58 protein-coding genes (2 of these 58 running past the window's edge) are annotated in these 54,821 nt (G+C 62.6%); 44 read left to right on the top strand and 14 right to left on the bottom strand.

Translation table 11 applies throughout. The features are described 5' to 3' along the window. Both hemF and aroE read left to right on the top strand, forming a co-directional pair. A protein-coding gene (hemF, locus tag MFF34_RS01950) for an oxygen-dependent coproporphyrinogen oxidase (RefSeq protein WP_027592042.1) crosses the window boundary here: on the top strand, positions 1–898 show its 3' portion. It extends 14 nt beyond the left edge of the window; only the last 898 of its 912 coding nucleotides appear in the window; its start codon lies off the left edge, out of view; it ends in the stop codon at positions 896–898. Between the two features lie 25 nt (positions 899–923). Further along, positions 924–1,748 (top strand): shikimate dehydrogenase, encoded by an 825-nt coding sequence (gene aroE, locus MFF34_RS01945; RefSeq protein WP_238209890.1) that lies wholly within the window; start codon positions 924–926, stop codon positions 1,746–1,748. Between the two features lie 36 nt (positions 1,749–1,784). Here the strand turns inward: aroE and MFF34_RS01940 are convergent, their stop codons facing one another. The 3 genes from MFF34_RS01940 to betC form a co-directional block, all read right to left on the bottom strand. Beyond that, a complete protein-coding gene (locus tag MFF34_RS01940) occupies positions 1,785–3,350 on the bottom strand; it encodes a SulP family inorganic anion transporter (RefSeq protein ID WP_238209888.1) in 1,566 nt (521 codons plus the stop codon). 129 nt (positions 3,351–3,479) lie between these two features. Next, positions 3,480–4,403 (bottom strand): choline ABC transporter substrate-binding protein, encoded by a 924-nt coding sequence (choX, locus tag MFF34_RS01935; protein ID WP_238209886.1) that lies wholly within the window; start codon positions 4,401–4,403, stop codon positions 3,480–3,482. 14 nt (positions 4,404–4,417) lie between these two features. Further along, positions 4,418–5,935, bottom strand: a complete 1,518-nt coding sequence (gene betC, locus MFF34_RS01930; RefSeq protein ID WP_238209884.1) for a choline-sulfatase — start codon at positions 5,933–5,935, stop codon at positions 4,418–4,420. Between the two features lie 109 nt (positions 5,936–6,044). Between betC and MFF34_RS01925 the strand changes: the two genes are divergently transcribed. Continuing rightward, positions 6,045–6,944, top strand: a complete 900-nt coding sequence (locus MFF34_RS01925; protein ID WP_238209882.1) for a choline sulfate utilization transcriptional regulator — start codon at positions 6,045–6,047, stop codon at positions 6,942–6,944. A gap of 97 nt (positions 6,945–7,041) precedes the next feature. Here the strand turns inward: MFF34_RS01925 and MFF34_RS01920 are convergent, their stop codons facing one another. Further along, the gene (locus MFF34_RS01920; protein ID WP_238209880.1) at positions 7,042–7,590 is read right to left on the bottom strand and encodes an NAD(P)H-binding protein; all 549 of its coding nucleotides are present in this window, start codon (positions 7,588–7,590) and stop codon (positions 7,042–7,044) included. 52 nt (positions 7,591–7,642) lie between these two features. On the opposite strand from MFF34_RS01920, the gene MFF34_RS01915 reads away from it, so the two are divergent. Then, a complete protein-coding gene (locus MFF34_RS01915; RefSeq protein ID WP_027592035.1) occupies positions 7,643–7,975 on the top strand; it encodes a DOPA 4,5-dioxygenase family protein in 333 nt (110 codons plus the stop codon). 118 nt (positions 7,976–8,093) lie between these two features. Here MFF34_RS01915 and trpA read toward each other — a convergent pair whose 3' ends face one another. Together trpA and trpB are read right to left on the bottom strand one after the other, a co-directional pair. Beyond that, positions 8,094–8,903: a tryptophan synthase subunit alpha gene (gene trpA / locus MFF34_RS01910; RefSeq protein ID WP_238209877.1), complete on the bottom strand. Its 810-nt coding sequence runs from the start codon at positions 8,901–8,903 to the stop codon at positions 8,094–8,096. Beyond that, complete coding sequence (trpB, locus tag MFF34_RS01905) at positions 8,900–10,117, bottom strand: tryptophan synthase subunit beta (RefSeq protein WP_027592033.1); 1,218 nt, start codon at positions 10,115–10,117, stop codon at positions 8,900–8,902. Before trpB ends, trpA begins: the two co-directional genes overlap by 4 nt. Positions 10,118–10,226: 109 nt before the next feature. Here trpB and MFF34_RS01900 point away from each other — a divergent pair, with 109 nt between their 5' ends. Then, a complete protein-coding gene (locus MFF34_RS01900) occupies positions 10,227–11,123 on the top strand; it encodes a LysR family transcriptional regulator (protein WP_238209875.1) in 897 nt (298 codons plus the stop codon). On the opposite strand, the gene MFF34_RS01895 is transcribed toward MFF34_RS01900, so the two are convergent. Further along, positions 11,120–11,443 carry a YqjD family protein gene (locus tag MFF34_RS01895; RefSeq protein WP_027592031.1) on the bottom strand — a complete coding sequence of 108 codons (324 nt, stop codon included), beginning with the start codon at positions 11,441–11,443 and terminating at the stop codon, positions 11,120–11,122. The genes MFF34_RS01900 and MFF34_RS01895 overlap by 4 nt on opposite strands. A 149-nt stretch (positions 11,444–11,592) precedes the next feature. Between MFF34_RS01895 and MFF34_RS01890 the strand changes: the two genes are divergently transcribed. Beyond that, positions 11,593–11,808 carry a dodecin gene (locus MFF34_RS01890; RefSeq protein WP_065864677.1) on the top strand — a complete coding sequence of 72 codons (216 nt, stop codon included), beginning with the start codon at positions 11,593–11,595 and terminating at the stop codon, positions 11,806–11,808. A 101-nt stretch (positions 11,809–11,909) separates the two neighbouring features. Continuing rightward, entirely contained in the window at positions 11,910–12,131 is a 222-nt protein-coding gene (locus MFF34_RS01885) for a DUF1161 domain-containing protein (RefSeq protein ID WP_027592029.1), read from the top strand. 65 nt (positions 12,132–12,196) lie between these two features. Here the strand turns inward: MFF34_RS01885 and MFF34_RS01880 are convergent, their stop codons facing one another. Further along, positions 12,197–13,201 (bottom strand): LLM class flavin-dependent oxidoreductase, encoded by a 1,005-nt coding sequence (locus tag MFF34_RS01880; RefSeq protein ID WP_238209873.1) that lies wholly within the window; start codon positions 13,199–13,201, stop codon positions 12,197–12,199. A gap of 170 nt (positions 13,202–13,371) precedes the next feature. Here MFF34_RS01880 and MFF34_RS01875 point away from each other — a divergent pair, with 170 nt between their 5' ends. Both MFF34_RS01875 and MFF34_RS01870 read left to right on the top strand, forming a co-directional pair. Further along, the gene (locus MFF34_RS01875) at positions 13,372–13,797 is read left to right on the top strand and encodes an OsmC family protein (RefSeq protein ID WP_027592027.1); all 426 of its coding nucleotides are present in this window, start codon (positions 13,372–13,374) and stop codon (positions 13,795–13,797) included. A gap of 73 nt (positions 13,798–13,870) precedes the next feature. After that, the gene (locus MFF34_RS01870) at positions 13,871–14,104 is read left to right on the top strand and encodes a DUF1161 domain-containing protein (protein ID WP_238209871.1); all 234 of its coding nucleotides are present in this window, start codon (positions 13,871–13,873) and stop codon (positions 14,102–14,104) included. An 85-nt stretch (positions 14,105–14,189) separates the two neighbouring features. Here the strand turns inward: MFF34_RS01870 and MFF34_RS01865 are convergent, their stop codons facing one another. Next, the gene (locus MFF34_RS01865; RefSeq protein WP_099452524.1) at positions 14,190–14,603 is read right to left on the bottom strand and encodes a hypothetical protein; all 414 of its coding nucleotides are present in this window, start codon (positions 14,601–14,603) and stop codon (positions 14,190–14,192) included. A gap of 55 nt (positions 14,604–14,658) precedes the next feature. Continuing rightward, positions 14,659–15,072, bottom strand: a complete 414-nt coding sequence (locus tag MFF34_RS01860) for a hypothetical protein (RefSeq protein ID WP_238209863.1) — start codon at positions 15,070–15,072, stop codon at positions 14,659–14,661. A 67-nt stretch (positions 15,073–15,139) separates the two neighbouring features. On the opposite strand from MFF34_RS01860, the gene MFF34_RS01855 reads away from it, so the two are divergent. Then, positions 15,140–16,231, top strand: a complete 1,092-nt coding sequence (locus MFF34_RS01855) for an aminopeptidase (protein ID WP_238209861.1) — start codon at positions 15,140–15,142, stop codon at positions 16,229–16,231. 136 nt (positions 16,232–16,367) lie between these two features. Here MFF34_RS01855 and MFF34_RS01850 read toward each other — a convergent pair whose 3' ends face one another. Both MFF34_RS01850 and MFF34_RS01845 read right to left on the bottom strand, forming a co-directional pair. Next, positions 16,368–17,018, bottom strand: coding sequence for an HAD family hydrolase (locus MFF34_RS01850; protein WP_238209852.1), 651 nt, complete (start codon positions 17,016–17,018; stop codon positions 16,368–16,370). A 19-nt stretch (positions 17,019–17,037) separates the two neighbouring features. Continuing rightward, a complete protein-coding gene (locus tag MFF34_RS01845; RefSeq protein ID WP_238209850.1) occupies positions 17,038–17,586 on the bottom strand; it encodes a gamma carbonic anhydrase family protein in 549 nt (182 codons plus the stop codon). Positions 17,587–17,688: 102 nt separating this feature from the next. Between MFF34_RS01845 and prlC the strand changes: the two genes are divergently transcribed. The 26 genes from prlC to MFF34_RS01715 all read left to right on the top strand — a co-directional run bounded on the left by prlC (position 17,689) and on the right by MFF34_RS01715 (position 46,403). Further along, positions 17,689–19,740 (top strand): oligopeptidase A, encoded by a 2,052-nt coding sequence (gene prlC, locus MFF34_RS01840; protein WP_238209848.1) that lies wholly within the window; start codon positions 17,689–17,691, stop codon positions 19,738–19,740. Beyond that, entirely contained in the window at positions 19,737–20,018 is a 282-nt protein-coding gene (locus MFF34_RS01835; RefSeq protein WP_027592019.1) for a YheV family putative zinc ribbon protein, read from the top strand. Before prlC ends, MFF34_RS01835 begins: the two co-directional genes overlap by 4 nt. A gap of 97 nt (positions 20,019–20,115) precedes the next feature. Continuing rightward, positions 20,116–22,113, top strand: coding sequence for a M3 family metallopeptidase (locus MFF34_RS01830; RefSeq protein WP_238209845.1), 1,998 nt, complete (start codon positions 20,116–20,118; stop codon positions 22,111–22,113). A 110-nt stretch (positions 22,114–22,223) separates the two neighbouring features. Further along, positions 22,224–24,215: a M3 family metallopeptidase gene (locus MFF34_RS01825; protein ID WP_238209843.1), complete on the top strand. Its 1,992-nt coding sequence runs from the start codon at positions 22,224–22,226 to the stop codon at positions 24,213–24,215. Positions 24,216–24,280: 65 nt separating this feature from the next. After that, positions 24,281–25,339 (top strand): PA0069 family radical SAM protein, encoded by a 1,059-nt coding sequence (locus MFF34_RS01820; protein WP_238209842.1) that lies wholly within the window; start codon positions 24,281–24,283, stop codon positions 25,337–25,339. Between the two features lie 569 nt (positions 25,340–25,908). Continuing rightward, positions 25,909–26,859, top strand: a complete 951-nt coding sequence (gene trbB, locus MFF34_RS01815; RefSeq protein ID WP_308445328.1) for a P-type conjugative transfer ATPase TrbB — start codon at positions 25,909–25,911, stop codon at positions 26,857–26,859. 14 nt (positions 26,860–26,873) lie between these two features. Continuing rightward, positions 26,874–27,266, top strand: a complete 393-nt coding sequence (locus MFF34_RS01810; RefSeq protein WP_186679219.1) for a TrbC/VirB2 family protein — start codon at positions 26,874–26,876, stop codon at positions 27,264–27,266. 3 nt (positions 27,267–27,269) lie between these two features. Continuing rightward, complete coding sequence (locus MFF34_RS01805) at positions 27,270–27,581, top strand: conjugal transfer protein TrbD (protein ID WP_186679215.1); 312 nt, start codon at positions 27,270–27,272, stop codon at positions 27,579–27,581. After that, a complete protein-coding gene (locus MFF34_RS01800) occupies positions 27,578–30,136 on the top strand; it encodes a VirB4 family type IV secretion/conjugal transfer ATPase (RefSeq protein ID WP_186679213.1) in 2,559 nt (852 codons plus the stop codon). Before MFF34_RS01805 ends, MFF34_RS01800 begins: the two co-directional genes overlap by 4 nt. After that, positions 30,133–30,882, top strand: coding sequence for a conjugal transfer protein TrbF (locus MFF34_RS01795; RefSeq protein WP_186679210.1), 750 nt, complete (start codon positions 30,133–30,135; stop codon positions 30,880–30,882). Before MFF34_RS01800 ends, MFF34_RS01795 begins: the two co-directional genes overlap by 4 nt. 10 nt (positions 30,883–30,892) lie before the next feature. Further along, positions 30,893–31,783 (top strand): P-type conjugative transfer protein TrbG, encoded by an 891-nt coding sequence (gene trbG, locus MFF34_RS01790; RefSeq protein ID WP_186679206.1) that lies wholly within the window; start codon positions 30,893–30,895, stop codon positions 31,781–31,783. Between the two features lie 2 nt (positions 31,784–31,785). Next, positions 31,786–32,229, top strand: a complete 444-nt coding sequence (locus MFF34_RS01785; protein WP_238209840.1) for a conjugal transfer protein TrbH — start codon at positions 31,786–31,788, stop codon at positions 32,227–32,229. Between the two features lie 6 nt (positions 32,230–32,235). Continuing rightward, the gene (locus MFF34_RS01780) at positions 32,236–33,627 is read left to right on the top strand and encodes a TrbI/VirB10 family protein (RefSeq protein ID WP_238209838.1); all 1,392 of its coding nucleotides are present in this window, start codon (positions 32,236–32,238) and stop codon (positions 33,625–33,627) included. A 22-nt stretch (positions 33,628–33,649) separates the two neighbouring features. Beyond that, a complete protein-coding gene (gene trbJ / locus MFF34_RS01775; protein ID WP_238209836.1) occupies positions 33,650–34,450 on the top strand; it encodes a P-type conjugative transfer protein TrbJ in 801 nt (266 codons plus the stop codon). 10 nt (positions 34,451–34,460) lie between these two features. Beyond that, positions 34,461–34,706, top strand: coding sequence for an entry exclusion lipoprotein TrbK (gene trbK, locus MFF34_RS01770; protein WP_238209834.1), 246 nt, complete (start codon positions 34,461–34,463; stop codon positions 34,704–34,706). Positions 34,707–34,721: 15 nt separating this feature from the next. After that, on the top strand, positions 34,722–36,494 hold the full coding sequence (trbL, locus tag MFF34_RS01765) for a P-type conjugative transfer protein TrbL (RefSeq protein WP_238209831.1): 1,773 nt from the start codon (positions 34,722–34,724) through the stop codon (positions 36,492–36,494). Between the two features lie 13 nt (positions 36,495–36,507). Then, positions 36,508–36,810, top strand: coding sequence for a TrbM/KikA/MpfK family conjugal transfer protein (locus MFF34_RS01760; protein ID WP_238209830.1), 303 nt, complete (start codon positions 36,508–36,510; stop codon positions 36,808–36,810). Between the two features lie 11 nt (positions 36,811–36,821). Beyond that, positions 36,822–37,427, top strand: a complete 606-nt coding sequence (locus MFF34_RS01755) for a muramidase (RefSeq protein WP_238209828.1) — start codon at positions 36,822–36,824, stop codon at positions 37,425–37,427. After that, complete coding sequence (locus tag MFF34_RS01750) at positions 37,427–38,131, top strand: hypothetical protein (protein WP_238209826.1); 705 nt, start codon at positions 37,427–37,429, stop codon at positions 38,129–38,131. The genes MFF34_RS01755 and MFF34_RS01750 overlap by 1 nt, the downstream gene beginning before the upstream one ends. A 68-nt stretch (positions 38,132–38,199) precedes the next feature. Then, on the top strand, positions 38,200–39,894 hold the full coding sequence (locus tag MFF34_RS01745; RefSeq protein WP_238209822.1) for a DUF2235 domain-containing protein: 1,695 nt from the start codon (positions 38,200–38,202) through the stop codon (positions 39,892–39,894). Between the two features lie 5 nt (positions 39,895–39,899). Then, entirely contained in the window at positions 39,900–40,610 is a 711-nt protein-coding gene (locus tag MFF34_RS01740; protein ID WP_238209820.1) for a TraX family protein, read from the top strand. Positions 40,611–40,621: 11 nt separating this feature from the next. Then, positions 40,622–41,161, top strand: a complete 540-nt coding sequence (locus MFF34_RS01735; RefSeq protein WP_143491050.1) for an IncP plasmid survival protein KfrC family protein — start codon at positions 40,622–40,624, stop codon at positions 41,159–41,161. 45 nt (positions 41,162–41,206) lie between these two features. Next, on the top strand, positions 41,207–43,030 hold the full coding sequence (locus MFF34_RS01730) for a type IV secretory system conjugative DNA transfer family protein (RefSeq protein WP_027592001.1): 1,824 nt from the start codon (positions 41,207–41,209) through the stop codon (positions 43,028–43,030). Beyond that, positions 43,027–43,566: a conjugative transfer signal peptidase TraF gene (gene traF / locus MFF34_RS01725; RefSeq protein WP_238209818.1), complete on the top strand. Its 540-nt coding sequence runs from the start codon at positions 43,027–43,029 to the stop codon at positions 43,564–43,566. The genes MFF34_RS01730 and traF overlap by 4 nt, the downstream gene beginning before the upstream one ends. A 392-nt stretch (positions 43,567–43,958) precedes the next feature. Further along, positions 43,959–44,678, top strand: a complete 720-nt coding sequence (locus MFF34_RS01720; RefSeq protein WP_238209817.1) for a carbonic anhydrase — start codon at positions 43,959–43,961, stop codon at positions 44,676–44,678. A 198-nt stretch (positions 44,679–44,876) separates the two neighbouring features. Beyond that, positions 44,877–46,403, top strand: coding sequence for a SulP family inorganic anion transporter (locus tag MFF34_RS01715; RefSeq protein WP_172960331.1), 1,527 nt, complete (start codon positions 44,877–44,879; stop codon positions 46,401–46,403). Positions 46,404–46,463: 60 nt separating this feature from the next. Here MFF34_RS01715 and MFF34_RS01710 read toward each other — a convergent pair whose 3' ends face one another. After that, positions 46,464–47,105, bottom strand: coding sequence for a hypothetical protein (locus MFF34_RS01710; protein ID WP_027591997.1), 642 nt, complete (start codon positions 47,103–47,105; stop codon positions 46,464–46,466). A gap of 368 nt (positions 47,106–47,473) precedes the next feature. Between MFF34_RS01710 and coxB the strand changes: the two genes are divergently transcribed. From coxB to MFF34_RS01690, 4 genes are read left to right on the top strand one after another with little or no spacing between them, the layout of a single operon-like run. Continuing rightward, complete coding sequence (coxB, locus tag MFF34_RS01705; RefSeq protein WP_085272114.1) at positions 47,474–48,601, top strand: cytochrome c oxidase subunit II; 1,128 nt, start codon at positions 47,474–47,476, stop codon at positions 48,599–48,601. A 43-nt stretch (positions 48,602–48,644) separates the two neighbouring features. Further along, on the top strand, positions 48,645–50,234 hold the full coding sequence (gene ctaD, locus MFF34_RS01700) for a cytochrome c oxidase subunit I (RefSeq protein WP_027591995.1): 1,590 nt from the start codon (positions 48,645–48,647) through the stop codon (positions 50,232–50,234). A 2-nt stretch (positions 50,235–50,236) separates the two neighbouring features. Further along, the gene (locus MFF34_RS01695; protein WP_027591994.1) at positions 50,237–50,803 is read left to right on the top strand and encodes a cytochrome c oxidase assembly protein; all 567 of its coding nucleotides are present in this window, start codon (positions 50,237–50,239) and stop codon (positions 50,801–50,803) included. A 16-nt stretch (positions 50,804–50,819) separates the two neighbouring features. Beyond that, complete coding sequence (locus tag MFF34_RS01690) at positions 50,820–51,707, top strand: cytochrome c oxidase subunit 3 (protein ID WP_027591993.1); 888 nt, start codon at positions 50,820–50,822, stop codon at positions 51,705–51,707. A 32-nt stretch (positions 51,708–51,739) separates the two neighbouring features. Here the strand turns inward: MFF34_RS01690 and MFF34_RS01685 are convergent, their stop codons facing one another. After that, a complete protein-coding gene (locus MFF34_RS01685) occupies positions 51,740–51,943 on the bottom strand; it encodes a twin transmembrane helix small protein (RefSeq protein ID WP_027591992.1) in 204 nt (67 codons plus the stop codon). A 51-nt stretch (positions 51,944–51,994) separates the two neighbouring features. Here MFF34_RS01685 and MFF34_RS01680 point away from each other — a divergent pair, with 51 nt between their 5' ends. The 4 genes in view from MFF34_RS01680 to cyoE are tightly spaced (at most 9 nt apart) and all read left to right on the top strand, a layout consistent with a single transcriptional unit that may run on beyond the window. After that, positions 51,995–52,738 carry an SURF1 family protein gene (locus MFF34_RS01680; RefSeq protein ID WP_238210257.1) on the top strand — a complete coding sequence of 248 codons (744 nt, stop codon included), beginning with the start codon at positions 51,995–51,997 and terminating at the stop codon, positions 52,736–52,738. Further along, complete coding sequence (locus MFF34_RS01675) at positions 52,704–53,288, top strand: hypothetical protein (RefSeq protein ID WP_238209815.1); 585 nt, start codon at positions 52,704–52,706, stop codon at positions 53,286–53,288. Before MFF34_RS01680 ends, MFF34_RS01675 begins: the two co-directional genes overlap by 35 nt. Before the next feature lie 9 nt (positions 53,289–53,297). Then, on the top strand, positions 53,298–54,371 hold the full coding sequence (locus MFF34_RS01670; protein ID WP_027591989.1) for a heme A synthase: 1,074 nt from the start codon (positions 53,298–53,300) through the stop codon (positions 54,369–54,371). Beyond that, on the top strand, positions 54,356–54,821 hold the 5' portion of the coding sequence (gene cyoE / locus MFF34_RS01665) for a heme o synthase (protein WP_027591988.1). The gene runs 428 nt beyond the window's last position; only the first 466 of its 894 coding nucleotides appear in the window; its start codon is at positions 54,356–54,358; the stop codon falls past the right edge of the window. Before MFF34_RS01670 ends, cyoE begins: the two co-directional genes overlap by 16 nt.

Genomic DNA, 54,821 nt, shown 5'->3' with positions numbered 1-54,821 from the left:
CGAGGCCGTGAAAGCCTACCTGCTCGACCTGCAAGACCGCATCTGCTCCGCCCTTGAACGTGAGGACGGCGGCGCCCGCTTTGTCGAGGACGCCTGGACGCGTGAAGCCGGTGGCGGGGGCCGCACGCGGGTGATCGGTGAGGGCAAGGTAATCGAGAAAGGCGGGGTCAACTTTTCCCACGTGTTCGGCGCCGGCCTGCCACCGTCGGCCAGCGCCCACCGCCCCGAGCTGGCGGGCCGTGGTTTCGAGGCCCTGGGGGTGTCGCTGGTGATCCACCCGCACAACCCGCACGTGCCGACGTCCCACGCCAATGTGCGCTTCTTCATCGCCGAAAAAGAAGGCGAAGAGGCGGTGTGGTGGTTCGGCGGCGGTTTCGACCTGACCCCGTACTACGGCAACGAAGAAGACTGCATCCACTGGCACCGTGTGGCCGAGCAGGCCTGCGCGCCATTCGGTGCTGACGTGTACCCGCGCTACAAAGCCTGGTGCGACCGCTACTTCCACCTCAAGCACCGTGGCGAACCACGTGGCATTGGCGGGCTGTTCTTCGACGACCTGAACGAGTGGGACTTCGACACCTGCTTCGCCTTCATCCGTGCCATTGGCGATGCCTTTGTCGAGGCCTACCTGCCGATCGTCCAACGCCGCAAGGACACGCCCTATACCGCCGAGCAGCGCGAGTTCCAAGAGTACCGTCGCGGTCGCTACGTGGAGTTCAACCTGGTCTACGACCGTGGCACCTTGTTCGGCCTGCAATCGGGTGGGCGTACCGAGTCGATCCTCATGTCGCTGCCGCCGCAGGTCCGCTGGGGCTACGACTGGAAGGCCGCGCCTGGCAGCGAAGAAGCGCGCCTGACCGAGTACTTCCTGCAAGACCGCGACTGGCTCGCCCAGTAAACCTGTGGATAACCGAGGAGCCCCCATGGACCAGTACGTCGTTTTCGGTAACCCCATCGGCCACAGCAAGTCGCCGCTGATCCACCGCCTGTTCGCCGAGCAGACCGGCCAGGACCTGGAATATGCCACCCTGCTGGCGCCGCTGGACGAGTTCAGCGATTGTGCCCGCGGCTTCTTCAAGCAAGGCAGTGGCGGCAATGTCACGGTGCCGTTCAAGGAAGAAGCCTACCGCCTGTGCGACAGCCTGACCCCACGTGCCCAGCGGGCGGGTGCGGTGAATACCCTGAGCAAGCTGGCGGATGGCTCGCTGCGGGGGGACAACACTGACGGTGCTGGCCTGGTGCGCGACCTGACGGTGAATGCGGGGGTCGAGCTGGCGGGCAAGCGTATCCTCATTTTGGGCGCGGGGGGTGCGGTGCGCGGGGTGCTGGAGCCGATTCTGGCGCATGATCCGCAGTCGCTGGTGATCGCCAACCGCACGGTAGAAAAGGCCGAGCAACTGGCGCGTGAGTTCGCTGAGCTGGGGCCGGTGGTGGCCAGCGGGTTCAGCTGGCTGCAGGAGCCGGTGGACGTAATCATCAACGCCACCTCGGCGAGCCTGTCGGGCGAGATGCCGCCGATTGCCGACAGCCTGGTCGAGGCGGGGCGCACGGTTTGCTACGACATGATGTACGGCAAGGAGCCGACGCCGTTTTGCCAGTGGGCTACCAACCTAGGTGCGGCCAAGGTGCTGGACGGGCTGGGGATGCTGGCTGAGCAGGCGGCTGAGGCGTTCTTTATCTGGCGTGGGGTTCGGCCGGATACGGCGCCGGTGCTGGCTGAGCTTCGTCGACAATTGGCTCGGGGCTGAATTTGAGATTTTGGGGCTGCACAGCAGCCCCAATGGTCACTCTGCAAATTCAATGGGGCAACCCGCCACCCCTTCCAACTTCTGCAATTCCTCGACCACCTGCGGCCGCGCCCGCTGCAAGGTCAAACTACCCCCCGCCCGCCGCAACCGCCTTGCCTCTCGGTGCAACATATCCACACCCGAATAATCGATAAAATTCACCTGCCGCGCATCGATCACCACATGCGGCCCCTGGCAGCGCTGCAAGCGCACCTGCAGGTAATGCGCCGCGCCAAAGAAGATCGACCCGCCCACCCGAAGCACGTCGGCCTGCCCTTCGCGGCTCTGCTGCACCCGTGGCCGGGACGTGCGTTTGAGGTAAAAGAACAGCGAAGCCAGCACCCCGGCATAGATCGCGGTCTGTAGCTCCAGCAGCAAGGTCGCGGCGGCGGTCAGGGCCATGACCAGGAACTCCGAGCGGCTGACCCGGAACAGCGCCCTAATGCCACGGTGATCCACCAACCCCCAACAGATCAGCAGGATGCTGCCCGCCATCGCCGGGATCGGCAGGTGGGCGATCAGCCCTGCCCCTGCGACGGCAAACAGCGCGACCCACAGGGCCGAGAACACCCCGGCCAGCGGTGAGCGGGCACCGGCGTCATAACTTAAGCCCGAACGGGTGAAAGAGCCTGATGACAGGTAACCGGAGAAGAACGCGCCGACGATGTTCGACAGGCCCTGGGCGCGGATCTCCTGGTCGGCGTCGATCAGCTGTTCAGAGCGCGCAGACAGCGACCGGGCGATCGACAGGCTGGTGACCAGGCCGAGCATGCCCACCGCCACCGCGGTCGGCAGCAGCCGCAGCATCAGCTCCACGTCCAGTAGCGGCAGTGGGCTCAACGGGGGCAACTGGCCAGTGAAGGCAGGTACCCGCGGCACATGGCCAAAAAAGCCAGGCAGTGACCAGGCCAGCAAACTGACCACGACCAGGCTTATCAACAGGCTCGGCCAGCGTGGCCGCCAGAGCTTGAAGGCCATGCCGATCAGCACCGTGGTCAGCCCCAGTATCAGCGACGGCAGGTCGACCTCCCCGGCGTGGCTGGCCAGGTCTTGCACGGTTTTCAACGCCGTGGCCTGGCTTGGCAAGTCCATGCCCAACAGGTTGGGCAACTGGCCGAGGGCGATGACGATGGCGGCGCCCAGGGTGAAGCCGAGCACCACCGAGTGGGAGACGAAATTTACCAGTGCGCCGAAGCGCAGCAGGCCGAGCAAGAGCTGGAAGATGCCGGCGAGCAATGTCAGCAGCAGTACCAGCGTGATGTAGTCGGCGCTGCCCGGTACCGCCAGGGGGCTGACGCTGGCGTAGAGGACGATCGAGATGGCTGCGGTCGGGCCGCAGATAAGGTGCCAGGAAGACCCCCACAAGCAGGCGATGAGCACCGGAACGATGGCGGCGAACAGGCCGTATTCCGCGGGCAGGCCGGCGATCAGGGCGTAGGCGATGGATTGCGGCAGGGCAAGGATGGCACCGCTCAGGCCGACCAGCAGGTCCTGGCGCAGGCTGCGGCCCGATTGGCGGGGGAGCCAGGCAAGGAAAGGCAGCAGCTGGATGAGGCGATGCATAAGTATTTCAGTTTCCCGAGTGTTGTACCGGCCCCCTGTGGGAGCGGGTTTACCCGCGAATGCGTCGGTGGCTTCACTAGAGCATTCGCGGGTGAACCCGCTCCCACAGGATGAGTGTGATTATCGAGATTACAGTTTGCTTGTGACGGCCTCTTTCGCATCGCCACCGGCCTGGGTGCTGACCCCAGCCAACCACCCTTCTAGTACTTCGGGATGCGCCTTCACCCAAGCCTTGGCTGCTTCATCGAAGCTCACTTTTTTATCCACAACCTCGGCCATGATGCTGTTTTCCATGTCCAGGGTAAATGTCAGGTTGCCCAGCAGCTTCGCTGTATTCGGGCATGCCTGTGCATAACCTTTGCGGGTCAGGGTATAGACCTGGCCCTTGCTACCAAACCACTTTTCCCCACCCGTGAGGTAGTGCATCTTCAGCTTCACGTTCATCGGGTGCGGTGTCCAGCCGAGGAAGGTGATGAATTGCTGCTTCTTCACGGCGCGGTCCACTTGCGCGAGCATCGCTTGCTCACTTGACTCCACCAGCTTCCACTGGCCGAGGTCGAACTGGTTCTGGTCGATGATTTCTTTCAGCGACAGGTTGGCAGGCGCGCCAGAGCCGATCCCATACAGTTTCTTGTCGAACTGATCAGCGTGCTTTTGCAGGTCGGCGAAGTCTTTGACCCCGGCGTTCCACACATAATCGGGCACCGCGAGGGTGAACTCGGTGCCTTCAAGGTTGCGCGACAACTGCTGCACATCACCATTGGCGATGAACTTGTCATGAAACCCCTGGTGCGCCGGCATCCAGTTGCCGAGGAAGGCATCGACGCGCCCGTCCTTGAGGCCGCCATAGATGATCGGCACGGCCAGGCTGTCGATCTTTACCTGGTAGCCAAGGCGTTCCAGCAGCAGGCGGGCGATGGCGTTGGTGGTGGCGATATCGCTCCAGCCGGGGTCGGCCATCTTCACGGTGCTGCATTGCGCGTCTTCGGCGTGAGCCGTGGCAGCGCCCAGGCCGAGGGCCAGGGCAAGCACGGCGGCGGAGATTTTTTGCATGGCGAACTCTCTTCTCAATCCAGAGGGGCGGGCTGTGGATAACGGGCCTTGCGCTCGAGGTCGTCGAGATCGATGTGGTTGCGCATGTACTGTTGGCTGGCGTCCACCAACGGTTGGTGGTCCCAGCTTTTCAGCTTGCCGATGGCCAGGGCTTCGGCCACCAGGCGGCGGCGGCGCTGGCTGGCCAGCACCTGTTGGCGCAGGGTGGGGATGTCCCAGCGCTGCCGGGCTTCATCGGCAAATGCCTGCAGCAGCGCCTGATGGTCGGGGCTGCTGGCGAGGTTCTCCCGCTCGTGCGGGTCGCGGCTCAGGTCATAGAGTAGCCATGGGTCGTCTTCGCTGTACACGAACTTGTACGGGCCACGGCGGATCATCATCAGCGGGCCGACCGTGCCTTCGGCCATGTATTCGCCAATGACCTCGTCGTGGCCACCCTGCCCTAGCAGGTGGCCCAGCAGCGAGCGGCCGTCCAGGTGCAGGGACGTGTCCACGGCACCGCCGGCCAGTTCGACCAGGGTCGGCAGCAGGTCGCAGGTGGAGACCGACGCACTCACGCGCGCGGCGGCAAAGCGTTTGGGGGCGTGGAGCAGCAGTGGCACGCGCGCCGACATTTCGAACCAGTGCATTTTGTACCAAAGGCCGCGCTCGCCAAGCATGTCGCCGTGGTCGCCGGAGAACACGATCAACGTATCGTCCGCCAGGCCGCATTCCTCAAGGGTTTGCAGCAACTGGCCAATGTTGTCGTCGATGTAGCTGCAGGCGCCAAAGTAGGCGCGGCGGGCATCGCGGATCTTGTCCACAGGCAGGGGCTTGTTCCACAGGTCGTAGACCTTGAGCAGGCGCTGCGAGTGCGGGTCTTGCTCGCGCTGGTCAAGCTCGGCGCTGGGCATTGGGATATCCACACCTTCGTAGCGATCCCAGTAGCGCTTGGGAATGGTGTACGGATCGTGGGGGTGAGTCATCGACACGGTCAGGCAAAACGGCCGGCCATCGTTTTCGCGCGCATGGTCGTAGAGGTACTGGCGGGCTTTGAACACCACCTCCTCGTCGAAATCCAGCTGGTTGGTGCGCACGCACGGGCCGGCCTGCAGCACCGACGACATGTTGTGGTACCAGCTCGGGCGCTCGTCCGGGGCGTCCCAGTTCACGGCCCAGCCGTAATCGGCGGGGTAGATATCGCTGGTCAGGCGTTCTTCGTAGCCGTGCAACTGGTCTGGGCCGCAGAAGTGCATCTTGCCCGACAGCGCAGTGCGGTAGCCGAGACGGCGCAGGTAATGGGCGTAGGTGGGCACATCGGCGGGGAAGTCAGCGGCGTTGTCGTAAGCGCCAATACGGCTTGGCAACTGGCCGCTGACCAGGGTGAAGCGCGAAGGTGCGCACAGCGGGCTGTTGCAGTACGCCGAGTCGAACACCACCGCCTGGTCGGCGAGGCGGGCGAGGTTTGGCATCTGGATGGGCGAAGGGGCGTAGATCGGCAGCAGGGGCGCGGCCATCTGGTCGGCCATGATGAACAGGATATTCGGGCGCGTCATGGTTGGCTTCCATCGTTGAAGGTTATGCGAACCGCTTGCCTACCAAGATGCGACTGTGGATAACATGGGTAAAGCCCATGGCGGGCAATGACTGGGATTAGCTGAGCTTATGTTTGAGCGCCTTGGCGAGCTGTCGCTCGATACCCTGCGTGTGTTCGAGGCCGCAGCGCGGTTGCGTGGCTTCACGGCTGCGGCGCTTGAGCTGGGGACCACGCAGCCCGCCGTAAGCCAGCAGGTGAAGCGCCTGGAAGCCCAGCTGGGTACCCGGCTGTTCGACCGGATCTACCGGGGCATTGCGCTGACCGAGGCCGGCCAGTTGCTGTTCGAACAGGTGCACCAAGGGCTCCAGGCCATGGACGATGGGCTTGCCCTGGCCAGCGGGCGAGGCCAGCGCGAGGTGCTTCAGGTGGCGACCGACTTCGCTTTTGCCGCGTTTTGGCTGATGCCCCGGTTGCAACGCTTTCATGAGGCTTATCCACAGGTGGATGTGAGCTTGGTAACGGGTGAGCGCAGCCAGGCGATGCTGCGGCCGGATATCGATGTGGCGGTGCTGTTTGGTGACGGGCGTTTTCATCAAGGCGAGAGCCGGTGGTTGTTCGATGAGGAGGTATTCCCCGTCTGCAGCCCCCGCCTGACTCATGGCAAATCCTTGTCAGCCCTGGCTTTGCAGCGTTTGCCGTTGCTTCACCTGCGCGGTGAGCAGGCCAGCCGCTGGTTTGATTGGGCGGGTGTGTTTCGTGGGTTTGGCGTAGACAGCCCACCGCCGCCGGGGCAGTTGCGTTTTGATAACTACACCTTGTTGATCCAGGCAGCGATTGCCGGGCAAGGGGTAGCGATTGGCTGGGGGCACCTGGTCGATGGGCTGGTTGAACAGGGGCTGCTGTGTCGGCCCTTGGAGGGCAGTTTGCGCTCGGAACGCGGGTATTACGCGGTTCTGCCACCGCGCAAGCGGCGTGGGGCGCTGATTGAGCGGTTTGTCGATTGGCTAGAGGATGAGCGTGAGGCTTGAGGGCCTCTTCGCGGGGCAAGCCCGCTCCCACCGGTACACCACAGGATTGGCTAGCTGTGCAGTACTTGTGGGAGCGGGCTTGGCCCGCGAAGAGGCCTCAGGATACGAAGTTGAGATGCTCGCCCCGATGTAAACCCAAATCCAGCATATCGGCCATCCCCGCCGCTACCCTCTCCAGGTCGACCAACGTCTGGGGTGCATTGATCAGGGTCCAGTGCAATGCGCTGCGCTGCAGCCCATCGACAACCTGGTCCACGCCTTCACGCGCTTCATCGGTGTAATCGCCTGGCCTGTCCAACACATCGAAATCGCCCACCAGCAACAGCCGGCGTATAGTCGTACGCGCAAGCCCGGCCACCAGCGCTTCGCTCATCTGCCATTGCGCAGGCAGGTCACCGGGTGCCAAAGCTGACACCAAGGCAACTACCGCCGAGCCGCCTGCGGCACCCTGCTCCGCCTGGTCGGCACTCGCCAGCCCGCCTATCTTGAAATGCAGGCCAGGGCGTGGCGCATGGCGGTTGAGGTCATCGACCACGGCGGTCACTTCGTGCTGGCGTGACAGCAGCTCGGTAATCAGCGCACTGCCAAGGCTGGACTCGGCCCCGAACAGGACCAGCTTGAATACTGGGGTTTCGGCGTTTTTCACTGCATCACTTCCTTTGCAGGGGGTGATGGTTTGACCGCAATCAGGAGTTATCGTGCAAAGGATCAAGGGCTATCACGCCCACGTGTACTACGACGCATCGACCCTCGAGCAGGCGCGAGAACTGTGCGAGGAGGCGGCGCGGCTGTTCCCCGTGACCATGGGGCGCATGCACCAGCAACCCGTGGGGCCGCATCCGGACTGGAGTTGCCAGCTGGCGTTCGGGCCTGAAGTGGTGGGGGTGGTGTTGCCGTGGCTGGCGCTGTACCGCAAGGGGTTGGTGGTGTTTCTGCATCCGCTGACCGGGGATGAGCTGGCGGATCACCGGGATCATGCGATCTGGATGGGGGCTGTGCGGCCGCTGAAGCTGTCGATTTTTGGCGGCTAGATGGGGGCCGCTATGCGGCCATTCGCGGGGCAAGCCCGCTCCCACAGGTCGAGTGCTTTCTGACTGATTACGGTGAACCTGTGGGAGCGGGCTTGCCCCGCGAAGAATGCAACGCCAATCAGCGTCGAGCGCCGCGTACGCCTTCAGCCAACGCCGAGCACAGGCTCAGCACATCATTGACGGCCTGATCGGCATCCTTGGCATGAGCGATCTTGTCGACCAGCGCCGACCCCACCACCACACCATCGGCCAGGCGGGCGATGTTCGCAGCCTGCTCCGGGGTACGAATGCCGAAACCAACGCTGATCGGCAGGTCGGTATGCCGACGCAGGCGGGCAATGGCTTCGGTCACGTGCTCGGTGGTTGCCGAGCCAGCGCCGGTTACACCGGCGACGGACACGTAATAGACGAACCCGGAGCTGCGCTCCAGCACACGCGGCAGGCGTGCGTCGTCGGTGGTCGGGGTGGTCAGGCGGATGAAGTCGATGCCCGAAGCCTGGGCCGGGGTGGCCAGCTCGGCATCATGCTCGGGCGGCAGGTCGACGATGATCAGGCCATCGACGCCGGCTTCCTTGGCTTCTGCCACGAACTTTTCCACGCCAAAGCGGTGGATCGGGTTGTAGTAACCCATCAGCACGATCGGCGTGGCCTGGTTGCCCACGCGGAATTCACGAACCATCTGCAGGGTCTTGGCCAAGGTCTGGCCGGCTTCCAGTGCACGCAGGGTCGCTAGCTGAATGGCCACGCCATCGGCCATCGGGTCGGTGAACGGCATGCCCAGCTCGATCACGTCGGCGCCGGCTTCCGGCAGGCCCTTGAGGATGCGCAGCGAAGCGTCATAGCCCGGGTCGCCCGCAGTAACGAAGGTGACCAATGCCGAACGGCCTTCGGCCTTGAGTTCGGCGAAGCGTTGTTCAAGACGGCTCATGCCTGTTTCTCCTGGGCGGCCATGTGGTTCATCACGGTTTGCATGTCTTTGTCGCCGCGCCCGGACAGGCACACGACCATCAGGTGGTCCTTGGGCAGGTTCGGTGCGCGCTTGATCGCCTCGGCCAGGGCGTGGGAGCTTTCCAGGGCCGGGATGATGCCTTCCAGGCGGCAGGTGGCGTGGAACGCATCGAGCGCTTCGTCGTCGGTGATGCTGACGTACTCGACGCGCTTCACTTCGTGCAGGTAAGCGTGCTCCGGGCCGATGCCCGGGTAGTCGAGGCCGGCGGAAATCGAGTGGGCGTCGGTGATCTGGCCGTCAGCGTCCTGCAGCAGGTAGGTGCGGTTGCCGTGCAGCACGCCGGGTACGCCGCCGTTCAGGCTGGCGGCGTGTTTGTCGGTGTGCACGCCGTGCCCGCCGGCTTCGACGCCGATGATCTGCACGCTTGGCTCTTCAAGGAATTCGTGGAACAGGCCCATGGCGTTGGAGCCGCCACCGACGCAGGCCACCAGGCTGTCGGGCAGGCGCCCTTCTTTCTCTTGCAGCTGGGCACGGGTTTCCTTGCCGATGATCGACTGGAAGTCGCGGACCATGGCCGGGTACGGGTGCGGGCCGGCGACGGTGCCGATCAGGTAGAAGGTGTCTTCGACGTTGGTGACCCAGTCGCGCAGGGCCTCGTTCATGGCGTCTTTCAGGGTGCCGGTACCGGCGGTGACCGGGACGATTTCGGCGCCCAGCAGCTTCATGCGGAACACGTTGGCCTGCTGGCGCTCGATGTCGGTGGCGCCCATGTAGATGACACAAGGCAGGCCGAAGCGGGCGGCGACGGTGGCGGTGGCCACGCCGTGCATGCCGGCACCGGTTTCGGCGATCAGGCGTTTTTTGCCCATGCGCTTGGCCAGCAGCACCTGGCCGATGCAGTTGTTCACCTTATGCGCGCCGGTGTGGTTGAGCTCTTCACGCTTGAAAAAGATTTTTGCCCCGCCACAGTGCTCGGTCAGGCGCTCGGCGAAGTACAGCGGGTTCGGGCGGCCGATGTAGTCGCGCTGGAAGTACGCCAGCTCTTCGAGGAACTTCGGGTCGGCCTTGGCGGCTTCGTATTCGCGGGCCAGGTCCAGTACCAGTGGCATCAGGGTTTCTGCCACGTAGCGGCCGCCGAACGAGCCGAACAGGCCGTTGGCGTCTGGGCCAGGGCGGTATTGAGTCTGGGTCATGGGGCGCTCCAAGGCGTAATGAATGAGTGATGGGCTTTACTCTAACCACGCAACGCCCGTCTGAAAACCGATAAGATTGCGCAAACCTGTCAGGAAAACTCACAAGACAATGGCCCAGGACCTTCCCCCGCTCAATGCCCTTAGGGCCTTCGAGGCGACTGCCCGGCTTAACAGCGTCAGCCAGGCGGCCGAAGCGCTGCATGTGACGCACGGCGCGGTCAGCCGGCAGATCAAAGTGCTTGAAGAGCACTTGGGCATTGCCCTGTTCGTCAAGGATGGCCGTGGCATCAAACTCACAGATGCCGGCGTGCGCCTGCGCGATGCCAGTGGCGAGGCATTCGACAGGTTGCGGGGTGTGTGTGCCGAATTGAGCCGGGATAACAGCGAGGCGCCGTTCGTCCTTGGCTGTTCCGGCAGCCTACTGGCGCGGTGGTTCATCCCCAGGCTCGGGCGGCTCAAGGCCGACCTGCCGGAACTGCGCCTGCACCTGTCTGCCGGGGAAGGCGACCTGGACCCGCGGCGCCCAGGCCTGGATGCCTTGCTGGTGTTTGCCGAGCCACCGTGGCCGGCGGACATGCAGGTGCACGTGTTGGCCGAAGAACGCATCGGGCCTGTGCTCAGCCCCCACTTCGCCGGCTTCGAGCGTTTGCGCGGCGCGGCGCCCCAGGCTTTGCTGGGCGAGTCGCTGCTGCACACCACCTCACGCCCGCAGGCGTGGCCTGCGTGGGCGGCGCAGCACGGGCTCGAGCCGGGCGCATTGCCGTTCGGCCAGGCCTTCGAACACCTGTACTACTTGCTGGAGGCCGCAGTGGCCGGGCTGGGGGTCGCGATCGCGCCGCAGCAGTTGGTGGCGGATGATCTGCGGGCTGGGCGGTTGGCGGCCCCTTGGGGCTTTTCACCCACGCACGCCGCGCTGGCGCTGTGGGTGCCACGGCGCGCCGCGGATGGGCGCGCCGAGCAACTGGCGCAATGGCTGCGCCAGGAGTTGCGGCTGCAGATCGCTTAGTTGCGCTTGTACAGCAGCCATGCCGCCAGCAGGCCCAAGGCACCCACGGCTACCCCGGCAGTGGTGATGGGGTGCTCCTGAGCGTAGTCACGGGTGGCGATGCCGGTTTGGCGAGTGCGGGTCTTCACTTCCTCGTAGGCGTCGCTCAGCAGGCTGCGCGAATGTTTGAGTGCGCTCTCGGCGTTGCTGCGGATTGCCTTCACCGACTTCTGGGACTCCTCCGAGGCATCGTGTTTGAGGTTTTCCAGCGATTTCAGAAGGCTTTCGATCTCGGCTTCCATGCTTTCCAGGGATGTTTTACGCAGCGAGTTGCGGTGCATGTTGACTCTCCTTCGCGGATGGGCTGTAAGGATTGCGACTGCACCGCGCTGCGAAAGTGCGATCGAACTTTCATCCCTGGCGACGGCTCGCAGGTAAACCAGGCCTGCGCTGCTAGGCTCAATTTCACCGTCATCCAAGGAGAATGCATATGTCCGATCATCACACGTACAAGAAGATCGAACTGGTTGGGTCGTCGCCCACCAGCATCGAGGACGCGATCAACAATGCCCTGGCCGAAGCGGGCAAGAGCATCAAGCACCTGGAATGGTTCGAAGTGATCGACACTCGGGGTCATATCCGTGACAACAAGGCGGCGCACTTTCAGGTTACGCTCAAGGTTGGGTTTAGGATTGCTAATAGCTGAAACAGTGCCGGGCTAGCTGGCGCCGGCAAGATGGGGTAATAGAGAGGGGGCGCCGTTGCCGGCGCCCTCTTTGATTTTCATCTGTACAAGGAAAGCGATCGATGAAGAAACTGATTCTGGCGGCGGGCCTGATGGCACTGGCGGGTGGTGCGCTGGCGGCGGGCAAGCCGTGTGAAGAGCTCAAGGCCGAGATCGCCGCCAAGCTGGATGCCAAGGATGTAAAAGGCTACAAGCTGGAGATCGTCAAGAAAGGCGAACCAGCGGGCAAGGTGATTGGCAGCTGTGAAGGTGGCACCAAGGAAATTGTCTACCGGCGCGGCTGAACGGCGACCCATTCGCGGCAAACCCGCCTCCACGGCCTGTGGGGCGGGTTACCCGCACCGCGCGGCTACGCAGTCTTCAAGGCCTCTGCCATCAGTTCATAGGACCTGACCCGGTCCGGATGCTCATACAAGTCGCAGGTAAAGATCAGCTCATCCGCGCCGGTCTGTTCCAGCAGCACCTCGACGTTGGCCCGCACCTTCTGCGGGCTGCCAATCATCGCCAGGCCGAGGAAGCTCATCACCGCATCGCGCTCGTGGGGTAGCCACAGCCCATCCATGCTTGGCACGGGCGGACGCTGCATCAGGCTCTGCCCGCGAATCAGGGCAAGAATGCGCTGGTACACCGACGTGGCCAGGTACTCGGCCTGCTCGTCGGTGTCGGCCACCACCATCGGAATACCGAGCATCACATAAGGCTTGTCCAGCGTGGTGGAGGGTTTGAAATGGTTGCGATAGACGCGAATCGCTTCGTGCATGTAGCGCGGCGCAAAATGCGAGGCGAACGCATAGGGCATACCGCGCATGCCGGCCAACTGCGCACTGAACAGGCTTGAGCCGAGCAGCCACATTGGCACCTCGGTGTCATGCCCTGGCACGGCGATTACTGTTTGATCATCGGTGCGCGGGCCGAGGTAGCGCGACAGCTCTTCGACGTCATCGGGGAAGTCGTCCGCGCTGCCGGAGCGCTCGCGGCGCAGGGCCCGGGCGGTCATCTGGTCGGAGCCAGGGGCGCGGCCCAGGCCCAGGTCGATGCGGCCTGGGTACAGGCTGGCCAAGGTGCCGAACTGTTCGGCGATCACCAGCGGCGCGTGGTTGGGCAGCATCACGCCACCGGAACCGACACGAATGGTCGAGGTACCGCCCGCCAGGTAGCCGAGCAACACCGAGGTCGCGGAACTGGCAATGCCATCCATGTTGTGGTGCTCGGCGACCCAGAAGCGGTTGTAGCCGAAGCGTTCCGCGTGCTGTGCAAGGTCCAGCGAGTTACGCAGCGACTGCGCCGGCCCGCCATCGGCGCGCACGGGCACGAGGTCGAGGGTGGAAATTTTCAGGTCACGCAGCTGCGTCATCGGAGCCTCCTTGAACGTGGTTGGCCAGAGGCCTTTTGAACTCTGTATGGGCACATTCGGTGGATTCAATGCTTGCGGTCAGATTGATCTGAACTTGCCGTAGGTAGCCGACCTCTGAACCCTTAAGCATGTCACCCCAAGATATGTAAACGTAGCGACCAGGAGGCATCATGAAAAAGACAGCATCGGCGATCTGGCAAGGCGGCCTGAAGGACGGCAAAGGCTTGCTTTCCACTGAAAGCGGCGCGCTCAAGCAGAACCCGTACGGCTTCAATACCCGTTTCGAAGGCTCGCCCGGCACCAACCCGGAAGAGCTGATCGGCGCTGCCCATGCCGGTTGCTTCTCGATGGCGCTGTCGATGATGTTGGGTGAAGCGGGGCTGACCGCAGACCGCATCGATACCATTGCCGAGGTGACGCTGGACAAGCAGGCCGACGGCTTTGCCATCACTGCCGTGCACCTGATCCTGAAGGCCAAGGTGCCAGGCGCGAGCGAGGCGCAGTTCCTTGAAATCGCCAACAAGGCCAAGGCCGGTTGCCCGGTGTCGAAGGTGCTCAATGCCACCATCAGCCTGGATGCCTCGCTGGTGGGCTAGGCGGCGCAACGAGGGCGGTTTGCTGTAGTCTAACCAGCAATGGCAGCACGACTGCCCTTTCAGGAGCCGTTCCATGATCCGCGTAGCAATCGCCGTGTTGGCCTCCCTGCTCGCCACCTCTACGCTGGCGGCAGTGAAGCCGTGCGAAGAATTGAAAGCCGAGATCGAGGCCAAGATCCAGGCCCAGGGCGTAACGTCCTACACCCTGGAAGTCGTGGCCAACAGCGAGGTCAAGGACCCGAACATGGTCGTGGGTAGCTGCGAAGGTGGCACCAAGAAGATCATCTACCAGAAGAACGACCGGTAGCGTCTGCATGCAGGGCCCGCTCCCACAGTCATCTACCTGTAGGAGCGGCCTTGCGTCGCGAAGGGGCGCAAAGCGCCCCCCAACGTCACGGAATGCAAAACACGTTGCTGGGCTCGTTCACCAGCACCTTCCGGCTGGCGTCGTACAGCAGCACCTGCGGCTCCATCACGGGCGCCCGGGCCTCCAGGCGATAGCGTTCGCCGGCTTTGAAATTGTCATAGCGCACCGTCAGATAGCAGGTACGGTCCCTCGGCTGGGACATGATGCCCCCGCCGTAAATCTCATAATCAAATCGCACCACCAGCTCGTGCTTGCCAGGCGTTACCTGGAAGTAACGGCCATCTTCCAGCCGCTGACCGTCGAGGCGGTCGGCCATGAGGACTCTGCCGGGGGTGATGGTGGAAAGCTCGACCCAGGCCTGCTTGGGGTCGACGGGCGGCAAGGGGCTGGCGCAAGCCCCCAGTGCACTGAGGGCGATCAGCATCATGGGCTGGCGCATGGCAAAACTCCCACTTGCGATTCACAAGTTACAAGCATAGCGCCGTTTGCGGGGTTCAGGTGCGCTGACAGCCCGCTGGCAGGCCTTGGCCCAGCAGTTTTTGCTGGTGGTCGTAAAGTTTGATCCAGGGGCGGAAGCCAATGCTGCCCGCCTGCAACTGGTAGCGCTGGCCGGCGCTGAAGTCTTTGAAGGTGAGGTTGAGCTGGCAATCGCGCCACAGCGGCTCGTTGACCGGGCCGATATTGCTCGGGGTGACCGGGAACTGGTAGCGCACGGTCAGTTCGTGGCTGCCGGGGGCAACTTCGAAATAGCGTGTGTCAGCCCAGTCGCGTTCGTCCACCTGCACGGCGTGCAGCGACGTCTCGTCGACGGGCGTGAGGTCGACCCAGGCCTGGTTCGGATCGGGGTCCGGCAGGGTTGAGCACGCAGACAACAGCATGAGTGTGCTGGCGGCAAACAATGGACGCATGGCGAAACTCCCCCCTGGCGAGATAGTCTTGGAGCGAATTGGCCATGAGCGAGTCAGACAGTCCCAGATGCTTCGACTTTTTCTTTTTCAGCGCTCAGGCCCTGGGCCACTCGACCGCCTTTTCACCCGTTTTGTTCCCGTGTTGGCGGCCGTTCTGCTGAACGGTTGCAGCAGCGTCGGCTATTACGGCCAGTTAGCAGAGGGCCAATGGCAGCTACTGCGCGCGCGTCAGCCGGTGGAAAAGGTGCTGGCAGACCCGGCCAGCAGCCCGCAGTTACGTGCGCGGCTACAGCATGCCGAACAGGCCCGGGTGTTCGCCAGCCAGCAGCTGAAACTGCCGGACAACCGCAGCTACCGGGTTTACGCCGACCTGGGGCGCCCCTACGTGGTATGGAATGTATTCGCCACGCCTGAACTGTCGTTGCAGCCGGTGACGCATTGCTTCCCGATTGCCGGCTGCGTGGCCTATCGCGGCTATTACCGCCAGGGGGCGGCGCGTGGCGCGGCGGCGTTGATGCGCCAGGCGGGTATGGATGTGTATGTGGGCGGCGTCGAGGCGTATTCGACCCTGGGCTGGTTCGACGACCCGTTGTTGTCGTCGATGGTTGGCTGGGGGGATGAGCGGTTGGCGTCGTTGATTTTCCATGAGCTGGCCCATCAGCGCTTTTATGTGCAGGACGACACGGCGTTCAACGAATCGTTTGCCACCTTCGTCGAGCAGGAGGGATCGCGGCAATGGCGCGCAGCGCGTGGGCTTGCAGCGATCGAGGATGATCAGGCGCAGCAGCGTGACCAGTTCATTCGGCTGGTGCTGGCCAGCCGTGAACGGCTCCAGGAGATGTATGCCGGGCCACTGGATGACGCGCACAAGCGTGTGGCGAAGCAGGCGGAGTTCGAGCGGTTGCGGCGCGAGTACCGAGCCGTGCGTGATAGCCAGTGGGCGGGCGACACGCGTTATGACGCCTGGATGTATGGGCCGATGAGCAATGCCAAGCTGCTGCCGTTTGGGCTGTATGACCAATGGGTGCCGGCGTTTTCGGCGGTGTTCGGTGAGGTTGGCGGGGATTGGGGGCGGTTTTATGAGCGGGTCGAGGCGCTTGGGCGGTTGCCGGTTGAAGCGCGTAAGGCGGCGTTGGCGCGGTTTGTGGTTACCCAATGAGATTTTGGGGCCGCTGTGCGGCCCATTCGCGGGGCAAGCCCGCTCCCACAAGTTTTGCACTGCCATTCATAGCGATGCGGTACCTGTGGGAGCGGGCTTGCCCCGCGAATGGGCTGCAAAGCAGCCCCAATCACGATCAGGCGTTAATGAAGGCCTGATGCATCTCGGCCAAGGTAGCAAAGTGGTAGGCAGGTTCTTCGGCCATCAACTCTTCCCTGCTACCAAACCCATACCCCACCGCCACTGCCTGCAGCCCATTGCTGCGGGCCCCGATCAGGTCGTGCTTGCGATCACCGATCATCAGCGTTTGCGCCGGGTCCAGCCCTTCCTCGTCGAGCAGGTGACGAATCAACTCGACCTTGTTGGTACGGGTGCCGTCCAGCTCACTGCCATAAATCACCTTGAAGTGATGGTCGAACGCAAAGTGTCGAGCAATTTCGCGGGCGAACTCCCAAGGCTTGGACGTGGCCACATACAGTGTGCGCCCTTGGCCATTGAGGGCCTCGAGCAGCTCCGGTACGCCCTCGAACACCTGGTTTTCGTACAGGCCAGTGACGCGGAAGCGCTCGCGATAAAAATTGACCGCCTCCCACGCCTTGGCTTCGTCAAAGCCGTAGAACTGCATGAACGCCTGCAGCAAGGGCGGGCCGATGAAGTGTTCGAGGCGGGCCAGGTCGGGTTCATCGATGCCCAGTTTGGCCAAGGCGTACTGGATGGAGCGGGTGATGCCCAACCGTGGGTCGGTCAGGGTGCCATCAAGGTCGAAGAGGATGTTCTGCTGGTGCATGTAAGCGGTTCCACTCAAGTCATTCTGGTTGGTCGTAGCCTTCGGCCAGGTGCTGGTCCTTGAGCTTGACGTAATTGCTGGCGCTGTAGGGGAAGAACGCGCGTTCTTTGTCGGTTAGCGGCCGGGCTTGTTTTACCGGGCTGCCCACATACAGGAAGCCGCTCTCCAGGCGCTTGCCGGGCGGTACCAGGCTGCCGGCGCCGATGATCACCTCGTCCTCGACGATGGCGCCGTCCATGATGGTGCTGCCCATGCCGACCAGGATCCGGTTGCCCAGGGTACAGCCATGCAGCATCACCTTGTGACCGATGGTCACTTCATCGCCGATGATCAGCGGGAAGCCATCTGGGTTGAAAGGGCCGGCATGGGTGATGTGCAGCACGCTGCCGTCCTGCACGCTGGTGCGTGCGCCAATGCGGATGCGGTGCATGTCGCCGCGTACTACAGTCAATGGCCAGACCGAGCTGTCTTCGCCAATCTCCACGTCGCCCAGCACCACCGCCGAGCGGTCGACGAAGGCCCGTGGTGCAACTATCGGAGTGTGTTGCTGGAAGCTTCGAATGGCCATGATAGGGTCTCTCATCTGTGCCGATAGGCAGGCTGCCTGCTGCGGTCGGCGTCGATTGTAATTAAGATGGTCCAGTGTTTCTTCTGCCAAGGTATCCAAACCGTGAGTGCGACCAACCCGCTTCTGCAGCCCTACGATCTGCCGCCCTTCTCGGCGATCCGCGCCGAACACGTGCTGCCGGCGATCGAAGAGATCCTGGCCGACAACCGCAAAGCCATTGCCGATATCCTCGAAAAGCAGGGCAAGAACCCTACCTGGGCTGGCCTGGTGCTGGCCATGGACGAACTGAATGACCGCCTAGGCGCTGCCTGGAGCCCAGTCAGCCACCTCAATGCTGTGTGCAACAGCAAGGAATTGCGCGAGGCCTACGAGTCTTGCCTGCCAGCGCTGAGCGCCTACTCTACCGAACTGGGCCAGAACCGTGCGCTGTTCGAAGCCTACGAGGCGCTGGTCAACAGCCCGGAAGCGGCGAGTTTCGACGTGGCGCAGAAGACCATCCTCGAACATGCCCTGCGCGACTTCCGCCTGTCGGGCATCGACCTGCCGGCCGACAAGCAGCAGCGCTATGCCGAAGTGCAGAGCAAGCTCAGCGAGCTGGGCAGCCGGTTCTCCAACCAGTTGCTCGATGCCACCCAGGCCTGGACCAAGCACGTCACCGACGAAGCCGTGCTGGACGGCCTGACCGATTCGGCCAAGGCGCAGATGGCGGCCGCAGCCCAGGCCAAAGACCTCGACGGCTGGCTGATCACCCTGGAATTCCCCAGCTATTACGCGGTGATGACCTACGCCAGCGACCGCGCCCTGCGCGAAGAGCTGTATGCCGCCTACTGCACCCGCGCCTCGGACCAAGGTCCTAATGCCGGCCAGTTCGACAATGGCCCGGTGATGCAGGAAATCCTCGACTTGCGTCAGGAACTGGCCAAGCTGCTGGGCTACCCGAACTATGCCGAGCTGAGCCTGGCCACCAAGATGGCCGAGTCCAGCGACCAGGTGCTGAGCTTCCTGCGTGACCTGGCCAAACGCTCCAAGCCGTTCGCTGCCCAGGACCTGGAGCAGCTCAAGGCTTACGCTGCCGAGCAGGGCTGCCCGCAGCTGTCCAGCTGGGATGCCGGTTACTTTGGCGAGAAGCTGCGCGAGCAACGCTACAGCGTGTCGCAGGAAACCCTGCGTGCCTACTTCCCGATCGACAAGGTGCTGTCGGGCCTGTTCAGCATCGTTCAGCGCCTGTACGGCATCGAAATCGCCGAGCTCAAAGGCTTCGACAGCTGGCACCCGGATGTACGCCTGTTCGAAATCAAGGAAAACGGCCAACACGTCGGCCGCTTCTTCTTCGACCTCTATGCCCGCGCCAACAAGCGCGGTGGCGCGTGGATGGACGGCGCCCGTGACCGTCGCCGCACCGTTGAAGGCGCGCTGCAGAGCCCGGTGGCCAACCTGGTGTGCAACTTCACCCCTGCCGCGCCCGGCAAGCCGGCGCTGTTGACCCATGATGAAGTCACTACCCTGTTCCACGAGTTCGGCCACGGCCTGCACCACCTGCTGACCCGCATCGAACATGCCGGTGTGTCTGGCATCAATGGCGTGGCCTGGGACGCGGTCGAGTTGCCGAGCCAGTTCATGGAGAACTGGTGCTGGGAGCCGGAAGGCCTGGCGCTGATCTCCGGCCATTACGAAACGGGCGCTGCCCTGCCCCAAGACCTGCTGGACAAGATGCTGGCGGCGAAGAATTTCCAGTCGGGCATGATGATGGTGCGCCAGCTGGAATTCTCGCTGTTCGACTTCGAGCTGCACGCCACCCATGGCGATGGCCGCAGCGTGCTGGACGTGCTCGAAGGCGTGCGCGACGAGGTGACCGTGATGCGCCCACCGGCGTACAACCGTTTCCCCAACAGCTTCGCGCACATCTTCGCGGGCGGTTATGCCGCGGGCTACTACAGCTACAAGTGGGCTGAGGTGCTGTCGGCCGACGCGTTCTCGCGCTTCGAGGAAGAAGGCGTGCTGAATGCCGAGACCGGCCGTGCCTTCCGCGAGGCGATCTTGGCGCGGGGTGGTTCGCGTGAGCCGATGGTGCTGTTCGTCGACTTCCGTGGCCGTGAGCCTTCCATCGATGCATTGCTGCGCCACTGCGGGCTGAGCGAGGACGCGGCGGCATGAGTGAGGTAGTTGTGAACAAGACCAAGAAGCGCTTTATCGCCGGGGCGGTCTGCCCGGCGTGCAGCGAGCCCGACAAGCTGATGATGTGGAACGAAGATGGCGTGCCGCACCGCGAGTGCGTGGCCTGCGGCTTCACCGATACCCTGAATGAACAAGGGCTGTCGGTGCCTTCGGAGCTCGGCACGCGGGTCAACCACCTGGCGCCCAAGCCGGCGCCGGCCAAGGTGCAGACCGTGCAGTTCTTCCCCAATCCGAAGCTGAAGAAACCGGCCGAATAAGGCCGGCCTGCCTGGCCGGGTGGTAGATAATCAAGCCTCTACCGCCCTGCCAGGTAGGCATGCTCGCCCGCTCCCCCACTGAGCAAGGCGATGCGTCATGGACAATCCCCTCCTGCAAGGCAGCAAGACCCCCGTCGATTATTCCGCGATCACCCTGCAGAACATGCAGGCGGCATTTGATCATGTGCTGCAGGCGCACGCACAAGGCATCGCCCGCATCATCGAACGGCAACAGGCGCTGCCCACCTGGGATGACCTGGTGTTGGCAGTCGATGAGCTGGATGCGCAATTGCTGGCGGTGCTCTATGCCGTCATGCCACTGATGGGTAAGGCGCCGAGCTGGGGCGAGGCGATTATGGACTTCTACGCCCGAGCGGTCGCACGCTTCGATCAAAAATTCACCAATAGCAGCCTGCAGGCACTCTACGCACGCTTGGCCAGCAGTGCCCATGGCATGAACCTGGTTGCGCAGCAGCGCGCCACCCTGAGTTGGCACCTGGACAAGTTCGCCAGCAGTGGCGTTGCGCTCGGCGAAGCCGACAAGGCGCGCCTGGTCGAGTTACAGACGCAGATCGGCAGCTTGCGCCAAGCGTTCTTAGGCAACCTCGACCGGCCAGGGCTGCTGGTTGATGATGAAGACGAACTGCGTGGCCTGCCACCCAGGCTGCGTGAGGAGCTGGCGGTGCGCGCTGAGGAAGCCGGCGAGCAAGGCTGGCTGGTCGCCTGCGAAAGCGCGTTCACCGAGGCCGTGCTGCGCCAGGCGGCCCACCGCCCCTTGCGAGAGCGGCTTTACCGCGCGTTTCATACCCGTGGCGTCAGCGCCGATATGGCGCAGGATAACGGCACCCCTCTACAGCAACTGGCCGAATGCCTGGACGAAAAAGCCCGCCTGTTGGGTGCTGCCAACCACGTCGAACTGAGCCTGCGCAGCAAGAGCGCCGGGTCGCTCAGCGAGGTTGGCGATTTTCTCCAGGGCCTGGCAGCGGCAGTGAAGCCGGCAATGGGGCAGTGGCGCACGAAGCTTCAGCAGCAGGCGACTGCGCAAAACCTGGGGCTTGTTCAGCCTTGGGACATCAGCTATCTACAGGCCACAGCGGGCGACGCCAGCGCCAATGAGGCCTTTCGTGATTACTTCCCGTTGAGTGCAGTGGTCACGGCCTTGACTGGCCTGGCCCGGCAACTGTTTGCGCTCGACCTGCGGCCCAGGCAGCTGGGTGCCTGGGACGACAGCGTGCAAAGTTTCGAGATCTGGCAAGACCACGCCTATATAGGCCTGCTTTACCTGGACGCGGTGCAACACGTCGGCAAACAGCCCGACGCCGTGTTCACCACCTATGTGCGTAACCGCCGCATCAATGCCGAGGGCATCTACCAGCCCGCAGTGGTGGTGGTGAACAGCGATATCCCCGCCGCACTGGCGGGCGCCGAGCCGTTGCTTGATCACCTGTCGCTGCGCAAGCTGTACCACGAGTTCGGCCATGTCCTGCACCACTTGCTGGTGCGCACCACCAACCAGGTCATGTCCAATGTCACCGAGCTGGGCAGTGATGGCGTGGAGCTGTTCGGCAAGCTGCTGGAGCGCTGGGTGTGGGATGCGCGTTACCTGGCGGGTATCGCAGCGCAGCGTGAAGATGGTAGTGCGCTGAGCGAGGCCCAGGCTGAGGCATACCTGAGCCAGTTCAAGCAGGAAGGCATCGAGGAAATCGGCCGCGACCTGAGCCTGGCGCTGTTCGACCTCGACCTGCACGGCGCGCCCCATGATGGCAGAACGCTTGAGCAGCGCCTGCAGCAAGCCCGCGGCCTTTGCGGCTACTGGCCTTTGGCGGATTTCGAGCACCCCGCGCATGCCTTTGATCACTTGGTCACTGGCTACGATGCCGGCTTTTACGCCTACCTATGGGCAGACGTGCATGCCCTCGACCTCTTCACGCGTTTCGAAGCACATGGCTTGCTCGACCGCGAAACGGGGCGCGCGCTGCAAGAGACCCTGTTCGAACCCGGTGCCTCGCAGCCCCTGCGTGATGGCATCGAAGCCTTCCTCGGGCGACTGCCCAGCCATGACGCCTACCTGCGGTGGTACGGGCTGGTCAGATAACCGCGTCAACCAGGCTTGCGCAGCTAATGGAGTGGTGAATAGTTAGGCCACTGCCGGCCCGACCGCCATGAATACTCGCCCACTCAACCCAGTCAGTAAGGCGAGTATTCATGGACAATCCACTCCTACAAGGCGGCAACATCCCCGTCGACTACCCCTCGATAACACGGGAGCACATCCTCGAGGCTGTCGAGCATGTGATTCTGGCGCATGAACAAGGTATCGCGCGCATTATCGAGCATCAGCAAGCACGGCCAACCTGGGATGACCTGGTACTGGCGGTGGACGAGTTGGATGCCCAGTTGTGGGCTGTGTGTTATGCCGTTTACCCGCTCATGGGTAAGAAGGGCTGGGACAAGGCGATTTTCGACTGTCACGGCAAGGTGAGTGCACGCAACGTTCAGCGATTTGGCGACAGCAGGTTGCAACCGTTGTATGCACGCCTGGCGAGCAGCGTTGATGGGGTAAGCCTGGATGCTTCAAAGCGCGCAACCTTGCGTTGGCACCTTGACATGTTCGTTACCGCAGGCGCTGCACTAGCCGCGACCGACAAGGCCCGCCTGGTTGAGTTGGAGGCGCAGATCGCGGCAGCGTGCCGGTCGTTCGCGGATAACATCACGTGGCCAGGGTTGTTGATCACGAGCGAGGCCGAACTGGACGGCCTTCCTCAAACACTGCGCGACCAGTTGGCGGCACGTGCCGATAAAGCTGGCGTGCAGGGCTGGATGATTGGTCATGACAAGGCCATCATCGAGGCGGTGCTGCAACACGCGCATGATCGCTCGCTGCGTAAAGACCTTTACCATGAAATCCATACTATTGGTGTGAGCGAAGACGTTGCGCAGGACAATGCTACCCATCTGCTGCGGCTTGTCGAACTCCGGGACGAAAGGGCGCGCCTGCTTGGCCTGGCTAATCACTCAGAATTGACCCTGTTGGAAAAGAGCGCAGGCTCGGTCATTCAGGTTCGCGTTTTTCTACAGTGTCTGGCAGAGGCGGTGGCCCCGGCGATGCTGCAATGGCGTTCGCATCTGGAGCAGCAGGCTGCTGCGCAGGGCATGGGAGCTGTTCGACCGTGGGACGTGAGTTACCTGAACAGCAAGCCGCAAGCGAGGTTACCTAGCGAGGGTTTTAGCCAGCACTTCCCCTTGAGCGCGGTAGTCGCGGCATTGAGTGACCTGGCACAGCATTTGTTCGCGCTCGACCTGCGGTTGACTCAGTTGCCGACCTGGCATGGCAGCGTGCAAGCATTCGAAGTGTGGCAGGACCATGCGCTGGTAGGGTATTTCTATCTGGACGCTGTGCAGCATGAGGGCAAGTACGGCGCTTCAGTCGCTACCGACCCCCTGCGCACTCGACGGATCAATGCTGAGGGCATTTTTCAGCCAGCAGTGGTAGTGGTTTATAGCGATATCCCAGCAGCACTGGCCGGCGCTGAGCCGCTGTTGGACCACCTCTCGCTTCGCAAGCTGTACCACGAGTTCGGCCTCGCCCTGTACCAGTTGCTGGTCCGTACCCCCACCCACTTCATGTCCATGGTGACGCCACTGGGCACCGATGGCATTGCGCTGATCGGTCGGTTGTTTGAGCGTTGGGTGTGGAACGCGCCCTACCTGACGAGTATCGCAGCGCCTCGGGCAGATGGCAGTGAGTTGAGCAGGGCCCAGGCCGAGGCGTTTTTGAGGCAGTTCAAGCAGAAAGGCATCGAGACTATTGGCCTAGACCTGAGCATGGCGCTGTTTGACCTCGACCTGCACAGCGCCCCGCGAGATGGCACATCCCTCGCAAGACGACTCGCAGAAGCCCGTGAGCTGTGCGGCTATTGGCCGTTGGAGGATTTCGAGCGCCCCGCGCATGCTTTCGATCGTTGGGTCAAAGGCGACGATGCCGGCTTTTACGCCTACCTATGGGCAGACGTGCATGCCTTCGACCTCTTCACGCGTTTCGAAGCACATGGCTTGCTCGACCGCGAAACGGGGCGCGCGCTGCAAGAGACCCTGTTCGAACCCGGTGCCTCGCAGCCGCTGCGTGATGGCATTGAAGCCTTCCTCGGGCGCCTGCCCAGCCACGCCGCCTATGCACGTTGGTACGGCCTGACCTGACCAGAGGCGCTGGAATAAACCGCATGCCATCTATACTGTATATGGATACAGTATAGGGGTGGATGATGATTCCTCCAGCACCGCAAAAAGGCCGTGGCACGGCGCATAACCCACACAACCGCTTTGCCCCGAACCATTCGGTTGCGGAGGATGACGGCTGGTACCAGGAAGTACCGCTGACCCAAGGCACCGAGGTGCGGGTCGAAACCGCCAAGACCGTCATCAGCCGCAACACCTCGCCCGACCTGCCCTTCGACCGGTCCATCAACCCCTATCGAGGTTGCGAGCATGGTTGTATCTACTGCTATGCCCGCCCCTCGCACGCGTATTGGGACCTGTCCCCAGGCCTGGATTTCGAGACCAAGCTGATCGCCAAGACCAATGCCGCCGACGTGCTCGAACAGCAGTTGAGCAAACCGGGCTATGTTTGCGCACCGATTAACCTGGGTTCGAACACCGACCCTTACCAGCCCATCGAGCGTGACCACCTGCTGACCCGGCGCTTGCTTGAAGTGCTGCTGCGCTTCCGCCACCCGGTGACCATCGTCACCAAAGGGTCGCTGGTGCTGCGTGACCTCGACCTGTTGTCCGAGATGGCCAGCCAGCGGCTGGTGCGGGTGATGATCAGCCTGACGACGCTGGACGATGACCTCAAGCGGGTGCTTGAGCCCCGTGCGGCATCGCCCAAGGCGAGGCTGCGGGCGATCCGGGTGCTGCGCGAGGCGGGTGTGCCGGTGGGGGTCTTGTGTTCGCCGATGATACCGATGATCAACGACAGTGAACTGGAGCGCTTGCTGGAGGCCGCCAAGGAGGCCGGTGCGCAAAGCGCTGCCTACATGATGTTGCGCCTGCCGCTGGAAGTGGCGCCGCTGTTCGAGCAGTGGTTACAGGACCATTACCCCCAGCGTGCGGCTCATGTGTTGAGCCTGATTCGCCAGAGCCGCGGCGGTGAACTGTATGACAGTCGCTTTGGTGCACGCATGCGCGGCGAAGGCATTTTCGCCGAGCTGCTGGCTCAGCGGTTCGCCAAAGCCTTGCGCAAACTGGCATTCGAGGGGCGCGAAGCACAGGCGCTCGATTGCTCGAAGTTCTGCCCGCCTGGTGGCCAGTTGGCACTGTTCTGACTGCCCCCCAATAACGCCGAAGTGGCACCCTAGATATCAAAGTGGCATCTAATTGCCACTACTCAGCGACACTTCAGCGGAGCCGGTGAAGTTGAAGTGCCTGCGGAGCCTATATTCATACTGGATCAACTTTCCCTGGCCGCGTTTTACGCAAGAATACGTCGCGTGCAAGTGTGAACTCTGTCAAATTTTTCGAGCCATTTAATACTGGCAAAGATAGTGGCACTTAAATATCAAATTAATATAGATGTTCTGTTAAGCCCAGATTTTACGGTGCCTGCAGCCATTCCTGTCTGACTAGTCAATGGGACGTTAGTCCCAAGCGTGTAAGAGAAAGCTTACAAAGCTGTAAGAGATCGACTCTTTCGTTAGTAATTGTTGCCGGGTAACCTGCGCGCCCTTGTGAAGTGGCTCGCATAACACGAACAAATTCTGCAATTGCAGGTTAGTTCGCGGGCGGTGACATTCCGCTTCGCCATTAGTTCAAAGAACTGCACGAGAAAACATTTGGAGTGCCCTCCCCAAGACCTTGGGGTGGTATCTATTTTCATGGACGATCAAGTGTGGAAATCGCAGAAACTGCCAGCCTGAAAGAGCGCGCCAAAAAGAAACTGGAGCGCGACGCCGGCCCCCTCATCATCGATGCACTCAACGATCCGCAGACCGTTGAGCTGATGTGCAATGGCGACGGCAAACTCTGGCTGGAGCAGTTGGGCAAGCCGATGAGGCACATCGGCGACCTGCGCCCGGCCCAGGCCGAGTCCATCATCAAGACTGTGGCCGGCTTCCACGGCAAGGAAGTGACCCGCAGCAAGCCGTTGCTCGAGGGCGAGTGGCCGCTGGACGGTTCGCGCTTCGCCGGCCAACTGCCGCCCGTGGTGCGTGCGGCCACCTTTGCCATCCGTAAGAAAGCGGTGGCCATCTACACCCTGGACCAATATGTCGAATCGGGGATCATGACCCCGATCCAGTGCGACGCCATCAAGCGCGCCATCCGCGATCACCGCAACATCCTGGTCATCGGCGGTACCGGTACCGGCAAGACCACCCTGGTCAACGCCGTCATCAACGAAATGGTCGTGGAGTTCCCTAGCGAGCGGGTCTTCATCATCGAAGACACCGGCGAGATCCAGTGCGCGGCCAAGAACTTCGTGCAGTACCACACCACCGTCGATGTGAGCATGACCCACTTGCTCAAGACCTCCCTGCGCATGCGCCCAGATCGCATCCTGGTGGGCGAGGTGCGCGGTGAAGAAGCGCTCGACCTGATCGATGCCTGGAACACCGGCCACCCTGGCGGCGCGGCGACGTTGCACGCCAACAGCGCCAGCGAGGGGCTGACCCGCCTCAAATCCCTGGTTTCCCGCAATAAATCGGCCCCGGCCGAAATCGAACCGCTAATTGGCGAAGCGGTTCACGTCGTCATCTCCATCGCCAGAACCCCAGAAGGCCGCCGCATTCAGGAAATCCTCGAGGTTTCCGGGTACGACAACGGCCGCTACACCATGCGCAATCTTTAAGGAAAACACTGCACATGCACGCCAACACTTCGCTGTTCCGTTTCAATGCCCAAACGTTTGGCTACCTGGCTTTCAGCTTCCTGCTGCTGGCGGTGATGGTTGCGCCGGAGAATGCCTTTGCGGCTGGCACCGGCGGCGGCTTGCCCTATGAAAGCTGGCTGGAAAACCTGCGTAAATCGGTGACCGGCCCGGTAGCGTTTGCCCTGTCGATCATTGGCATCGTGGTAGCCGGTGGCGTGCTGATCTTCGGCGGCGACCTCAACGGTTTCTTCCGTAGCCTGATCTTCCTCGTGCTGGTAATGGCGCTGATCGTGGGTGCCAACAACATCATGCAGAGCTTCTTCACCTCCAGCGCCGAGCTGGCACAGCTGCTGCCTCAGCACAGCCTGGTACAGGGTCAGGTCTGAAGTATGGCACTGCGCACGATTCCCATCCGGCGGGCCGGCAACCGGGACAACCTGTTCATGGGCGGGGATCGCGAGCTGGTGATGTTCTCCGGGTTGCTCGCCTTCGCGCTGATTTTCAGCGCCCAGGAAGTACGGGCAACCGTGGTGGGCCTGGTGCTCTGGTTCGGCTCGCTGTTCGTCTTCCGCGTAATGGCCAAGTCCGACTCGAAAATGCGCCACGTCTACCTTCGTCACCGCCGCTACAAGCCTTACTACCCGGCGCGTAGCACACCGTTCAGGGACAATCCTCCAAGTCAGGGAAGTCAATACAAATGATCGAAGGTATTGCGTACGCCATCGCAGCCCTCGGTGCTCTGCTGGTGCTGCTGCTGATCCAGCGTCTGCTGCAGGTGGATGCGGAGCTCAAGCTGAAGAAGCACCGTTCGACAGAGGCCGGGTTGTCCGACCTGCTGAACCACGCGGCGATGGTCGACGACGGGGTGATCGTGGGCAAGAACGGCGCCTTTATGGCCGCCTGGCTTTACCGGGGTGACGACAACGCCAGCAGCACCGACGCCCAGCGTGAACTGGTTTCGCTGCGGATCAACCAGGCCTTGGCTGGCTTGGGCAACGGTTGGATGATCCACGTGGATGCGGTTCGCCGCCCGGCGGCAAACTACTCCGCCCAAGGCGTCTCACACTTCGCTGACAGCCTGACCGAAGCCATGGACGAAGAGCGCCGCGCCTACTTCGAGTCGTTGGGGACCATGTACGAAGGCTACTTCGTGCTGAGCCTCACCTATTTCCCGCCGATGCTGGCCCAGCAGAAGTTCGTCGAACTGATGTTCGACGACGACACCGCGCCACCGGACGCCAAGCTGCGCACGCGCAACTTGATCGAGCAATTCAAGCGCGACTGCTTGAGCGTCGAGGGCAGCCTGGCCGCAGTGCTCAAGCTGACCCGCCTGAAGGGTAACCGTCAAATCACCGAGGAAGGCGCGCACATCACCCATGACGATTTGCTCAGCTGGGTGCAGTTCTGTGTCACCGGCGTGAGCCAGCCCGTCTTGCTGCCGAGCAACCCGATGTATCTGGATGCTGTCATCGGTGGCAAGGAGCTCTGGGGCGGCGTGGTGCCGAAGATCGGCCGCAACTTCATTCAGGTGGTGGCCATCGAAGGGTTCCCGCTGGAGTCGGCACCCGGCATTCTCTCGGCGCTGGCCGAGTTGCCCTGCGAGTACCGGTGGTCCAGCCGCTTTATTTTCATGGATACCCATGAAGCGGTGCAGCACCTGGAAAAGTACCGCAAGAAGTGGAAGCAGAAAGTCCGTGGCTTCTTCGACCAGGTATTCAACACCAACAACAGCAACATCGACCAGGATGCCCTGGCCATGGTGCAGGACGCGGCCGATGCCATCGCCGAGGTCAACAGCGGCCTGGTTGCGCAGGGTTACTACACCAGCGTGGTGGTACTGATGGGCGAAGACCGTGTGCGTGTCGAAGAGTCCGCACGTAGTGTCGAGAAGGCCATCGAGCGCCTGGGCTTCGCCGCCCGCATCGAGACCATCAACACCCTCGACGCCTACCTGGGCAGCCTGCCGGGCCACGGCGTAGAGAACGTGCGTCGCCCGCTGATCAACACCTTGAACCTGGCCGACCTGCTGCCCACCAGCAGCATCTGGACCGGCAGCGCCGATGCGCCCTGCCCGCTCTACCCGCCGCTGTCGCCAGCCTTGATGCATTGCGTGACCAGCGGTGCCACGCCATTCCGCCTGAATCTGCATGTACGCGATCTGGGGCATACCTTCATGTTCGGCCCGACCGGTGCGGGCAAGTCGACCCACCTGGCGCTGATCGCCGCACAACTGCGCCGCTATCGGGGCATGTCGATCTTCGCCTTCGACAAGGGCATGTCGATGTACCCGCTGGCGGCCGGTATTCGCGCCGAAAGCAATGGCCGCTCCGGGCGCCACTTCACCGTGGCGGCAGACGACGAACAGTTGGCCTTCTGCCCGTTGCAGTTCCTCGAAACCAAAGGTGATCGCGCCTGGGCGATGGAGTGGCTGGATACCGTGCTGGCGCTCAATGGCCTTGAAACCACTGCCGCGCAGCGCAACGAAATCGGCCACGCGGTAATGACCATGTTCCGCGACGGCTCCCGCACCCTGTCTGAGTTCTGCATCATCGTGCAGGACGAAGCCGTGCGCGAGACCCTGCGCCAGTACACGGTCGACGGCACCATGGGGCACTTGCTCGATGCCGAGGAAGATGGCCTGTCGCTCTCCGACTTCACCGTGTTCGAGATCGAAGAGCTGATGAACCTGGGCGACAAGTACGCCCTGCCGGTACTGCTGTATCTGTTCCGCCGCATCGAATGCGCGCTCAAAGGCCAGCCGGCGGTGATCATCCTCGACGAAGCCTGGCTGATGCTCGGCCACCCGGTCTTCCGCGAGAAGATCCGTGAGTGGCTCAAGGTACTGCGTAAGGCCAACTGCCTGGTGCTGATGGCCACCCAGAGCCTGTCGGACGCGGCGAACTCGGGGATTCTCGACGTCATCGTCGAGTCCACCGCTACCAAGATCTTCCTGCCCAATGTCTATGCCCGCGACGAGGACACCGCTGCCCTTTATCGCCGCATGGGCCTCAACGCCCGGCAGATCGAGATTTTGGCCACCGCTATTCCCAAGCGCCAGTACTACTACGTGTCGGAAAACGGCCGACGCCTTTACGACCTGGCGCTGGGCCCACTGGCCCTGGCTTTCGTCGGCTCTTCCGACAAAGAGTCCGTGGCTGCCATCAAGCGCCTGGAAGCCAAATATGGCAATGCCTGGGTGGCGGAATGGCTGGCTGCCAGGGGCCTGAGACTGAATGATTATGGAGTCGCCGCATGAACCTCGCAGACAGCATCAAGGGACTCATTTTCAAGCGTCCCGCCAATGCTACCGCCAAAGCAGAGACGCCCCAGGGCGCCGTCCTCGACAACCCGTACCTGACGGCCCGCCGCACCTGGAATGACCATGTTGGTAGCTTGGTGACCTCCCGCCAGTCCTGGCAGGTGGTGGGTATCCTCTCGATGATGGTCGCCCTCGCCGGTGTCGGCGGCATCATTCACATCGGCAGCCAGTCGAAGTTCGTGCCCTATGTGGTGGAGGTCGACAAGCTCGGCCAGCCAATGGCTGTAGCGCCTGCGCAGGTCGCGGTACCGGTCGACCTGCGGGTCATCAAGTCGCAGATAGCGTCCTTTATCGCCGATGCGCGCACGGTCACCCCCGACGTTGCACTGCTGCGCAAGTCCATTTTCCGGCTATACGCCCTGCTTGGGCCGAATGACCCGGCGACCCAGAAGATGAACGAGTGGCTCAACGGCAGCAAGGAGGCCAGCCCGTTCGTACGTGCCGCCGAAGAAACCGTCAGTGTCGATATCCGTTCGGTCATGCAGCAGACCCCGGAGACCTGGCAGGTGGATTGGGAAGAAGTCACCCGTGACCGCCAGGGCATGCTCAAGGGCAAGGCCACCTGGCGCGCCCTGGTCACCACCTACACCGCCGAACCCACTACCCAGACCAGCGAGGAGCAAGTACGGATGAACCCGATCGGGACCTACGTCCGTGACTTCTCTTGGTCCAAGCAACTCTGAAGGATCGACCATGAACCGTTACCTTTGCGCCATGCTCGCGGCGGCTTTGCCCGCGTTCGCGCAGGCTGCGCCGGGCACCAGCGCCGCCGATCTGTACTTTTCCGATGCCAACCCGACCCTGACCGCGCAGGAGAAGGCCGCACTGGCGATTTCCCAGCGCTGGCAGCAGGCCAGTGCCACCGGCATCAAGCCAGTGGATGGCGGTGACGGCACCGCACGTTTCATTTTCGGCGCCCAGCAGCCGAGCATCGTCTGCGCCGTGCTGCAGGTCTGCGACATCGCCTTGCAGGCGGGTGAGCAGGTCAACTCGATCAACCTCGGCGACACCGCGCGCTGGACAGTCGAGCCGGCGATTACCGGCGTGGGCGAGAGCGAAGTCCAGCACCTGATCATCAAACCGATGGATGTGGGCCTGGAGACCTCGTTGGTGGTCACCACCAACCGCCGCACCTACCACTTCAAGCTGCGTTCGCACCGTACCGAGTACATGCCGCAAGTCGCCTTCACCTACCCGGAAGAAGCGCTGGCGAAGTGGAACCTGATCAAGAACCGCGAAACCACCGAGCGCCGTAAGGCGACCATCCCGGAAACCGGCGAATACCTGGGCAACCTGAACTTCGACTACAGCGTCAGCGGTGAAACCTCCTGGAAGCCGGTGCGTGTGTACAACGACGGCAGCAAGACCATCATCCAGATGCCACGCACCATGGGCCAGACCGAAGCGCCGGCCCTGGTGGTCGTGCGCAAGGACGGTGGCTGGTTCAAGGATGATGAGACCGTGATGGTCAACTACCGGGTTCAGGGCGACCGCTACATCGTCGACACCGTATTCGACAAGGCCATCCTGATTGCTGGCGTCGGCAAGTCGCAGGACCGCGTCACCATCCAGAGGGGTAAATAACGATGCGCGCATGGATCGCACCCTTCGTTTGCCTGTGGCTGGCGGGTTGTGCTCACGGGCCCTACGGCAACTTCGCCGACCGAACCACGCCGGCGATCAATCAGCAGCTGGCGAGCGCCACCGCGCGCCAACTGGCAGTCGTGCACGCGCCGGCCAGCACGCGCTTGCGTATCGCCCAGGAAACCACTGACGGCTACGGCGTATCCCTGGTCAGCGCATTGCGCGCCTCCGGTTTCTCGGTACAGGAATTTGACCCTAAGGCTCAGCCGGTACCCGCAACGGCGCGTGCGGCTGCGCCGCTGCAGGTCAACTACATCGTCGATGCGCCCAAGGACAGCGACCTCTATCGGGTCACCCTGCTGGTCGGGCGTGAGTCCTTGAGCCGTGTTTACGCGGTGCAGAACGGCCAGGTGCTGGCCGCCGGGGCCTGGGTACGCAAGGAGTGACGTGTGATGAGTAGCAAGAACGATGTCATGTCGCCGGACGCATCGCCCGGCAAACTGCATCGCAACAGCGGTGTGCGTCGGGTCAACAACTGGCCGATTTATCTGATTGGCGCCGCCGCCATGGTGTTTCTGCTGATCATGCTGCTGGTGGCGGCCGATCGTGCCGAAGAGCAGGACAAGCCTGAGGAAAAGAAAGCGGAAAAAGCCGGCAACAGCAGCATGTTTGCCCAGCAGATCAATGGCATGGACCAAGATGGGATCATCCCCAGCAAAGTTGAGCCGCCGGCCATGCCGACTCTGGACGACACGCCCGCACCGCAGCCCGCCAGCTTGCAGGTGGTACGCCCGAGCAACCTCGATGCCCCGCCTATGCCGCCGCGCGAGATGCCGCCGAGCGTCAACGGTGAAGAACTGGAACGCATCCGCCAAATGAAGATGCAGCAGTTCCAGGAGGCCGTCCGGGCGCAGAGTACCGTCCGGGTAGAGGCCCCGCGCAGCGCTGGCTCAAGCCTCGGCGCTGCCGGCGCCCCGTCCAGCCAGCAGGACGCCTTGGCCCGCATCGCTGCCGCACGCCAGCGTATGCAAGAGGCCTCGCGCAGTGACCCGACCGCAGCCTACAAGGCGCGCATGGCCGAGTTGAAGGCGATCAGCTCAGGCGGGGGCGGGGGCGGTGGCGGCGGTGCGCAGGGCGATTCGCCGTTCTTGGTGCAAGCCGCCAGCAACGCTGGCAAGGACTACAACCAGTTCGGCACCACGGAGAACAGCGACCGCTGGAAGATGGACGTGACCATGGAATCACCCCGTAGCCCTTACGAGCTGCGCGCGGGCTACGTGATCCCTGCCACGATGATCGCCGGTATCAACTCCGAGTTGCCTGGGCAGATCATCGCTCAGGTCGCGCAGGCTGTGTACGACACCGCTACCGGCAAGCACTTGCTGTTGCCACAGGGCTCGCGCCTGGTCGGTTCCTACTCCAGCAGCGTGGCCTATGGCCAGTCGCGGGTACTGGTCGCCTGGCAGCGCATCATCTTCCCGGATGGCAAGGCGATGGACATCGGTTCGATGCCGGGTAGCGACAGCGCCGGCTATTCCGGCTTCAACGATCAGGTCAACAACCACTATGTGCGGATCTTCGGCTCGGCCTTGTTGATGTCCGGCATCGTCGCCGGCATTAGCCTCAGCCAGGACCGTGCCAGCAGTGACAGCAGTGACCGTGAGACCGCCAGCAGCGCCATGAGCGAGGCGCTCGGCCAGCAGTTGGGCGAGGTGACCGCGCAGATGATTTCGAAGAACCTGAACATCGCGCCAACCCTCGAAATCCGTCCGGGCTATCGCTTCAACGTGATGGTGACCAAGGACCTGACGTTCTCGAAGCCTTACCAGTCCTTCGATTACTGAACCATTTGCCAAGGAGAGCAACATGAAGCACACGGCCTTGTTGAAACCCACCATTGCGCTGCTGGCCGGTCTGGGGTTCACCCTGCAGGCGCATGCCGGTATCCCTGTTGTGGACGGGATACACGCGGGCATCAGCCAGCTGGGGGTAGCCGAGAACATTGCCCAGACGGCCAAGCAGATCCAAGAATACAAAACACAGATCGAGCAGTACACGACCCAGGCGTTGCAGTACAAGAAGCAGCTCGACCAGTACGAGAATATGTTGAAGAACACGGCCGCACCGGCTGCCTATATCTGGGACCAGGCCAATTCGACCATCAACAAGTTGATGGAAGCCCAGAGCATGATCAATTACTACACGACTCAGGCGGGGAGCCTTGATTCGTACCTGAGCAAGTACCGCGACACCAGTTACTACAAAAGCTCACCCTGCTTCGGCCTCGGCACCTGCACCGAGGAGGACCAGGCGGAGCTCGCCGAGCATGAAGCAATGGCCTCCGAATCGCAAAAAACGGCTAACGACGCATTGTTCAAAAGCATCAAGCAGCAACAAGAGAACTTGCAGGCCGATTCCAGGCAGCTGGAGCGCCTTCAGCAAGCGGCCAGCACGGCAGATGGCCAGGTCAAGGCGATTCAATATGCCAACCAGTTGGCCAGTCAACAGACCAACCAACTACTGCAGTTGCGCAGCCTGATGCTGGCTGAGCAGTCTGCGACTGCCAACCGCGCGGCGGCTGAGTTGGATGAAAAGGCCCGCGGTGAGGCCCAGGCAAGACGCGTCACGACGTGGGAATACGAAAAAAGCCCTGAAGGCAAATACTGAGGAAAGCACCATGAAGAGCAACATTCTGCAACTCGCCATCGCCGTGGGCGTGCTGTTCAACCTGGCCGGTTGTTCCGAGGAAAAAGTCCCTGAGCCAACGGCCGAAAACTGCGCCAAAGGCACCTATGAAAAGAACCTGTCGAGCCTCTCTAAAGAGGCCAATCGAAACGAATTCATCGACGGGTGCAGAAGCTTCAACGCGGCGCAGGAAATGACCGAGTGGAAGTTTGAGAAAAGCCCGGAAAGCAAATACTAAGGTGGGATTACGCACATGATTGGCACGCGTCGGGAATTGCTCCTGAGTGTACTGCTGGTTGCTGTTTGCCTCGCAACTCCGACGCTTGCCCATGCGGCGACAGGGCAGTTAGGCAGCTCAGGCGTCATGGATGAGGTGCTTAAGAGGTTCGACGACGCGACCCAAACCTGGCTGCCTGCGATCCAGAGCGCTGCATCGCGGCTGTTCTTTGCCCTGGCGTCCATCTCCATGGTCTGGACGTTCGGCATGTTGCTGATGCGCAAGGCCGACATCGGTGAGTTCTTTTCCGAACTTATCCGTTTCATGGTGGTGTTCGGGTTGTATTGGTGGTTGCTGCAAAACGCCATGGGCGGGTTGAAAATCGCCGACAGCATCGTTAAGTCGATGAGCCAACTCGGCGCCACCGCAGGGCACCTCGGTAATACCGAGTTGAAGCCGTCGTCGATCGTCGACCTTGGGTTCGAGCTGTATGACAAAACCGTCAAGGCAACCAGCAAGCTGAGCTGGCACCAAATGGGCCGCCAGCTGACGATGGAGTTCATGGCCATTGGTATTTTGCTGGTGCTGGCCATTGTGGCTATTAACCTGCTGGTGCTGTTGGCATCGAGCTGGTTCCTGCTGTACGCGGGGGTGTTCTTCCTGGGGTTTGGCGGTTCACGCTGGACGTCCGACATGGCGCTGAACTACTTCCGCGCGGTACTGGGGCTCGGTGCGCAACTGTTTGCCATGGTGCTGTTGGTTGCGATTGGCAAGAGCTTTATCCAGACCTTTGCGGCCCGTATCAGTGACAAAGTCGCTGTGCAGGAACTCGCGGTCATGATGGTGACCTCGGTACTGTTGTTGATACTGGTGAACAAGATCCCGCCGATGATCGCAGCCCTGGTGGGTGGAGCCGGCAGTGCGTCTACCGGTGTCGGCAACTTTGGTGCCGGCGCGGCATTGGGGGCAGCAACCACTGCTGCGTCGATGATGGGCAAGAGCGCTTCGGCGATGATGACAGGTGGGGCGAACCTGATGGGCGCCGCGCAGGCCTTGCATTCCGCTTTCAAGGGTGCGCAGTCGACGGCCTCCGCCGGTGGGGATATCGCGTCGCGTATGACGGGGATGCTGGGGTCACCCAGTAGCCCAAGTGGCGGGAGCGCTGGCGGCAGCAGCTCCAGCGGCGGTGCCAGCCCTCTGGGCTCGGTAATGGGCTTGGCCTCATCGACAGCTTCCGCCTCATCAGGCCTTGCCCAGGCGGCCTCATCTGCGGGAGGCGAATCGTCCTCCCGGGGTGGATCCTCTGAATCATCGTCAGGTGCTGAATCATCCGGCGCATCTTCCGGTGGCGGTTCGTCCGAGGGCGCATCCGGTGCATCCGGTGCATCCGGCGCATCTGGCGCGGGTGGGGCATCAGAGTCATCTTCAGCAGGGGGCTCCGGCTCTGGCGCTGCAGAGGCGGCATCAGCCGGCGGCGGCGGATCTGCCGAGGGCAGTTCGGGTTCACAGGGTGGCACGGGTGCCACCGGTGGCAAGGGTGGCGCTGCAGAGGGGGGCAGCAACGCAGCCTCCAGCAAGATGGCATCAGCAGGCCGCGTAGCCCTGCAAATGGGCGCCAACCTGGCCTCTGGCGTGGGGCGGGTTGCGCAGTCCCATATCGACAAGTCGCTCGCCGGGCGTATTGCCAAGGAAATCTCCGATCCGGGTTCCAGCAGTCGTTCGAACCTGGACACTCGATCGGCCAGCCGTGACTTCGAACCCGATGCCGAAGTGAAGAGCTTCAGCGAAAGCAAACAGGACAGGACTTGAACAAGGAGTGCTCATGAAAATTGCAAAGGTTCTCCCAGCCGCCGTGCTGGCCGTCAGTTTCGCCGTCGCCCTGCCCGCCCAGGCCAAAGACCCCTGCGCCACCGTCCTGTGCATGTGGGGCAAGCTCAAGGGGGCGGGTGTCGTGGATAACTGCAGTGGCCCGGTCGGCGACTACTTCAGCATCGTCAAAAAGAAGAAGGGCAAGATCAAGCTGAGCCAGACCTCGGACGCTCGCCAGTCCTTCCTCGACAAATGCGAGGCCGCCGACCCGCAAAAAACCAAGTCGATCAACAACAAGTTCGGCAAGGTCATCTGAGGCGCGCCACGATGCCATTTGTCGCTGACGTTCCGCCCCCGGCCCTGAGCGAACCCATCGCCTGCTCGATCATGGCGGCGGTCAAATACGAGCTGCCGGTGAACATCGTCCTGGCCGTGTCCGGCCAGGAAGGTGGCAAGCCAGGCCAGTGGGTGCGCAACCACAATGGCACCTACGACGTGGGCCCCATGCAGTTCAACACCGCCTACCTGCGCGAGCTCTCGCGCTACGGCATCACCCCTGAGGATGTCGAGCAAGGCGGCTGCTACTCCTACGAGCTGGCCGCCTGGCGCATCCGTGGCCACGTGCGCAATGACCGCGGCGACTTGTGGACGCGGGTGGCGAATTACCACTCGCGCACCCCCGCCATCAATGCCCGTTACCGCCAACAGATCATGCGCCGCGCTGTCTACTGGGCCGATTGGCTGGATGCCCGTTTTGCCACACAGCAGGTGGCGCAGAGCGCGGTATTCTCCGGCACGCCGGCCGAGGCGTCCGTGGCAGTGGTCGACACCGCGCAGGCGGTGAAGGCGGCTGTCGTGCAGCAGCCGGTCTTGCCGCAACCCGTGGGCACGTCAGCCTATGTGCCCCGGGGGCTGGTGATGGGGAGCAAATGATGGATTCGCTGGTCACAGTAGCCGCATCTCGAAACGATACAGGGACCCGCCGCGAGGCGGATGCAAGGAGAGAAAGATTGAACCTACCCACTCTCGGTATGGGCACCCCCGTTACCGACAAGGCATCGCGCCGCCCCTGCCGCCTCTGGCCGCGGCTGCGCCTTGGCGCGCTCGTACCCCTCGTGCTGGGAGCCTGCATGCTCCTGCCTGCCACCTCTTCTGAACTTCAAGCCAAGGAGCTTTCCATGCAAGACAATCAAGGCCAGTACCAGCCCTACACCCCGGGCATGAAACTCCCCGAAGGCGTGTTTCCGCCGATGAAGGGTTATACCCATGAGGACTTGATTGGCGCTGCTGCCCTACCCGTAGAAGCGGTGATGAAAGCTGAGGAAATAGACCCCACCCTGATCAAGGAATCGCTGTTCGCCCTGGCCAAACACCTCAATGAGGCACTGGAGGCGCAGAACGTCGAGTATCAGATTTCGACCTGGTACCAGAAGCCTTACGACAATCCCGCTGACCGCACCAAGAGTGTTGCCGCCATGGGCGAAAGCTTTGGTGCTTTGGCGATCCGTGCTGCAGGGCAGTCGCTGCGAGGGTCCCCACTCTTGAACTTGGGCGAAGCATTCTTCGAACGCTACACCCGAAGCGCCGGTGATGGTGTCCACGATCTGATCGTGACCCTAAACAAACCGGGTGCCTGATACGGGTTCGAGAATGTCTTGGAGCGTTCGTCCTGTCCTGGCGGCGGGATGATCCATAGGGATATGAAATGAGTGATGCAATGCGTTTTACGGTGTACTTCGACGGCACCGGTAACAACAAAGATCTGAATACACCTGAAGGCACGCAGACCAACGTTGCCCGCCTTTATGACCTGGACACCGCCAAAGGTACCAACCTGGCGCGCAACTCGGGGCATGAACCGCAGCAGTACGACGCCAAGGAGCGCTCCGGCCAATCGGAGAAGGTCTACTTCGATGGTGTTGGCAGCCAATCCAGTACCAGCGGGCGTTCGCTGCTCGAAGGCGCAACCGGCCGCGGTGCCCAGGAGCGTATCGACCAGGCCTACGACTCCATCGTGGCCTTTCACAACAAGTACCCGGACCAGCAGATCGACGTCAACATTGTCGGCTTCAGCCGCGGTGCATCGCAGTCCCGCGCCTTGGCCAACGAGTTCATCGAACGTGGCGTCCCCAAACTCGATGACCAGGGCAAAGCGACCGGGGAATACTTGATTCCCCCAGGCCAGGCGCACGTCAACAAGCTGGGTATCTTCGACACGGTCGCCACTGACGGTTTGTCGAATACCGATACCCATCTGGGCAAGAACCTGGAGATCAGCAAGAACATCGATTCGACCACCCACCTGGTGGCGATGAACGAGTACCGCGACACGTTCCCCCTGACCAGTGCCCTGCGTAACGACGACAACTCGCGCATCGAGGAGTTGAAGTTTGCCGGCGCGCATTCGCAGGTCGGCGGTGGTTACAAGGACGATGTGCTGGCAGCCGGGCCATTGGCGGTGATGCACGATCGCCTGCAGTCGGCCGGTATAGAAATGAAGCCGATGCTGCAGGAGGATGTTCAGCGCATCGAGCAGTACAACACGTTGATCAAAAGCCCGGAGAAAGTTGAGCAAGCGCTCATCGACTCGCGCCTGTTGAAAGGTGAGAACGCGTTCAGCCGCAACGCGGATGGCTCGTTCCAGACAGTGGACAATATGCCCTTCCCGATGGAACGCGGCATGATCAACGTCTTTGACCGCCAGGCTCGCCCCTTCGATCACGAGACCAATGGCCGCGGGGTAGTCTTCGAGAACGATGATCGGCTTAGCCGCAACAGCGTTTCCCGAGCCGTTGAGGGGATCGGTGATCGCCTTAAATCGCTGGGGCAAGATGCCTTGTCCGCTTCGGCACGCTTCCTGGGCATTGACTCGCGCGAGCAGGCGATAGAAGAGGGCAAAGGGCTGTATGCCGAGCTCATGTCGGAAAGGGCCGCCACTTCACAGCAGCAAGTGGCTACGCTGTCTGGCGAGCTTACGGCTTCACGGCCCAGCGCTGGTTATATCGAGAGCCTGAACCTGCAAGCGGTGCCAGTCCCAGACGGCGCCAAACAGGGCCAGCAGCAAGACCCGCAGGCCCAGCAGCGCAGCGACTCGTTCAAGGCCATGGAAGACAAAGCGCGCGACCTCAACCCCTCGGCCAGTATCGGCGAAGCTTCAGAGAGCGGGCGCAAGGCGGTCAGCGGGATGGTCGTCGACATGGACGAGCACCACATCCTGCAGAAGGTCGGCCAGACCGACCAGTTCGTCATTCATGACCGCCGTGACGTCGACCCGAGCCGCAACTTCCAGGTAGGCAAGAGCACGGCAATTGTCCACGAGAAAGGCATCGGCGACCTGGCCCGTGATGTGGCGCCGAAGCTGGAGCTCGATACCGGGCTTTCCCAGGCCATGCGTCGGTGATTTCGATGCCGCGCCTGCAACTCGCCGACGGTACGGTGGAAGCGCTGAAGTGGCTGGCGCTGTTGCTGATGACCGGCGACCACGTGAACAAGTACCTGTTCAACGAGACCCTGCCTTACCTGTTCGAGGCAGGGCGCTTGGCGATGCCGCTGTTCGTGGTCGTGCTGGCGTACAACCTGGCGCGGCCGGGAACAATGGAAAACGGTGCTTACCGGCGCACTGCGCTGCGCCTGTTTCTGTTCGGGGTGTTGGCGACGCCGCCGTTCATTGCCCTTGGGGGGCTGCTGTACGGCGGCTATCCGCTGAACATCCTCTTCACCTTGCTGGTGATTACCCTGGCGACCGAAGCCTGCGACCGTGCCGCGCAAGGGCGGCCGCTGTTCTGGGGGCTGGCGTTACTGGTGGTGGTCGTGGGCGGTGCCTGGGTCGAATTCTGGTGGCCGGCCGTGCTGCTGGGGCTGTGTGTGGGTTGGTACGTGCGGCGCTCGAACCTGCTGGCGGCCGTGGGGGCCGTGCTTGCGCTTGCAGCGTTAACGCCGATCAACGGCAATGCCTGGGCGCTGGCCGCGTTGCCGGTGCTGCTGGCCGCCCGCTGGGTCAGGCCTGACCTGCCGCGCTGGCGCTGGCTGTTCTACGCCTATTATCCGCTGCACCTGCTGGCGCTGTGGCTGATTCGCATCCCGATGGCCAAGGCCGGATACCTCTTCCTGATATGAAGCAGATGCCCATGAACGAGCCTAAACCGCCCAAGCCGCCGCTCGACGATGCCGGGCAGGCATTGGAGGCGCAGGCTCAGGCGCTGGCCGCCGAGCAGACCGCGCTGCTGGACGCCAGCCCGGTGCAAGCACGCTACAACCAGGCCCTTGGCGAGTGCGTCGAGCAAAAGGCCGAGCAGGCCGAGGCCCTGGAGCAGCGCCTGGAGGCCATGCTGGACCGCCAGCAGGCGCAATTGCAGCAGAACCAGGCCTCGCGCCCGGGCTGGCTGGCCCTGCCTTCCACCCGCGCCGCCTGGGAGCAGGGCAACCAGCGTTGCCAGGCACGGCTGCAGCAGTTGCAAGGCCGCCTGGAGCGAGTGCAGGAGCTGCACCACGGCATGGGCCTGTACACCCCACGCATCGAGGAGTTGGCGGTGCGCCAACTGCGCGCCGAGCAGCCAGAGCTGGTCGAGCAATGGAGCTTGCAACGTCAGGCCGAGCGCACGCTTTCTGAGGCGCAGCGGCGTACCCAGGCCCAGGACATCGGGCGTTCGCGCACAACCTCGCCATGAACCAGCACCTTCCCTATTCCATCCTTTCGTTCACGGAGCGAACCCATGAAACATAACAACGCTGTGGGCCCGCAGATCCGCGGCGGCCAGCGCAGTGGCGGCAACACGGGGCAGGCCATCCTGGCCATTTTCTGCCTGCTGGCCGGCCTGGCTACTGCCACCCAGTACTTCGCCTACCTGTTCAATAACCATGCGGCGTTGGGGGCGAACCTGAATGGCGTCTACGCCCCATGGATGATTCTGGTGTGGGCCGCCAACTGGTCCGATCAGTACCAAGACACCTTGCTGCGCGCCGGGTCCCTGGGGGTTCTGGTCAGCGGCGTCGGCATGATGGCGATGGTCGTGATCCGCATGATCAGCAGCAACAGCTCCAAGGCCAATCAGTTCCTTCATGGCTCTGCGCGTTGGGGCGAGCGCAAGGATATCGAGAGCGCCGGCCTGTTGGCTGACGATGGTGTGTACGTAGGCGCCTGGCTGGACAAGCGCAACAAGCTGCATTACCTGCGCCACAACGGCCCGGAGCACATCCTCACCTTCGCCCCGACGCGCAGCGGCAAGGGCGTTGGCCTGGTGATCCCGACGTTGCTGTCGTGGAAGCACAGTGCGGTGATCACCGACCTCAAGGGCGAACTCTGGGCGCTCACCGCTGGCTGGCGCCAGCAGCATGCGGGCAACCGGGTATTGCGTTTCGAACCGGCCACCGCCAATGGCTGCGTGGGCTGGAACCCGCTGGAAGAAATCCGCCTGGGCACCGAGTTCGAAGTGGGCGATGTGCAGAACCTGGCCACGCTGATCGTCGACCCGGACGGCAAGGGCCTCAACGACCACTGGCAGAAGACCTCCCAGGCGATGCTGGTGGGTTGCATCCTGCACCTGTGCTACCGCTCGCAGGACGAGGGTGGTGTCGCCAGCCTGCCGGCGCTGGACGCCATGCTCGCCGACCCGTCGCGGCCAATCAGCGAACTGTGGGCGGAAATGACCCACTACGGCCACCTCGATGGCGAAAACCACCCGCTGGTGGGGTCGGCTGCACGTGACATGCTCGACCGGCCTGCCGAAGAGGCCGGCTCGGTGCTGTCGACCGCCAAATCGTACCTGTCGCTGTTCCGTGACCCGATCGTGGCGCGCAACGTGAGCCGCTCGGAGTTCAAGATCCGCGACCTGATGAACCACGACGACCCGGTCAGCCTGTTCATCATCACTCAGCCCAACGACAAGGCGCGCTTGCGCCCCTTGGTGCGCATCCTGGTGAACATGATCGTGCGCCTGCTGGCCGACAAGATGGACTTCGAGGACGGCCGGCCCAAGGCGCACTACAAGCACCGGCTGCTGATGATGCTCGACGAGTTCCCGAGCCTGGGCAAGCTCGACATCATGCAGGAGTCGCTGGCCTTCGTGGCCGGTTATGGCATCAAGTGCTACCTGATCATCCAAGATTTGTCGCAGTTGCAGGAGTTCTACGGGCAGAACGAGAGCATCACCTCCAACTGCCACATCCAGAACGCCTACCCGCCAAACCGGGTGGAAACGGCGGAGCACCTGTCCAAACTCACCGGGCAGACCACCATCGTCAAAGAGCAGGTGACCACCAGTGGGCGACGTTCCAGCGCATTGCTGGGCCAGGTGTCGCGCACCCTTCAGGAAGTGCAGCGGCCGCTGCTGACCACCGACGAGGCCCTGCGCATGCCAGGCCCACGCAAGGATGGCCAGGGCAATATCCAGGAAGCCGGCGACATGGTGGTGTATTGCGCAGGCTACCCGGCGTTTTATGGCAAGCAACCGCTGTACTTCCAGGACCCGGTATTCCTGGCCCGCGCCAAGGTGCCGGCACCGCGTGAAAGCGACCGCACCATCGAGTTGCCGGCATGAAACGGCCGTTGAGCGTGGCCGCTGTCGTGGCCATTCTGGCGTTTTGCGCAGTGCCGATGGTGCTGTGGGGTGGTGCGCGGCTTAACGTCACCAGCAGTTTTCCGCCGGGCATTTACTGGGTGGTCGACAAGGCACCGGAAAAAGGCGACCTGGTGATGTTTTGCCCGCCGCAGGAGGCTGTGTTTCAGCTAGCGCACGCGCGCGGCTATCTGGCCGGAGGAACCTGCCCTGGGGGATACATGCACCTGCTCAAGCGGCTGGTCGCGGTATCGGGTGACGACGTGCAGATCACTGCCGAGGGGGTTAGCGTCAACGGGCAGTTGCAGGTGCGTAGCCAGCCGTTGCACCAAGACCCGAGTGGCCGCCCCATGCCGCAGCCACCGTTGGCGCACTTCCGATTGGGCAGTGACGAGGTGCTGATGCTCTCCGATTACAGCCGCTTGTCGTTTGATGGCCGCTATTTCGGGGCCGTGCCGCAAGCGCAATTGGACGAGGTGGTCGAGCCTTGGCTGGTGTGGCGAAAAACGCCGTTGTAATCCAGCAGCTCGATCGGGCCGTTGTAGGAGCAGCCTTGCGCTGCGAAGAGGCCGGTAGCCTGCAATCGATGTTTGGTGCGGCTACCGGCCTCTTCGCAGCACAAGGCTGCGCCTACAGGTAACCCTAGTACCACTAATCCAAGTGAATAATTACAGTAATGGTACTAGGCAATTGATGTTTTTTTGCTATTATTCAAATCCCGCCTTACCTATCTGGAACGCCTGTTCTAGAGCCTCCGAATTAAGTTTCAGTTAAGTTTTCCCCGCTAGCGTAGGCAATCAGTCAACGAAGACTGTGATCTGTGGCCTGTGCGCGTCATCTAAATCCCTGCATAGCCTGAATCTTTCACCGGTAAAATGGACTTACCTTCACACCGTCAAGAGGATGAATCATGCCCGTCAAGGACCCATCCAAGGTCGTTCCGGATGTACCCGCCGAGAGCGCCGATGCCGCCCTGAAGCACATCGTCGACGGCTTTCTGCGCTTTCACCATGACGTCTTCCCCGAGCAGCAACAGCTGTTCAAGAAGCTCGCCACCGCGCAAACGCCACGCGCCATGTTCATCACCTGTGCCGACTCGCGCATCGTCCCCGAGCTGATTACCCAAAGCTCGCCAGGCGACCTGTTCGTGACCCGTAACGTCGGCAACGTGGTGCCCCCGTATGGCCAGATGAACGGCGGCGTCTCCAGCGCCATCGAATACGCGGTACTGGCACTGGGTGTACACCACATCATCGTCTGCGGCCACTCGGACTGCGGCGCGATGCGTGCGGTACTCAACCCGCAATCGCTGACCAAGATGCCGACGGTTTCCGCTTGGCTGCGCCATGCCGAAGTGGCACGCACCGTGGTCGAGAACAACTGCTCCTGCGGCAGCGAGCACGAGACCATGCAGGTGCTGACCAAAGAAAACGTCATCGCCCAGCTGCATCACCTGCGCACTCACCCCTCGGTCGCCTCGCGCCTGGCGGCGGGTGAGCTGTATATCCACGGTTGGGTCTACGACATCGAGACCAGCAAGATCGAAGCCTATGACGCTGCCAGCGACAGCTTCCTGCCCCTGGCTGCGGGCGAGCCGATCCCCTGCGCTACCCCGAGAGGCCGCTACTAAGCGACCCTTCCACCGCTAGAACCTTGATAGCCGGCTGCACCCTGTAGGGGTGTGGCACGGCCTTCGGCTGCCTTGAATTCCCTGATTGCCTTGCCGGCATGCTCGCTGGCGGCCCGCGCCTGCGCGTTTTTCAGGGGCCAACGTGCTCACGGCCAGAGGAATGGCCGTGCAACAGATAAATGGAGAAACACGGTGAACATGACACAGTTGAAAGCGGCCTTGCCGCGAGAGTTGTTGGCGTCGGTGGTGGTATTTCTGGTCGCCCTGCCCTTGTGCATGGGCATCGCCATCGCCTCGGGGATGCCGCCTGCCAAGGGCCTGATCACCGGCATTATCGGTGGCGTCGTGGTGGGCTTCCTGGCGGGTTCGCCGCTGCAGGTCAGTGGCCCTGCCGCCGGCTTGGCGGTGCTGGTGTTCGAGTTGGTGCGCCAGCACGGCGTGGCCATGCTGGGGCCGATCCTGCTGCTGGCCGGGCTGTTGCAATTGCTGGCGGGGCGCTTGCGCCTGGGCTGCTGGTTCCGCGTCACGGCACCGGCCGTGGTGTACGGCATGCTGGCGGGTATTGGTGTGCTGATCGTGCTGTCGCAGGTGCATGTGATGTTCGACACGGCGCCGCAGCCTTCGGGCATGCAGAACCTGCTGGCGTTTCCGGCAACCCTGGCCGCAGCCCTGCCGTTGGAAAGCGCAGGGGCCGGCTGGCAAGCCGGTGCACTTGGGCTGGGTACCATCGCCATCATGTGGGGCTGGGAGCGCTTGCGGCCGCAACAGCTGCGGTTCGTGCCCGGTGCCTTGCTGGGCGTAGCAGCGATGACCGCCATCAGCCTGTGGCTGGCGCTGCCGGTGAACCGGGTGCAGGTGCCGGCAGACCTTTCCGAGGCCATCGACTGGATCCGCCTGGATGACCTGATGAACCTGGCCGACCCGACCTTGCTGGTGGCGGCATTCGCCCTGGCGTTCATTGCCAGTGCCGAGACCCTGTTGTCGGCTGCCGCGGTGGACCGTATGCACAGCGGCCAGCGCTCGGACTTCGACCGCGAACTGTCCGCCCAGGGCATCGGCAATATGCTGTGCGGTGTGCTCGGGGCCCTGCCGATGACCGGGGTGATCGTGCGCAGCTCGGCGAATGTCCAGGCCGGCGCACAGACCCGAGCCTCGGCGATTTTCCATGGCTTGTGGCTGTTGGCGTTTGTCGTGGTGTTGAGCAGTGTGCTGCAGCAAATCCCGGTGGCGAGCTTGGCGGGTGTGCTGGTGTTTACCGGCATCAAGCTGGTGGACTTCAAGGCGTTTCGTGGGTTGGGCCGGTATGGCCGCATGCCGATGTTCACCTATGCGGCAACGGCCCTGGCGATCATTTTCACCGACCTGCTGACCGGTGTACTGCTGGGCTTTGCGTTGACCTTGCTCAAGCTGGCCTTCAAGGCGGCGCGGTTGAAAATCAACCTGGTGAGCCTGGGCAAGCCTGGGCACATGGAACTGCGCCTGAGTGGCGCTGCGACCTTCCTCAAGGTGCCGGCGTTGACCCAGGTGCTGGACACGGTGCCGGCGGGGACCACCTTGCATGTGCCGTTGGGCAACCTCAGCTATATCGACCACTCATGCCTGGAACTGCTTGAGGACTGGGGCCGGAGCAATGCAGCCAATGGGTCGCGCTTGTTGATCGAGCAGCGGCGCTTGAAGCGGCGCATCGAGGGGCGGCTGCGGACGACGGCGGGAGTCGGGGCTTAGCATCTGCCTGATCTGGCCTCTTCGCGGGGCNNGCCCCGCGAAGAGGCCAGGACAGGAGTATCAGGCAGGCTGGCCCAGCTCAACACCCAGCTGACGCGACAGGCACGGCCAACGCTTCCAGGCGTTGCCGGTTTCCGGGCTGCTCAGTTTCTCGCGATAAGCCTCCACCGATTCCACCGCAAAGCTCTCGTCATTGAGCATCTCGTCGACCGAATGATGCACCACTTCATCGAGCTGGTTGGCGAAGGTCTCGCCGATCAGCTGATGGGCAATCAGGTTGGCCATCGTGGTGTCGAACGGAATCAACGGCTGCTTGAAGTGGCGGATGTACAGGTCGTTGACCTCCTCCACCAGGCGATGCGCCAGGTAGGCCTCGTCCAGCAGGCAATCCAGCCCGACATGCCCTTGCATCACCGTGGGCGGCTGCTGGAAATAAGCTTCGGCAATTTTCAGTACCGGTTTGATCTGCGACTCGATCCCCGCTTCACGGGCTACCTCGTGGGCAGCCTCCAGCAGCTCTGGAACCTGGTCGATATAGGCGCTGACGAAACGCGCCAAACTACCCTGGGCGTCCTGCTCAGGTAGCTGGATCGAGGGGTGCAAATGCGGCAGTTGTAGCTCTAGACGTTCTTTCAGTTGGCCGGTTTCAAGTTCGTGTTGATGGGCTTGGCTAATCTGCTCGCGTACAGCAGCGATGTTCATGACAACTCCAGGGACATTACGTGTCAAACGGAAGACACTAAATTAGCTCGGTATACAGAATACCTAAGACGTATTTGTTATAAACCGCGCAAACGTGTGCTTGCTCTGGCATATCGGTATGCCACTATTGCGCCATATCCTATCAAGCGCGCGGTTTTCAGGGCATTGGGCAATTTCGTGAAGTTCATTTCACAGGCTGCATTGCGTGCCATTGGTCGCTGTCTATACTCCCGTTGAACGTGATTCGTTGATGAGGCCCGTCTGCTTTTGCAGGGGCTCGGTCGTCGAAGCCAGGCAGTCTTGACCGCCGTTCCCTCTTGCCGCAGGCCACGCCTTCGGGACTACAAGAATTAGAAGGGGAACCCGCAATGATGCGACATCCACATGTCTGGATGGGCCTCCTGTTGTGGACGGTTTTCGGACAGGCCAACGCCGCCTGGACCGTCAACATGCACCCGGGGGCGACGGAAGTCTCCAACGCCGTCTTCGACCTGCACATGACCATCTTCTGGATCTGCGTGATCATCGGCATCGTGGTGTTCGGCGCGATGTTCTGGTCGATGGTCGTCCACCGCCGTTCCACAGGCCAACAGGCAGCGCATTTTCACGAGCACACCTGGGTCGAAATCATGTGGACCGTGGTGCCGTTCCTGATCCTGGTGGCCATGGCCATCCCCGCGACCAAGACCCTGATCGACATCTACGACGCCAGTGAGTCGGACATCGACATCCAGGTCACCGGCTACCAGTGGAAGTGGCACTACAAGTACCTGGGCCAGGACGTGGAGTTCTTCAGCAACCTGGCCACCCCCGCCGATCAGATTCACAACAAGGCCCCCAAGGACGAGCACTACCTGCTCGAAGTCGACCAGCCGCTGGTGCTGCCGGTGGGTGCGAAAGTGCGCTTTCTGGTAACTGCGGCCGACGTGATCCATTCCTGGTGGGTGCCGGCGTTCGCGGTCAAGCGTGATGCCATCCCAGGTTTCGTCAACGAGGCTTGGACGCGCATCGAGAAGCCCGGCATCTACCGCGGCCAGTGCACCGAGCTGTGCGGCAAGGACCACGGCTTCATGCCGGTGGTGGTCGAGGTCAAGTCCAAGGCCGATTACGACACCTGGCTGGGCGAACGCAAGGCCGAGGCGGCCAAGCTCAAGGAGCTGACCAGCAAAGAGTGGACCCTCGAAGAGCTGGTCGAGCGCGGCGACAAGGTCTACCACACCACCTGCGTGGCCTGTCACCAGGCCGAAGGCCAGGGCCTGCCGCCGATGTTCCCAGCCCTCAAGGGCTCGAAGATCGCCACCGGGCCGAAGGAAGGCCACCTGAGCATCGTCTTCCACGGCAAACCGGGCACGGCCATGGCCGCGTTCGGCAAGCAGCTCTCGGAAGTCGACATTGCCGCCGTGGTCACTTACGAGCGCAACGCCTGGGGCAACAACAAGGGCGACATGGTCACGCCGAAGGATGTGCTGGCGCTCAAGCAGGCAGAAGCGCAATGAACCGGGTTACTCGCGGCAATCAATGGATTGCAGGAGACAGGACATGAGTGCAGTGATCGACGACCACGCCCACGGCCATGAGCATGCCCACGGCCCGGCCAAGGGCCTGATGCGCTGGGTGCTGACCACCAACCACAAGGACATCGGCACGATGTACCTGTGGTTCGCCTTCATGATGTTCCTGCTCGGTGGCTCGTTCGCCATGGTGATCCGCGCCGAGCTGTTCCAGCCGGGGCTGCAGATCGTCGAGCCAGCGTTCTTCAACCAGATGACCACCATGCACGGGCTGATCATGGTGTTCGGTGCGGTGATGCCAGCCTTCGTAGGCCTGGCCAACTGGATGATCCCGCTGATGATTGGCGCGCCGGACATGGCCCTGCCGCGGATGAACAACTTCAGCTTCTGGCTGTTGCCTGCGGCCTTCCTGCTGCTGGTCTCGACCTTGTTCAGCCCCGGCGGCGGGCCGAACTTCGGCTGGACCTTCTACGCGCCACTGTCGACCACCTATGCCCCGGCCAGCGTGACCTTCTTCATCTTTGCCATCCACCTGATGGGCATCAGCTCGATCATGGGCGCGATCAACGTCATCGCCACCATCCTCAACCTGCGCGCCCCCGGCATGACCTTGATGAAAATGCCGCTGTTCGTCTGGACCTGGCTGATCACCGCGTTCCTGCTGATTGCCGTGATGCCGGTGCTGGCCGGTGTGGTGACCATGATGCTGATGGACATCCACTTCGGCACCAGCTTCTTCAGCGCCGCGGGTGGCGGTGACCCGGTGCTGTTCCAGCACGTGTTCTGGTTCTTCGGCCACCCCGAGGTGTACATCATGATCCTGCCGGCGTTCGGCGCGGTCAGCTCGATCATCCCGGCGTTCTCGCGCAAGCCGCTGTTCGGCTACACCTCGATGGTCTATGCCACGGGGGCGATCGCCTTCCTGTCGTTCATCGTCTGGGCGCACCACATGTTCGTGGTCGGCATCCCGGTGGTGGGCGAGCTGTTCTTCATGTACGCCACCATGCTCATTGCCGTGCCGACCGGGGTGAAGGTGTTCAACTGGGTCAGCACCATGTGGGAAGGGTCGCTGACCTTCGAAACGCCGATGCTGTTCGCCATCGCCTTCGTCATCCTGTTCACCATCGGCGGGTTCTCCGGGTTGATGCTGGCCATCGCGCCTGCCGACTTCCAGTACCACGACACGTACTTCGTGGTCGCGCACTTCCACTATGTGCTGGTGCCTGGGGCGATCTTCGGCATCTTCGCCTCGGCCTACTACTGGCTGCCGAAATGGACCGGCCACATGTATGACGAAACCCTCGGCAAGCTGCACTTCTGGCTGTCGTTCGTCGGCATGAACATGGCCTTCTTCCCCATGCACTTCGTGGGCTTGGCGGGCATGCCGCGGCGAATTCCGGACTACAACCTGCAGTTCGCCGACTTCAACATGGTCTCCTCGATCGGCGCGTTCATGTTCGGTGCCACGCAGATCTTCTTCTTGTTCATCGTCATCAAGTGCATCCGCGGCGGCGCCCCGGCGCCGGCCAAACCCTGGGACGGTGCCGAGGGCCTGGAGTGGTCGATCCCCTCGCCTGCGCCTTACCACACCTTCCAGACGCCACCGGACGTGAAATAGCCATGAACGGCCTGTCGCTCAAACGCCTGGTCATGCGCCTGCTGATGCTGACGGTGGTGATGTTCGCCTTCGGTTTCGCCCTGGTGCCGATCTACGACGTGATGTGCAAGGCCTTTGGCATCAATGGCAAGACCGGCGGCCAGTACGAAGGCAGCCAGGTCAGCGACCCGTCGCGCTCGGTACGGGTGCAGTTCATGTCGACCAACGCCAGCGACATGGTCTGGGATTTCTACTCCACGGCCGACCAGATCGACGTGAACCCAGGTGCGGTCAACCAGATGATCTTCGTCGCGCGCAACCCGACCGACCGGCCGATGAGCGCCCAGGCGATACCCAGCATCACCCCGGCCGAGGCCGCGGCGTACTTCCACAAGACCGAGTGCTTCTGCTTTACCCAGCAGGTGCTGCAGCCCGGCGAACGCATCGAGATGCCGGTGCGCTTCATCGTCGACCGCGATCTGCCGGCCAGCGTGAAGCACCTGACACTGGCTTACACCTTGTTCGACATCACCGCTCGCCACCCACCGGTCGCGCATGTTGCGGCCCAGGACGTCCAGGGCGCCCGTTAAGGGAAGGAGAACAGCAATGGCAAGTCATGAGCACTACTACGTTCCGGCGCAGAGCAAGTGGCCGATCATCGCGACGGTCGGCATGTTCATTACGGTGTTCGGCCTTGGCACCTGGTTCAACGACATGAAAGCCGGGCACCCCGACTCCCATGGGCCGTTGATTTTCTTCGTCGGCGCGCTGTGCCTGGCCTACATGCTGTTCGGCTGGTTCGGGGCGGTGGTGAAAGAAAGCCGTGGCGGGCTATACAGCCCGCAGCTGGACCGTTCGTTCCGCTGGGGCATGAGCTGGTTCATCTTTTCCGAGGTGATGTTCTTCCTGGCCTTTTTTGGCGCGCTGTTCTACGTGCGCGTACTGGCCGGGCCGTGGCTGGGCGGTGAAGGGGCCAAGGGCGTCGCGCACATGCTGTGGCCCAGCTTCGAGTTTGCCTGGCCGCTGCTGCACACGCCTGACCCGAAACTGTTCCCGCCGCCCAAGGAAGTCATCGACCCTTGGCACTTGCCGTTGATCAACACCATTTTGCTGGTGAGCTCGAGTGTGACCATCACCATTGCCCACCATGCCTTGCGGCGTGACCACCGGGGTGCGCTGAAACTGTGGATGGCGCTGACCATCGCGCTGGGCATCAGCTTCATCACGCTGCAGGCCTACGAGTACCACGAGGCCTATACCAAGCTGGGGCTGACGCTGGGCTCGGGGATCTACGGTGCGACCTTCTTCATGCTCACCGGCTTCCACGGCGCCCACGTGACGCTGGGCACGATCATCTTGATCGTGATGTTCGTGCGCATCCTGCGCGGGCACTTCAACCCCGACAAACACTTCGGCTTCGAGGCGGCCAGCTGGTACTGGCACTTCGTCGATGTGGTGTGGGTGGGGCTGTTCATCTTTGTGTATGTGCTTTGACACATGTGCAGGCCAGTCAAGGCGATACAGGTTCAGAAGGGGGCGTGTGACACCAGCTGGCCACTGATGAAGCCGTAGGCCACCAGCCCGATGGTCAGGGCCGCCAGGGTCACGCGCACGGTCAGTGCCTTCAGCAAGCGGGTCGAGTTTTCGTCGTCTTTGACCAGGAACACCAGGCCACTGAACAGGCTGGCAACTGTGGCCAACAGCATCAGGACAATCGCGGCCTTGAGCATGGCGCTTCTCCGGGGGGATGCGGTGATGTGGATAAGTATAGCGAGGCGCCTGTGAGGCCGTTTCGCCCAGGTTGGGTCCCGACCCTGGTGGTGCTTGCGCTGCTACCGGGGTTGATCGCGCTTGGCTGCTGGCAATTGGGCCGCGCCGACGAAAAGCGCGCGCTGCTGGCGACCTATGCCGAGCGCAGCCTCGACACGCCGCTCTCCACTGACCAGTTGCAGCAACGCGACGATGCCGCCTACCGCCGTGTGCACCTGTACGGCCGTTTCGAGGGTGAACACAGCCTGCTGCTGGATAACCGAATGCGCGACGGCGAGGCCGGCGTCGAGCTGTTGCAGCCCTTCCATGACCAGGCCAGTGGGCTGTGGTTGCTGGTCAACCGCGGCTGGTTGCCGTGGCCGGACCGCCGCGTGCCGGTGCACTTCGCCACCCCGGCGCAGCCGCTGGCGCTGGACGCGTCGGTGTATGTAGCGCCTGGCAGCACCTTCCAGCTGCACCCGGACCCAGCCGGCGGCCAATGGCCGCACTTGCTGACGGCCATCGATGCCGCCCAACTGTGGCAGCAATTGGGCCGCGAAGGCTACGCCCATGAGCTGCGCCTGGAGCCCGGGCCGGCCAGCTATCGCCTGGGTTGGCCGGTCGTCGCACTGGGGCCGGAAAAGCACCTGGGCTATGCGGTGCAGTGGTTTGCCCTGGCCACCGCGCTGGTGCTGCTCTACCTCTACTTTGGCTGGCACAACGATAAAAAGGAGAACCACCATGGCCGCCGCCACCCGTCCACTGGACGTGCCTGAACGCAGCAAGCCCAGAACCCGCGGGCGTTTGCAGCTGATTCTGATTCTGCTGGTAGTGCTCGGCCCGATGATCCTGGCCACCAGCATGTACAAGCTCAAGTTCTGGGTGCCAGAAGGCCGCAGCTACCACGGCGCGATGATCGGCAACGGCGAGAGCCGCAGCGATATCGGCATCGATGGCCAGGACGCGCGCTGGCAAGTGTTGGTCAGCACGCCCGAGGCCTGCGCCGAAGATTGCCAGCGCCTGGTGTACCTGGCCCGGCAGATACAAGTTGGCCTGGGCCGTGATGCCGGCCGTGCCAGCCATGCGCTGGCTGCCGCGCAGCCGTTGAGCGCTGACTACCAGGCGCTGCTCGGCCGTGAGTACCCGCAGTTGCAACGCTACCCGCTGGATGCCCAGCGCTACCTGAACAAGGTCGGTGAGCTTGGCCCGCAACTGTGGATCGTCGACCCGCACGGCAACTTGGTGTTGCGTTACGACGCCAAGGTCAACGGCAAGCACGTGCTGGACGACCTGCGTCATCTGCTCAAGTTGTCCAACATCGGCTAGGAGCCTGTCATGGCCAGACCCGGATTCCGCCTCGCTGTGTTCGCCACCCTGCTGGCACTGCTGGTCGTGCTGCTGGGCGCCTATACCCGCCTGACCCATGCAGGCCTGGGCTGCCCCGATTGGCCTGGCTGCTATGGCTTTATCAGTGTGCCGAAGACCGACGCCCAGCTGGCCCATGCCGAAATGCACTTCCCCGAGCACCCGGTGGAAGCCGCCAAGGGCTGGGCCGAGATGGTCCATCGCTACTTCGCCGGCACCCTGGCGCTGGTGATTGCCTGGCTGGCCTTGCAGGCCGTGCGCCGGCATGCACGTGATGGCCAGCCCTACCGCTTGCCGGTGCTGTTGCTGGGGGTGGTGTTGGCCCAGGCGGCGTTTGGCATGTGGACAGTAACCCTCAAGCTGTGGCCGCAAGTGGTCACCGCGCACCTGCTGGGTGGGTTCACTACCTTGAGCCTGCTGTTTCTGCTGTCTCTGCGTCTATCCCGGGCCTTTGCGCCATTGCCAAAACTGCCGTTGAGCCTGCGCCGGATCGCGGCGCTGGCGCTGTTGGTGGTGATCGGCCAGATCGCCCTGGGGGGCTGGGTCAGCGCCAACTATGCAGCGGTCGCCTGTATCGACTTGCCGACCTGCCACGGCCAATGGTGGCCGGCAGCGGACTTCAGCAACGGCTTTCACCTGACCCAGCACGTCGGCCCCAACTACCTGGGCGGGCAACTGGACAGCGATGCGCGCACGGCCATCCACATCAGCCACCGGCTGGGTGCCTTGCTGGTCAGTGCCGTGCTGCTGATGCTGAGCTTCAAGCTTTACCGCTGCGGCCTTTCTGGCCTGGCCCGGCTGGTGTTGCTGGCCTTGGCCGTGCAGGTCGGCCTGGGCATCAGCAACGTGCTGTTCCACCTGCCGCTTGGCGTGGCAGTGGCCCATAACGCAGGCGGGGCCATGCTGTTGATGAGCATGGTGCTGGTCAATTACCGCATCCGCGTGGTCGACAAAGTGCGCGTCGGCCATGGCTGGCGCCTGACGCCGGTGGTGGGCGTGGATATCTCCCACCCTATGAGGAACGATTCGTGGCGACGCTTCTAAGCGTACGACGGGCAGGTTGGCGCGATTATCTGGAGCTGACCAAGCCCAAGGTGGTGGTGCTGATGTTGATCACCTCCCTGGCGGGCATGTTCCTCGCCAGCCGCGCAGGCGTTGCCTGGAGCGTGCTGCTGTTCGGCAACCTGGGCATTGGCCTGTGTGCGGGCGCCGCGGCGGTGGTCAACCACGTGGTAGACCGGCGCATCGACGCCTTGATGGCGCGTACCCACAAACGGCCGTTGGCCACAGGCCGGGTCGCGCCGCTACCGGCGCTGGCCTTTGCGTTGGCACTGGCGGTGCTGGGCATGGCGCTGTTGCTGGTGTTCACCAACAGCCTGACCGCCTGGCTGACCCTGGCGTCGTTACTGGGCTATGCGGTGCTCTACACCGGCTTCTTGAAGCGTGCCACGCCGCAGAACATCGTGATTGGTGGCCTGGCCGGCGCGGCGCCGC

Source organism: Pseudomonas sp. PAGU 2196 (assembly GCF_022179005.1).
GTDB lineage: Bacteria > Pseudomonadota > Gammaproteobacteria > Pseudomonadales > Pseudomonadaceae > Aquipseudomonas > Aquipseudomonas kermanshahensis.
Note: the sequence above shows the minus strand (reverse complement) of the source record. Positions and strands in the feature narration are given on the sequence as shown.

Bases quoted from the DNA above. Each gene is read 5' to 3' on its own strand.
- MFF34_RS01780 (WP_238209838.1), top strand. From the start codon at position 32,236: ATGAGTAGCAAGAACGATGTCATGTCGCCGGACGCATCGCCCGGCAAA.
- MFF34_RS01885 (WP_027592029.1), top strand. From the start codon at position 11,910: ATGAAGAAACTGATTCTGGCGGCGGGCCTGATGGCACTGGCGGGTGGT.
- trpA (WP_238209877.1), bottom strand. From the start codon at position 8,903: ATGAGCCGTCTTGAACAACGCTTCGCCGAACTCAAGGCCGAAGGCCGT.
- MFF34_RS01755 (WP_238209828.1), top strand. From the start codon at position 36,822: ATGCCATTTGTCGCTGACGTTCCGCCCCCGGCCCTGAGCGAACCCATC.
- ctaD (WP_027591995.1), top strand. From the start codon at position 48,645: ATGAGTGCAGTGATCGACGACCACGCCCACGGCCATGAGCATGCCCAC.
- MFF34_RS01720 (WP_238209817.1), top strand. From the start codon at position 43,959: ATGCCCGTCAAGGACCCATCCAAGGTCGTTCCGGATGTACCCGCCGAG.
- betC (WP_238209884.1), bottom strand. From the start codon at position 5,935: ATGACGCGCCCGAATATCCTGTTCATCATGGCCGACCAGATGGCCGCG.
- MFF34_RS01830 (WP_238209845.1), top strand. From the start codon at position 20,116: ATGGACAATCCCCTCCTGCAAGGCAGCAAGACCCCCGTCGATTATTCC.
- MFF34_RS01890 (WP_065864677.1), top strand. From the start codon at position 11,593: ATGTCCGATCATCACACGTACAAGAAGATCGAACTGGTTGGGTCGTCG.
- coxB (WP_085272114.1), top strand. From the start codon at position 47,474: ATGATGCGACATCCACATGTCTGGATGGGCCTCCTGTTGTGGACGGTT.
- MFF34_RS01710 (WP_027591997.1), bottom strand. From the start codon at position 47,105: ATGAACATCGCTGCTGTACGCGAGCAGATTAGCCAAGCCCATCAACAC.
- MFF34_RS01810 (WP_186679219.1), top strand. From the start codon at position 26,874: ATGCACGCCAACACTTCGCTGTTCCGTTTCAATGCCCAAACGTTTGGC.
- MFF34_RS01825 (WP_238209843.1), top strand. From the start codon at position 22,224: ATGGACAATCCACTCCTACAAGGCGGCAACATCCCCGTCGACTACCCC.
- trbL (WP_238209831.1), top strand. From the start codon at position 34,722: ATGATTGGCACGCGTCGGGAATTGCTCCTGAGTGTACTGCTGGTTGCT.
- MFF34_RS01760 (WP_238209830.1), top strand. From the start codon at position 36,508: ATGAAAATTGCAAAGGTTCTCCCAGCCGCCGTGCTGGCCGTCAGTTTC.
- choX (WP_238209886.1), bottom strand. From the start codon at position 4,403: ATGCAAAAAATCTCCGCCGCCGTGCTTGCCCTGGCCCTCGGCCTGGGC.
- MFF34_RS01835 (WP_027592019.1), top strand. From the start codon at position 19,737: ATGAGTGAGGTAGTTGTGAACAAGACCAAGAAGCGCTTTATCGCCGGG.
- MFF34_RS01940 (WP_238209888.1), bottom strand. From the start codon at position 3,350: ATGCATCGCCTCATCCAGCTGCTGCCTTTCCTTGCCTGGCTCCCCCGC.
- traF (WP_238209818.1), top strand. From the start codon at position 43,027: ATGAAACGGCCGTTGAGCGTGGCCGCTGTCGTGGCCATTCTGGCGTTT.
- trbK (WP_238209834.1), top strand. From the start codon at position 34,461: ATGAAGAGCAACATTCTGCAACTCGCCATCGCCGTGGGCGTGCTGTTC.
- MFF34_RS01805 (WP_186679215.1), top strand. From the start codon at position 27,270: ATGGCACTGCGCACGATTCCCATCCGGCGGGCCGGCAACCGGGACAAC.
- trbJ (WP_238209836.1), top strand. From the start codon at position 33,650: ATGAAGCACACGGCCTTGTTGAAACCCACCATTGCGCTGCTGGCCGGT.
- MFF34_RS01675 (WP_238209815.1), top strand. From the start codon at position 52,704: ATGGCCGCCGCCACCCGTCCACTGGACGTGCCTGAACGCAGCAAGCCC.
- trpB (WP_027592033.1), bottom strand. From the start codon at position 10,117: ATGACCCAGACTCAATACCGCCCTGGCCCAGACGCCAACGGCCTGTTC.
- MFF34_RS01745 (WP_238209822.1), top strand. From the start codon at position 38,200: ATGAGTGATGCAATGCGTTTTACGGTGTACTTCGACGGCACCGGTAAC.
- MFF34_RS01865 (WP_099452524.1), bottom strand. From the start codon at position 14,603: ATGCGCCAGCCCATGATGCTGATCGCCCTCAGTGCACTGGGGGCTTGC.
- MFF34_RS01875 (WP_027592027.1), top strand. From the start codon at position 13,372: ATGAAAAAGACAGCATCGGCGATCTGGCAAGGCGGCCTGAAGGACGGC.
- MFF34_RS01860 (WP_238209863.1), bottom strand. From the start codon at position 15,072: ATGCGTCCATTGTTTGCCGCCAGCACACTCATGCTGTTGTCTGCGTGC.
- trbG (WP_186679206.1), top strand. From the start codon at position 30,893: ATGAACCGTTACCTTTGCGCCATGCTCGCGGCGGCTTTGCCCGCGTTC.
- MFF34_RS01795 (WP_186679210.1), top strand. From the start codon at position 30,133: ATGAACCTCGCAGACAGCATCAAGGGACTCATTTTCAAGCGTCCCGCC.
- MFF34_RS01730 (WP_027592001.1), top strand. From the start codon at position 41,207: ATGAAACATAACAACGCTGTGGGCCCGCAGATCCGCGGCGGCCAGCGC.
- MFF34_RS01845 (WP_238209850.1), bottom strand. From the start codon at position 17,586: ATGGCCATTCGAAGCTTCCAGCAACACACTCCGATAGTTGCACCACGG.
- MFF34_RS01750 (WP_238209826.1), top strand. From the start codon at position 37,427: ATGGATTCGCTGGTCACAGTAGCCGCATCTCGAAACGATACAGGGACC.
- MFF34_RS01855 (WP_238209861.1), top strand. From the start codon at position 15,140: ATGCTTCGACTTTTTCTTTTTCAGCGCTCAGGCCCTGGGCCACTCGAC.
- MFF34_RS01735 (WP_143491050.1), top strand. From the start codon at position 40,622: ATGAACGAGCCTAAACCGCCCAAGCCGCCGCTCGACGATGCCGGGCAG.
- MFF34_RS01850 (WP_238209852.1), bottom strand. From the start codon at position 17,018: ATGCACCAGCAGAACATCCTCTTCGACCTTGATGGCACCCTGACCGAC.
- MFF34_RS01670 (WP_027591989.1), top strand. From the start codon at position 53,298: ATGGCCAGACCCGGATTCCGCCTCGCTGTGTTCGCCACCCTGCTGGCA.
- MFF34_RS01740 (WP_238209820.1), top strand. From the start codon at position 39,900: ATGCCGCGCCTGCAACTCGCCGACGGTACGGTGGAAGCGCTGAAGTGG.
- MFF34_RS01785 (WP_238209840.1), top strand. From the start codon at position 31,786: ATGCGCGCATGGATCGCACCCTTCGTTTGCCTGTGGCTGGCGGGTTGT.
- MFF34_RS01685 (WP_027591992.1), bottom strand. From the start codon at position 51,943: ATGCTCAAGGCCGCGATTGTCCTGATGCTGTTGGCCACAGTTGCCAGC.
- MFF34_RS01800 (WP_186679213.1), top strand. From the start codon at position 27,578: ATGATCGAAGGTATTGCGTACGCCATCGCAGCCCTCGGTGCTCTGCTG.
- MFF34_RS01880 (WP_238209873.1), bottom strand. From the start codon at position 13,201: ATGACGCAGCTGCGTGACCTGAAAATTTCCACCCTCGACCTCGTGCCC.
- MFF34_RS01715 (WP_172960331.1), top strand. From the start codon at position 44,877: ATGACACAGTTGAAAGCGGCCTTGCCGCGAGAGTTGTTGGCGTCGGTG.
- aroE (WP_238209890.1), top strand. From the start codon at position 924: ATGGACCAGTACGTCGTTTTCGGTAACCCCATCGGCCACAGCAAGTCG.
- MFF34_RS01695 (WP_027591994.1), top strand. From the start codon at position 50,237: ATGAACGGCCTGTCGCTCAAACGCCTGGTCATGCGCCTGCTGATGCTG.
- MFF34_RS01820 (WP_238209842.1), top strand. From the start codon at position 24,281: ATGATTCCTCCAGCACCGCAAAAAGGCCGTGGCACGGCGCATAACCCA.
- MFF34_RS01895 (WP_027592031.1), bottom strand. From the start codon at position 11,443: ATGCACCGCAACTCGCTGCGTAAAACATCCCTGGAAAGCATGGAAGCC.
- MFF34_RS01925 (WP_238209882.1), top strand. From the start codon at position 6,045: ATGTTTGAGCGCCTTGGCGAGCTGTCGCTCGATACCCTGCGTGTGTTC.
- MFF34_RS01870 (WP_238209871.1), top strand. From the start codon at position 13,871: ATGATCCGCGTAGCAATCGCCGTGTTGGCCTCCCTGCTCGCCACCTCT.
- MFF34_RS01900 (WP_238209875.1), top strand. From the start codon at position 10,227: ATGGCCCAGGACCTTCCCCCGCTCAATGCCCTTAGGGCCTTCGAGGCG.
- MFF34_RS01690 (WP_027591993.1), top strand. From the start codon at position 50,820: ATGGCAAGTCATGAGCACTACTACGTTCCGGCGCAGAGCAAGTGGCCG.